The 57,671-nt window shown below is 72.7% G+C and carries 40 protein-coding genes, 9 tRNA genes, 1 other RNA gene and 1 pseudogene; 22 read left to right on the top strand and 29 right to left on the bottom strand.

Annotation, left to right across the window (positions count from 1 at the left end; all coding sequences use genetic code 11):
- Nucleotides 1–24 precede the first annotated feature (24 nt).
- Both IF45_RS0127540 and IF45_RS31635 read left to right on the top strand, forming a co-directional pair.
- On the top strand, nt 25–2,619 hold the full coding sequence (locus IF45_RS0127540) for an ATP-dependent Clp protease ATP-binding subunit (protein ID WP_030310131.1): 2,595 nt from the start codon (nt 25–27) through the stop codon (nt 2,617–2,619).
- 124 nt (nt 2,620–2,743) lie between these two features.
- Nucleotides 2,744–3,223, top strand: coding sequence for a nuclear transport factor 2 family protein (locus tag IF45_RS31635; RefSeq protein ID WP_235617836.1), 480 nt, complete (start codon nt 2,744–2,746; stop codon nt 3,221–3,223).
- A 40-nt stretch (nt 3,224–3,263) separates the two neighbouring features.
- On the opposite strand, the gene IF45_RS0127530 is transcribed toward IF45_RS31635, so the two are convergent.
- From IF45_RS0127530 to IF45_RS0127505, 6 genes and pseudogenes are all read right to left on the bottom strand, one after another.
- A complete protein-coding gene (locus IF45_RS0127530; protein WP_030310127.1) occupies nt 3,264–3,734 on the bottom strand; it encodes a GNAT family N-acetyltransferase in 471 nt (156 codons plus the stop codon).
- Nucleotides 3,735–3,812: 78 nt separating this feature from the next.
- The gene (locus IF45_RS0127525) at nt 3,813–4,397 is read right to left on the bottom strand and encodes a hypothetical protein (RefSeq protein ID WP_008411173.1); all 585 of its coding nucleotides are present in this window, start codon (nt 4,395–4,397) and stop codon (nt 3,813–3,815) included.
- A 199-nt stretch (nt 4,398–4,596) separates the two neighbouring features.
- Nucleotides 4,597–4,669: transfer RNA gene (locus IF45_RS0127520), tRNA-Lys, on the bottom strand.
- A 136-nt stretch (nt 4,670–4,805) separates the two neighbouring features.
- On the bottom strand, nt 4,806–7,862 hold the full coding sequence (locus IF45_RS0127515; protein WP_030310125.1) for an FG-GAP-like repeat-containing protein: 3,057 nt from the start codon (nt 7,860–7,862) through the stop codon (nt 4,806–4,808).
- 405 nt (nt 7,863–8,267) lie between these two features.
- A pseudogene (locus IF45_RS31630) lies at nt 8,268–10,279 on the bottom strand (DEAD/DEAH box helicase).
- A gap of 257 nt (nt 10,280–10,536) precedes the next feature.
- Nucleotides 10,537–11,229 carry a hypothetical protein gene (locus IF45_RS0127505; protein ID WP_030310123.1) on the bottom strand — a complete coding sequence of 231 codons (693 nt, stop codon included), beginning with the start codon at nt 11,227–11,229 and terminating at the stop codon, nt 10,537–10,539.
- A gap of 97 nt (nt 11,230–11,326) precedes the next feature.
- Between IF45_RS0127505 and IF45_RS0127500 the strand changes: the two genes are divergently transcribed.
- The 8 genes from IF45_RS0127500 to IF45_RS0127465 all read left to right on the top strand — a co-directional run bounded on the left by IF45_RS0127500 (nt 11,327) and on the right by IF45_RS0127465 (nt 18,554).
- Complete coding sequence (locus tag IF45_RS0127500) at nt 11,327–11,677, top strand: metallopeptidase family protein (RefSeq protein WP_003949545.1); 351 nt, start codon at nt 11,327–11,329, stop codon at nt 11,675–11,677.
- Between the two features lie 103 nt (nt 11,678–11,780).
- Entirely contained in the window at nt 11,781–13,358 is a 1,578-nt protein-coding gene (locus IF45_RS0127495) for a metallophosphoesterase family protein (protein ID WP_030310121.1), read from the top strand.
- Between the two features lie 111 nt (nt 13,359–13,469).
- Nucleotides 13,470–13,542, top strand: a tRNA-Glu gene (locus tag IF45_RS0127490).
- Nucleotides 13,543–13,578: 36 nt separating this feature from the next.
- Nucleotides 13,579–13,653, top strand: a tRNA-Asp gene (locus IF45_RS0127485).
- A gap of 22 nt (nt 13,654–13,675) precedes the next feature.
- Nucleotides 13,676–13,749: transfer RNA gene (locus IF45_RS0127480), tRNA-Phe, on the top strand.
- A gap of 124 nt (nt 13,750–13,873) precedes the next feature.
- The gene (hrpA, locus tag IF45_RS0127475; RefSeq protein WP_030310119.1) at nt 13,874–17,908 is read left to right on the top strand and encodes an ATP-dependent RNA helicase HrpA; all 4,035 of its coding nucleotides are present in this window, start codon (nt 13,874–13,876) and stop codon (nt 17,906–17,908) included.
- A 136-nt stretch (nt 17,909–18,044) separates the two neighbouring features.
- A tRNA-Asp gene (locus tag IF45_RS0127470) sits at nt 18,045–18,119 on the top strand.
- 156 nt (nt 18,120–18,275) lie between these two features.
- Entirely contained in the window at nt 18,276–18,554 is a 279-nt protein-coding gene (locus IF45_RS0127465) for a DUF6274 family protein (protein ID WP_003949542.1), read from the top strand.
- Between the two features lie 576 nt (nt 18,555–19,130).
- On the opposite strand, the gene bldC is transcribed toward IF45_RS0127465, so the two are convergent.
- Together bldC and IF45_RS0127455 are read right to left on the bottom strand one after the other, a co-directional pair.
- A complete protein-coding gene (bldC, locus tag IF45_RS0127460) occupies nt 19,131–19,337 on the bottom strand; it encodes a developmental transcriptional regulator BldC (protein WP_003949541.1) in 207 nt (68 codons plus the stop codon).
- Nucleotides 19,338–19,824: 487 nt separating this feature from the next.
- Nucleotides 19,825–20,703 carry a DUF8083 family protein gene (locus tag IF45_RS0127455; protein ID WP_030310117.1) on the bottom strand — a complete coding sequence of 293 codons (879 nt, stop codon included), beginning with the start codon at nt 20,701–20,703 and terminating at the stop codon, nt 19,825–19,827.
- Between the two features lie 184 nt (nt 20,704–20,887).
- Here IF45_RS0127455 and IF45_RS0127450 point away from each other — a divergent pair, with 184 nt between their 5' ends.
- Together IF45_RS0127450 and IF45_RS0127440 are read left to right on the top strand one after the other, a co-directional pair.
- Entirely contained in the window at nt 20,888–21,970 is a 1,083-nt protein-coding gene (locus IF45_RS0127450) for a Leu/Phe/Val dehydrogenase (protein WP_008409755.1), read from the top strand.
- A 574-nt stretch (nt 21,971–22,544) separates the two neighbouring features.
- On the top strand, nt 22,545–22,796 hold the full coding sequence (locus IF45_RS0127440) for a DUF3073 domain-containing protein (RefSeq protein ID WP_008409756.1): 252 nt from the start codon (nt 22,545–22,547) through the stop codon (nt 22,794–22,796).
- A gap of 347 nt (nt 22,797–23,143) precedes the next feature.
- Here IF45_RS0127440 and purM read toward each other — a convergent pair whose 3' ends face one another.
- The 6 genes from purM to purS all read right to left on the bottom strand — a co-directional run bounded on the left by purM (nt 23,144) and on the right by purS (nt 30,166).
- Nucleotides 23,144–24,214 (bottom strand): phosphoribosylformylglycinamidine cyclo-ligase, encoded by a 1,071-nt coding sequence (purM, locus tag IF45_RS0127435; RefSeq protein WP_003949537.1) that lies wholly within the window; start codon nt 24,212–24,214, stop codon nt 23,144–23,146.
- Between the two features lie 88 nt (nt 24,215–24,302).
- Nucleotides 24,303–25,820, bottom strand: a complete 1,518-nt coding sequence (purF, locus tag IF45_RS0127430) for an amidophosphoribosyltransferase (protein ID WP_008409757.1) — start codon at nt 25,818–25,820, stop codon at nt 24,303–24,305.
- A 148-nt stretch (nt 25,821–25,968) separates the two neighbouring features.
- Complete coding sequence (locus tag IF45_RS0127425) at nt 25,969–26,763, bottom strand: maleylpyruvate isomerase family mycothiol-dependent enzyme (RefSeq protein WP_030310114.1); 795 nt, start codon at nt 26,761–26,763, stop codon at nt 25,969–25,971.
- A gap of 198 nt (nt 26,764–26,961) precedes the next feature.
- Nucleotides 26,962–29,211 carry a phosphoribosylformylglycinamidine synthase subunit PurL gene (purL, locus tag IF45_RS31625; RefSeq protein WP_003949534.1) on the bottom strand — a complete coding sequence of 750 codons (2,250 nt, stop codon included), beginning with the start codon at nt 29,209–29,211 and terminating at the stop codon, nt 26,962–26,964.
- On the bottom strand, nt 29,208–29,918 hold the full coding sequence (gene purQ, locus IF45_RS0127415) for a phosphoribosylformylglycinamidine synthase subunit PurQ (protein WP_003949533.1): 711 nt from the start codon (nt 29,916–29,918) through the stop codon (nt 29,208–29,210). Before purQ ends, purL begins: the two co-directional genes overlap by 4 nt.
- Nucleotides 29,915–30,166, bottom strand: a complete 252-nt coding sequence (gene purS, locus IF45_RS0127410) for a phosphoribosylformylglycinamidine synthase subunit PurS (protein WP_008409760.1) — start codon at nt 30,164–30,166, stop codon at nt 29,915–29,917. The genes purQ and purS overlap by 4 nt, the downstream gene beginning before the upstream one ends.
- A gap of 385 nt (nt 30,167–30,551) precedes the next feature.
- Here purS and IF45_RS0127405 point away from each other — a divergent pair, with 385 nt between their 5' ends.
- The 8 genes from IF45_RS0127405 (at nt 30,552) to IF45_RS0127370 (ending at nt 35,411) form a co-directional block, all read left to right on the top strand.
- Complete coding sequence (locus IF45_RS0127405; RefSeq protein WP_003949531.1) at nt 30,552–30,869, top strand: histone-like nucleoid-structuring protein Lsr2; 318 nt, start codon at nt 30,552–30,554, stop codon at nt 30,867–30,869.
- 144 nt (nt 30,870–31,013) lie between these two features.
- Nucleotides 31,014–31,085 (top strand) — tRNA-Gly (locus tag IF45_RS0127400).
- Between the two features lie 97 nt (nt 31,086–31,182).
- A tRNA-Gly gene (locus IF45_RS0127395) sits at nt 31,183–31,255 on the top strand.
- Between the two features lie 149 nt (nt 31,256–31,404).
- Nucleotides 31,405–32,388 (top strand): ABC transporter ATP-binding protein, encoded by a 984-nt coding sequence (locus tag IF45_RS0127390; protein ID WP_008409762.1) that lies wholly within the window; start codon nt 31,405–31,407, stop codon nt 32,386–32,388.
- Nucleotides 32,385–33,194, top strand: a complete 810-nt coding sequence (locus IF45_RS0127385; protein WP_003949529.1) for an ABC transporter permease — start codon at nt 32,385–32,387, stop codon at nt 33,192–33,194. The genes IF45_RS0127390 and IF45_RS0127385 overlap by 4 nt, the downstream gene beginning before the upstream one ends.
- A gap of 76 nt (nt 33,195–33,270) precedes the next feature.
- Entirely contained in the window at nt 33,271–34,635 is a 1,365-nt protein-coding gene (locus IF45_RS0127380) for a sensor histidine kinase (protein WP_030310112.1), read from the top strand.
- 9 nt (nt 34,636–34,644) lie between these two features.
- Nucleotides 34,645–35,310: a response regulator transcription factor gene (locus tag IF45_RS0127375; RefSeq protein WP_018894829.1), complete on the top strand. Its 666-nt coding sequence runs from the start codon at nt 34,645–34,647 to the stop codon at nt 35,308–35,310.
- 25 nt (nt 35,311–35,335) lie between these two features.
- Nucleotides 35,336–35,411 (top strand) — tRNA-Gly (locus IF45_RS0127370).
- 112 nt (nt 35,412–35,523) lie between these two features.
- On the opposite strand, the gene IF45_RS0127365 is transcribed toward IF45_RS0127370, so the two are convergent.
- The 6 genes from IF45_RS0127365 to ffs form a co-directional block, all read right to left on the bottom strand.
- Entirely contained in the window at nt 35,524–36,426 is a 903-nt protein-coding gene (locus tag IF45_RS0127365) for a phosphoribosylaminoimidazolesuccinocarboxamide synthase (RefSeq protein ID WP_003949526.1), read from the bottom strand.
- 94 nt (nt 36,427–36,520) lie between these two features.
- On the bottom strand, nt 36,521–38,014 hold the full coding sequence (locus IF45_RS0127360) for a N,N-dimethylformamidase beta subunit family domain-containing protein (protein ID WP_003949525.1): 1,494 nt from the start codon (nt 38,012–38,014) through the stop codon (nt 36,521–36,523).
- Between the two features lie 1,750 nt (nt 38,015–39,764).
- Complete coding sequence (locus IF45_RS0127355) at nt 39,765–41,540, bottom strand: hypothetical protein (protein ID WP_037638641.1); 1,776 nt, start codon at nt 41,538–41,540, stop codon at nt 39,765–39,767.
- Between the two features lie 435 nt (nt 41,541–41,975).
- A complete protein-coding gene (gene purD / locus IF45_RS0127350) occupies nt 41,976–43,250 on the bottom strand; it encodes a phosphoribosylamine--glycine ligase (protein ID WP_003949522.1) in 1,275 nt (424 codons plus the stop codon).
- Between the two features lie 60 nt (nt 43,251–43,310).
- Nucleotides 43,311–45,416, bottom strand: a complete 2,106-nt coding sequence (locus IF45_RS0127345) for a DNA polymerase III subunit gamma and tau (protein WP_030310108.1) — start codon at nt 45,414–45,416, stop codon at nt 43,311–43,313.
- A 37-nt stretch (nt 45,417–45,453) separates the two neighbouring features.
- Nucleotides 45,454–45,552: signal recognition particle sRNA small type (gene ffs, locus IF45_RS32680), an RNA gene on the bottom strand.
- Nucleotides 45,553–45,623: 71 nt separating this feature from the next.
- Here ffs and IF45_RS0127340 point away from each other — a divergent pair.
- A tRNA-Ser gene (locus IF45_RS0127340) sits at nt 45,624–45,711 on the top strand.
- A gap of 165 nt (nt 45,712–45,876) precedes the next feature.
- Here IF45_RS0127340 and IF45_RS0127335 read toward each other — a convergent pair.
- Both IF45_RS0127335 and IF45_RS0127330 read right to left on the bottom strand, forming a co-directional pair.
- The gene (locus IF45_RS0127335; RefSeq protein WP_003949519.1) at nt 45,877–46,209 is read right to left on the bottom strand and encodes an ArsR/SmtB family transcription factor; all 333 of its coding nucleotides are present in this window, start codon (nt 46,207–46,209) and stop codon (nt 45,877–45,879) included.
- A 103-nt stretch (nt 46,210–46,312) separates the two neighbouring features.
- Nucleotides 46,313–47,971 carry a SulP family inorganic anion transporter gene (locus tag IF45_RS0127330; RefSeq protein ID WP_049978357.1) on the bottom strand — a complete coding sequence of 553 codons (1,659 nt, stop codon included), beginning with the start codon at nt 47,969–47,971 and terminating at the stop codon, nt 46,313–46,315.
- Between the two features lie 277 nt (nt 47,972–48,248).
- On the opposite strand from IF45_RS0127330, the gene IF45_RS0127325 reads away from it, so the two are divergent.
- Nucleotides 48,249–48,593, top strand: coding sequence for a nuclear transport factor 2 family protein (locus IF45_RS0127325; protein WP_003949517.1), 345 nt, complete (start codon nt 48,249–48,251; stop codon nt 48,591–48,593).
- 12 nt (nt 48,594–48,605) lie between these two features.
- Here IF45_RS0127325 and IF45_RS0127320 read toward each other — a convergent pair whose 3' ends face one another.
- From IF45_RS0127320 to IF45_RS0127290, 7 genes are all read right to left on the bottom strand, one after another.
- Complete coding sequence (locus tag IF45_RS0127320) at nt 48,606–49,514, bottom strand: Dyp-type peroxidase (protein ID WP_078842941.1); 909 nt, start codon at nt 49,512–49,514, stop codon at nt 48,606–48,608.
- Between the two features lie 207 nt (nt 49,515–49,721).
- A complete protein-coding gene (locus IF45_RS33010; RefSeq protein ID WP_107048054.1) occupies nt 49,722–50,999 on the bottom strand; it encodes a P-loop NTPase family protein in 1,278 nt (425 codons plus the stop codon).
- Nucleotides 50,996–52,459, bottom strand: coding sequence for an ATP-binding protein (locus tag IF45_RS0127310; RefSeq protein ID WP_129805629.1), 1,464 nt, complete (start codon nt 52,457–52,459; stop codon nt 50,996–50,998). The genes IF45_RS33010 and IF45_RS0127310 overlap by 4 nt, the downstream gene beginning before the upstream one ends.
- 282 nt (nt 52,460–52,741) lie before the next feature.
- A complete protein-coding gene (locus tag IF45_RS0127305) occupies nt 52,742–55,132 on the bottom strand; it encodes an ATP-binding cassette domain-containing protein (RefSeq protein WP_030310099.1) in 2,391 nt (796 codons plus the stop codon).
- Nucleotides 55,133–55,185: 53 nt separating this feature from the next.
- A complete protein-coding gene (locus IF45_RS0127300) occupies nt 55,186–55,614 on the bottom strand; it encodes a VOC family protein (RefSeq protein WP_008413365.1) in 429 nt (142 codons plus the stop codon).
- Nucleotides 55,615–55,624: 10 nt separating this feature from the next.
- Nucleotides 55,625–56,143, bottom strand: a complete 519-nt coding sequence (locus tag IF45_RS0127295) for a helix-turn-helix transcriptional regulator (RefSeq protein ID WP_015507500.1) — start codon at nt 56,141–56,143, stop codon at nt 55,625–55,627.
- A gap of 373 nt (nt 56,144–56,516) precedes the next feature.
- Nucleotides 56,517–57,086 carry a restriction endonuclease gene (locus IF45_RS0127290; RefSeq protein WP_008413369.1) on the bottom strand — a complete coding sequence of 190 codons (570 nt, stop codon included), beginning with the start codon at nt 57,084–57,086 and terminating at the stop codon, nt 56,517–56,519.
- Nucleotides 57,087–57,671: the final 585 nt, after the last annotated feature.

The raw sequence follows: 57,671 nt of genomic DNA, 5'->3' as shown, positions 1-57,671 counted from the left end.
GAGAACCTCCGCGGAGGCCCCACCATGTCGCTGTCGTCCTTCGGGTCCTTCGGGGGCCCCGGCCCCGACCCCTTCTCCGACCTGCTGAACCGCTTCTTCGGGATGACTCCCGGCGCCTCCCCGCCCGCCGTCCAGCGAGTCCCCATCGGCCGGCTGCTCACCGAGTCGGCCCGCGACCTGCTCGGCCGGGCCACCGCCAAGGCCGAGGAGGACGGGTCGGAGGACCTCGACACGGAGCACCTGCTGTGGGCGTGCACCCAGGTCGAACCGTCCCGTTCGCTGCTGGCCAGGGCCGGGGTCGACCCCGACAAGCTCGCCTCCGCCGTCGAACAGGTGCTGCCCGGCGAGAGCCGCACGCCTTCGGCCGAACCCGGTCTCACGCCCGCGGCCAAGCGCGTGCTCATCGCGGCCCACGCCCGCTCGCAGGCGGCGGACGTCTCCTACATCGGCCCGGAGCACATCCTCGGCGCGCTGCTGGACGACCCGAACTCCGGCGCCGGACGCTTCCTCCAGGCACAGGGCACGGACCCGGGCGCACTCTCCCGGCGCGCGGACGCGACGGCGCGCTCCGAGGGCACGCCGTCCGCGGCCAAGCCCGACAGCGAGACGCCGACCCTCGACGAGTACGGCCGCGACCTGACCGCCGAGGCCAAGGCCGGCAAGCTCGACCCGGTGGTGGGCCGGGCCGACGAGATCGAGCAGACCATCGAGATCCTCTCGCGCCGCTCGAAGAACAACCCGGTGCTCATCGGCGAGCCCGGCGTCGGCAAGACCGCCATCGTGGAGGGGTTGGCCCAGCGGATCATCGCGGGCGACGTCCCGCGCACGCTCCACGACAAGCGCGTGATCGGCCTGGACCTGTCAGGGCTGGTCGCCGGGGCGCAGTACCGAGGGCAGTTCGAGGAGCGGCTGAAGAACGTCATCGACGAGGTCAAGGCCGCCTCCGAGTCGACCATCCTCTTCATCGACGAGCTGCACACCGTCGTCGGAGCGGGTTCCTCCGGCGAGGGCGCGATGGACGCGAGCAACATGCTCAAGCCCGCCCTCGCCCGCGGTGAGCTGCACGTCGTCGGCGCCACCACCATCGACGAGTACCGGAAGCACATCGAGAAGGACGCGGCGCTGGAGCGGCGCTTCCAGCCGGTGCTGATCGAGGAACCGAGCGTTCCGGAGACGGTGGAGATCCTGGAGGGGCTGCGCGACGGGTACGAGGCCCACCACGGCGTGCGGTTCAGCGACGAGGCGCTGGCCGCGGCGGCGGAGCTGTCCGACCGGTACCTGACCGACCGGTTCCTCCCCGACAAGGCGATCGACCTGATGGACCAGGCCGGGGCGCGGGTGCGGCTGAAGTCGCTGGGGCGTTCCGGCGAGGAGATCGAGCGCGGGGACGAGCTGGCGAAGCTCACCCGGGAGAAGGACGAGGCGGTCGACGCGGAGCAGTTCGAGCGCGCCGGCGAGCTGAAGGAACGTATCGCCCGGATCGAGTCGGAGCTGGCCGGCATCGAGGAGCGGCGGGAGGGCGTGGTCGAGGTGACCGTCGACGACATCGCCGACGTCCTCGCCCGCCGCACCGGCATCCCGGTCGCCCAGCTCACCGCCAGCGAGAAGGAGAAGCTGCTCAAGCTGGAGGACGCCCTGCACTCGCGGGTCGTCGGCCAGGACGAGGCGGTCACCGCGGTCTCCCAGGCGGTCCGCCGCAGCCGGGCCGGCATGGGCGACCCCAACCGTCCGACCGGCTCCTTCCTCTTCCTCGGCCCGACCGGCGTCGGCAAGACCGAGTTGGCCAAGGCCCTTGCCGAGCTGCTCTTCGGCGACGAGAACCGCATGGTCCGCTTCGACATGAGCGAGTTCCAGGAGAAGCACACCGTCTCCCGGCTGGTCGGCGCCCCGCCCGGATACGTCGGCCACGAGGAGGCCGGCCAGCTGACCGAGAAGGTCCGCCGGCAGCCCTACAGCGTGCTGCTCTTCGACGAGATCGAGAAGGCCCACCCCGACGTCTTCAACGCGCTGCTCCAGGTCCTGGACGACGGCCGGCTGACCGACGCCCAGGGGCGGACCGTCGACTTCCGCAACACCGTGGTCATCATGACCAGCAACATCGGCGCGCAGCTCATCCTCGCCCACCAGGGCGACGTGTCCGAGATCAAGGACGACCTGATGGAGGAGTTGAAGACCCGGTTCCAGCCGGAGTTCCTCAACCGGGTCGACGCGACGATCATCTTCCAGGGCCTGGCCGAGGAGGACCTGTCGCAGATCGTCGACCTCATGCTGGAGCGCAGCGCCCGCCGGGTCCACGCGCAGGGCATGACCCTGGAGGTGACCGACGCGGCGAAGAAGCTGCTGGTCGCCCACGGCCACCAGCCGGAGTTCGGCGCCCGCCCGCTGCGCCGCACCATCCAGACCGAGCTGGACAACCGTCTCGCCGAACTCATGCTCCTCGGCGAGGCCGAGCCGGGCGACCTCATCGTCGCCGACGTCGACAACGACTCCCTGGTCTGCCGGATCGAGCGGCCCCGGAAGTCGGACGCCCCGGACACGGGCGGTGACAAGTCCGGCTCCGCGAAATCCGGCTCCGACAAGCCCGACACCCCGGAGGCCACCGGCGCCTCACCGGCCTGACCTGCACATACGCTCCCCGCTGACCGACCCGGAGTCCTGCACTCCGGGTCGGTCAGCCGCGCGCCTCACCGTTCACCCTTACGGAGAGTTGTCACTGTCAGTGACGGGTGACAAGCTCAACGGCATGACCGAGAACACGACTGACCACACGACTGACCACACGACCGGCACCACCTTCCGCCCTGCCGGCCCGCCCCTGCCCACCTGGCCCGCCGCCCCCGCTCCTGACACCCCGTCCGCCGTGGTCACCGCCCTGTGGGCCCGCATGCAGGCCCGCGACTGGAGCGGCGTCGCCGCACTCCTCGCCCCGGACGCGGTCGTCGACTGGCCGGTCAGCGCCGAGCGCCTCCCCGACCGCGACGCCTACGTGGCGGTCAACGCCGCCTACCCCGAAGGCTGGACGGTCCACGAACCGCGGGTCATAGCGCAGGGCAGCACCGTGGTCTCCGAGGTGCGCGTCGACCACGAGGAGGTCGGCACCCACGTCGCCGTCTCCTTCTGGACCGTGGAGAACGGCCTCATCACCTCCGGCCGCGAGTACTGGACCATGCCCGGCAGCGACCCCTCCCCGCCCTGGCGGGCCCCCCATGTACGCCCGCTGTGACACCGGACGGGCGGTGCACCGGGGCTCCCGCCACGCGCCGTCAGCCTGCGGCGAGCACCTTGCGGTAGACCTGCCGCGAACCGCCCTCGGGGCCGGCCGGGGCCTGCTCGGCCGGGGAGAAGCCGAGCGAGGAGTAGAAGGCTCGCGCACCGCTGGTGACGGCACCGGGGTGGTCGGCGCCGAAGGTGACCACCTCCAGCGTCCCCGGACCCCGGACGTACCTCTGGACGGCCTCGGCCATGAGGGCACGGCCCACACCGGTGCCCCGCGCCCGCTCCGAGACGACGATCCAGTGCACGTGGTGGACGGGCGGCGCACCGCCGAAGAGCAGCCCGCCGGCAAGGCTTCCCCCGTCCGCCACCGCGACCAGCGCCCGCTCCTCCCGGACGTGCCGGTCCAGGGCCCGGTGGAAGCCGGGCTCGTCGACCATCGGGCCGAACCAGTGCTCCACCTCGGCGGCCAGGGAGAGCAGGCCGGGAACGTCGGAGCTGAGCGCGGGTCTGACGATCATCCGCCGAGCCTAGCGGCACACCGCGGGCCCGGAGCCGGGCCGCACGTCCTGCCCGGGCCCCGGCCGGCCGGACACCTTCTAGAGTCCGCCGCCGGTCTCCGGCCGGACCACGATCGGCTCGCCCCACATCCGTACGACCTCGAAGGAGGTGCTTTCCCGCACCAGCCGGTAGGCGGCGGCCCGGTCGGCCTTGCGGCGGCAGGCGGCGAGGAAGAGTTCCGCCTCGCGCTGGTCCCGGCGGGGGGTGCCGCAGAGCTGCCAGGCCTGGCCCGACCACGCCTCGGGTCGCCACCTGACCATCGGCTCCGGGGTGTCGGCGGCGATCCCGTACCGCGAGGGCACCGGCAGGGGGCGGTCGCCGGCCTCGTCGGCGGGGGCGCCGCCCCAGCGGTCGCGGTAGGCGGAGCGGTGGCTGGAGCGGCGCCGGGTCTCGCAGAGCAGGCAGCCGTCCGGGGCCGCCTTGTCCACCGGGCCGTACGGGTGCTGGGAGCAGCGCGTGGTGGGCGCGGGGCCCGTGGACTCCTCCAGCAGGTCCAGCGCCCGCTTGAGGTCGGCCCGGATCTCGTGCAGGGCCTCCTCGGGCGTATCGCCTCGCAGCTCGTCGCCCGACTCCCCGAGCACCCGGAGCATCCGCCCCAGCGCCACCATCTGCGCGTGATTCATCCGGTCCACACCTCCACAACCACGAAACCGGCCACCGGCACCGCACCCGACCGCACCGGACCTCGGATCACCGTCGGCCAGGCTCCCGGTCCCGCCGGGGCCCGCCCGGCTTCTCATCTCGGTGGAGCACGGGTGGGGCCGCCGGTCCGAAAACAGCGACGACCCCCGGCCAGAGAGCCCCTGACCAGGGGTCGAGCGGTAGGCCGTGTGGGACTCGAACCCACAACCAATGGATTAAAAGTCCACTGCTCTGCCAATTGAGCTAACGGCCCGTGCCGATCGGCACACCCGAGCATAGCCCGCCGGTGGCCGAGAGCCGATGGGGTATCGGCTCCGGGCCCGTCGGAAGGGTGCGGCCGGTGCAGCGGCGGTGCGGGGACCGCCGCTGCACCGGAGGTGCCGCACCGGTCAGAAGATCCCCTTGTAGGTCAGCCACCCGGTCGTGATCTTGGTCCGGGACGAGAAGGAGCCCTTGCCATTACCGGTGTTGCGGTACACGACGCCCTTGTTGTCGACCACCAGGAGGTCGTTCTTGCCATCGCCTGTCATGTCGCCGACGCCCAGCACGTGGGTGTAGGTGCTGCCCCACTTGGTGAACACGGTGACGCGGCTCTTCAGCGTCCCGTCGCCCGCACCGTCGTAGCGGTAGAGCGTGCCGTCCTTGGCGCGGGCCAGGACGTCGCCGTGACCGTCACCGTTGAGGTCACCGGCACCGACCACGTGCGTGTAGGTCCACCCGGTGCGGATCTTCTTCCCCGCGCCCAGCTTCCCGGCCTTGGTGCCGGGGAAGACCCAGATGTCGCCGGTGGAGCTCTTCCGCGCCAGCAGGTCCGGAAGGCCGTCCCCGGTGAGGTCACCGGGCGAGGTCAGCACGTTGTACGCCTCCCAGCCGCCGCCGAGCGAGGTGCGGGTGCTGGTCTTGGCCGGCGGGTGACCGCAGACGCCGTCGTAGCGGTAGAGGTTGCCGACCGTGTTGCGGACGAGCAGGTCGTTGCAGCCGTCGCCGGTCAGGTCGCCGAAGGGCACGTAGGTGTACTTGATGTGCCAGCCGGCGCGGCTCCACTTGTCGTGGACGCCGGTCGCGGGGAAGTCGTGCGAGGTGAGGGTGCCGTTCTTGTTGACGGTCAGGACGTTGCCCCTGCCGTCCGCCTGTTCGTCGCGGTAGGCGGCGGTGCCGCCGCTGACCTGGACGGTCCCGGTCTTGACCGGCACGTAGGACGACTCACCCGCCGCCTTGACGCTCACGGTCCAGGTGTGGGCGCCGTTCTGCGGCTTCCCGCCGCCGGTGGCGAGGCCGTCCCAGGTCGCGGAGATCGAGGCGGCGGTGCGCGCGGTGCCGCTGACCGTGGCGACCGTCTTCCTGGTGACGTCGGTGAAGGTGACCTTCCACGCGTCGGCCGGACGGCTGAGCTGCCAGTGGCCGGTCCACGGCTCCTTGCCGCCCGCGCGGACGAAGTTCTGCTCGACCCGGGACTCGATGGAGGCGACGGGCGAGCGGGGAACGGGCACGTCGGTGATGTGGACGCGCTGGTCGGCGTCGACATGGGCGACGTTGCCGCCGAACGGGTCGACGGCCCAGCCGATGCCGTGCCCCGGCTCGACACCGGAGGCCAGCAGGGTCGTGGCCGGCTTGGTACCGGCGCCACGGGAGAAGTCCGTGACCATCAGGTCCTCCCCGGTGGCCCGGACGAGGAAGCCGTCGCCGAGGCGGGGCTCACCGCCTGCCGGGACGCTGACGCTCTTGCCGAGGCTCTGGTCGAAGACCCCGGCCTTCGTGCCCCCGCACGCCCAGTAGATCCAGCGCCCGACCGCCTGGAGCGTGGTGGGCTTGCAGCCGGAACCGGTGTCGACGGCGGCGGCGGTCTTCTTGGTCTTCACGTCGTAGGCGGCGACGGTGCCGGCCGCCGTCGCGGGCTTCCAGACCTTGTTGCCCCACAGCGCGGCAGCGGTGGCCGTGAAGGTGTGGATGACGTTGGAGTCGTAGAACTTCTCCAGGTCGCCCACGGCGTACTTGGCGGAGCCGCGCTCCTTGACCAGGACGTGGCGGCCGGTGGCGGCGACGATCTCCGGGCGCTCCCAGCTCATCGGGCCGATGACGCGCGAGGCGTTCTGCCCGAGCGGGACGCTGACGCCGTTGCCGCTCGGGTGGGCCGCCCACCCGTTGCCCAGCGCGGTGAGGCTGGCGCAGGAGGGGCCGCCGTCGGGGCACGCCTTGTAGTCGCCGAGGGAGCGGGTCACGGTGTCCGGCCCGGAGACGACCCTGGGCGTGCCGGAGGTGGTGAGTTCGTAGGAGCGGAGGGAGGGCTGGCCCTGGACGGGGTCGGTGCCGACCGTCAGCAGGCGGCCGCCGGCAAGGGCGAGCCCCCGCACCGTCCCCGCCACCGGCGGCAGCGCGTGCACCGGCGCGGTGGTGGGCCGGCCGTCCGCGCCGGCGCCGATCCGGTGGACCGCCCAGTCGGAGGCCGACGCGCCTCCGGCGACCAGCACGCTCCCGTCGGGAGCCGGGGTCAGCCGGGCCTGGGCGTGCGGCAGCACGGTCACCGGGTCGCCGCCACCGATGCGGACGGCGGAGAGCGGCTGGCCGATGTGGTGGTCGGGCTGCGCCTCCTGGTGCACGACGAGCAGCTGGTCGCCGGCGATCTCCAGCGCCATCTGGTGCCTGGTCGTGGTCTTTACCGGACCGGGGACCACGGTGCGGACGACGGGTGCGTCCAGGTTCCGGCGGTCGAGGGTGAGGACCTGGGGAGAGCTCGAGTCCCAGCCGGCCACGTAGCGGTCGGTCAGGGTGACCCTGCTGGGCGTCGAGGCAAGACCGGCGAAGAGCGGAGTGGTGGTGCCGGTCGCGTAGTCGAGGAGGAACGCCCGCTTCACGGCGTCGGCGCCGCGTACGCCGATGACCGCGGCCTCGTGGGTCTGGGCAAGGACGTTGACGAAGCTCTCGCCCTCGCCGAGCGGGATCTCCTGGTCCGTGACGGTGCCGTCGGCCGCGCCGCGCAGCAGGTGCATGACGGTCCGGCCGCCGGTCTCGCGGCTCGTGGTCAGCACGGTCGAGCCGTTGTGGCCGCGCTGCCAGGTCTGGTTCTTCGGCAGGACGATCGTGACCGAGGGGGCCTTGCCCTCCAGCGGCCGCAGCTCCAGGGTGCGGGCGGCGGGCGACCACCAAGCGCCCAGCGTCCCGTTCCACCAGGTGGCGTTCTCGGCCTTCCGGGTGGTCCCGGTGGCGTACTCCGTGTACTCCACCGCGCGGCCCTCCTCCCGGTGGAGGAAGCCCTGCTCACCCGCGACGAACACCTCGTCCACGCGTGGCTGGAAACGGGACGGGGCGTCGATGACGGCCCCGGCGGGCGCGGCGGCGGGCGCGGCGGCGGCCGAGCCGGGCAGGGCCACGGCCGACACCAGTCCGGCGGAGACGGCGAGCGCGCAGACGGCGGCCACCGTCGGGCGCAGGCGGGCGTGCTGGGCCAAGGAGATCCCCCCAGGGATGCGATGCGGCCCGTCCACGGCCGGTCGGCGGGGCGGCCCACGGCCGGCGTCGGCTCTGCGGGGGCCTGCCCGGCGGCCCGGAGGGGACGGCGGTCCGCGTGGTCCCGGTTCCCCTGGACCGGTCAACTCCGGCCCTGCCCACGCGTGATGACGGATGTTAACAGTAGAGATTTTGTGACGGAAGCGTGGGGTACTCGAAACGGAATGCCTGGCGGGGGAGGGCGAGGGAGCGTCCCCGGCGGAGAGAGGGCGGCGGGGGCCGTGCCGCCGGCCCCCGCCCGGGTGGAAACGGAAGAGCCCGCCCTCTCCGTGGGAGGAGAGGGCGGGCTCTTCGAAGCGGTGGGCTCACCGGCGGGACGGGGTCCCGGCCGGGGTCACCGGCAGGATTCAGCCGTTGCGCTTCCAGCGGGGCTTGTCGTCGCGACGCCCGAAGGAGGACGAGGACGAGGAGGACGGGCCACCCCGGTGGTCGTCGCGGCGGCCGTAGGGACGGTCACCGCCGGTGCGGTGGCCGCCGGCCGGGCGGTCGTCGCGGCGGTCGCGGTTGAACGGACGGTCGCTGCCACGGTGGCCGCCCGAGGGGCGGTCGTCACGGCGGAAGCCGCACGGTCACCACCGCGGAAGCCACCACGGTCACCACCGCGGTCGTCGCGACGGAAACCGCCCTCACGACGGTCACCACCACGGTCGTCCCGACGGAAACCGCCCTCACGACGGTCACCACCACGGTCGCCCCGGTCGTCCCGGCGGAAGTTGTTGCGCTCACGCTCGCGCTCGCGCTCCTCGGCGGCGAGCGCCGCCTCCGCCTCGGCCGCGACCTCGGCCTTGGCGGCCTCGGTCACCTCGGCCACGGCGGCCTCCGGGTCGTCACCGCGCTCGCGGGCGGCGCGGGCGGTCAGCCGCTCGGCCTCCTCGCGGAGTTCGGCGGCGCGGCGGGTGGCGCGCTCCAGCTGGCGGGTGAGGTCGCCGACCTCGCGCTCGGCCTGCTTGGCGGAGTTGTCCGCCGAGTCGGCCTGGACCTCGGTGAGCGAGCGGGCGCCGGTGATCTCGGCGACCTCCGGGTCGAAGACACCGCTGCCGCCCACGATGTGGCGGGTGGCGTCGACGCCGGCGTCCTCCATGAGGCGGAAGATCTGGCGGCGCTGGTGCGGCAGCGACAGCGACACGACGGTGCCGGAGCGGCCGGCGCGGGCGGTACGGCCCGAGCGGTGCAGGTAGTCCTTGTGGTCGCCGGCGGGGTCGACGTTGAGGACCAGGTCGATGCCGTCGACGTGGATGCCGCGGGCGGCGACGTCGGTGGCGACGAGGACGTTGACGTGGCCGTCCTTGAAGTCGGCCAGCGTCCGCGTACGGGCGCCCTGGGTCATGCCGCCGTGCAGCGCGTCGGCCTTCACGCCGGACTCGCGGAGCTGCTCGGCGACACGGTCGGCGCCGAGCTGGGTGCGGACGAAGATGATCGTGCGGCCCTTGCGCGCGGCGATGGCGCCCGTGACGGGGGCCTTGTCGCGCGGCTTCACGATGAGGATGTGGTGGCTCATGGTGGTGACGGCGCCCTGGGCGGCGTCGACCTCGTGGCTCACCGGGTTCTTCAGGTAGCGCTTGACCAGGCTGGAGATCTCGTTCTCCATCGTGGCCGAGAAGAGCATGCGCTGGCCGCCCTCGGGGACCTGGTCGAGCAGCTCGGTGACCTCGGGCATGAAGCCCAGGTCCGACATCTGGTCGGCCTCGTCGAGGATGGCGATCTCGATGTTCTCGAGCGAGCAGGCGCCACGGTTGATGATGTCGCGCAGACGGCCCGGGGTGGCGACGAGGATGTCGACGCCGCGCTCGAGGGCGTAGATCTGGTTGCCCATCGAGGTGCCGCCGCAGACGACCTTCATGCGCAGGCCGAGGACGTCGCCGTACGGCTGGAGCGCGTCGGCGACCTGCATGGCCAGCTCGCGGGTGGGGGTCAGGATGACGCCGCGCGGCTTCTTCTTCTCGGTGTGGCCGCCCGCCAGGGAGGCGAGGAGCGGCAGACCGAAGGAAAGGGTCTTGCCGGAGCCGGTGCGGCCACGGCCCAGGATGTCCTTGCCCGCCAGCGCGTCCGGGATGGTCGCGGCCTGGATCGGGAAGGGCTTGGTCACACCGTTCTGGGCGAGCTTGCGGACGACGCCCTCGGGCAGGCCGAGGGAGGCGAAGGTCACGCCGTCGTCCTCGGTCTCCGCCTCGTCGTCGGTGGCCTCGGCGTCGAGCTCGGCGACGTCGGCCTGCGCGGCCTCGTCGGCCTCGGGCAGCTCGGCGGCGGGGATCTCGGCCGTCACGGCCTCGGGGGTGATGGCCTCGGCGGCCGGGATGTCGTCGTGCCGCAGCTGGGACTGCTCGGGCAGGACGGTGTGGTCAGTGCTGGAAACGGACATGCGAAATGCGAAACCTTCCGGAGTCTCGGCACGCGCCCATTACTCCGTGAAGTCGCAACTTGATGAAGTCGCAATCGACCGCCTCAGTGCGGTCCGGCCACGGCTAGGAAAAGAGAACGCGCCACGCGGCGCTGGTCGGCCCCTCCCCTTCGGATGAAAGCGGGGAGAAACAGTGCGCCGGGCAAATGGGATCAAACGATCTACCACCATACGCACCCCTCCCCCGTCGTGGCAAACCCGCAGCCCGGAGCCGTACGTCACCCTTCGCCGGACCCCTCCGGCCCTTCCGGCCCACCGGACTCCGGCCCGGGCTCCTCCTCCCGCGCCACCCCCGGCGCCGACTCGATCGCCTGCCGGTACATCGAGGGCGTACCCGCCGGGCCGGGCCGGCCGTCGCCCCGGCCGCTGCCGTCCGGGACCTGCGGCGGAGTCCCGCCGCCGGGCTCACCGGGCTCCTCCACGGGCGGCGTCGTCGGCCCCGGCTCGGGGTCCGGGCCCGGCTCCTGGGGCGGCGGGGTGCTCGGGTCGGGCTTGGGGTCGGGCCCCTTCGGCGGGTTCGGCGCGGTGCCGCCGCCCGGCCCACCGTGTCCAGGATCACCCGCGCCGGGCGGCCGGGGCGACGGGGTGGGCCCGGACGGCTCGTCGGTCGGCTCGACGGCCCTGCCGTCCTTGCCCCGGACACGCCGGCCGTCGCCGCGGCCCTCCCGCCCGTCGCCGTCGCCGCGCTCGGCCCCGTCCTCGCGCCCGGCGCCGTGGCCGCCGTGGAAGCCGCTGCCGCCGGTGCCGTGCTCGGTTCCGCCGTCGGGGGCGGCCTTGCCGTCCTTCGGGGAGGCGGTGGAGGAGACGGGCGAGGCGTCGTCGGCCTCCTGGCCGACGCTCATGCAGCCGCTCGCCGAGGCGACGGCGGCCACCACGGCGAGAAGACGGACGGGACGGGACAACTGGTGCACTTCGGGGCCTCCCGGCGTACGGAGCGGAACTCCCCTGCCCAACTCCCCACGCGCCGCGCAGGACACGAAAGACGGGCCCGCACGCGACAATGGCCGGGTGCTGGAAATGACTCGCGATGCCTTCGAGGAACTGGTGAGCCAGGCCCTCGACCAGATCCCGCCCGAGCTGACCCGCGTGATGGACAACGTCGCCGTGTTCGTGGAGGACGAACCCGACCCGTCCGACCCCGAGCTCCTCGGCCTCTACGAAGGGACCCCGCTGACCGAGCGCGGCGAGTGGTACGCGGGCGTGCTGCCCGACCGCATCTCCATCTACATGGGCCCCACCCTGCGCTACTGCGACACCCCCGAGAAGGTGGTCGACGAGGTCGCCGTCACCGTCGTCCACGAGATCGCGCACCACTTCGGCATCGACGACGACCGCCTCCACGAACTCGGCTGGGGCTGACCGCCCCCGGACCCACCCGTTCCACACCGCCGCGCCCCCGCCAACTCCCCGCCGGGGCACGGCGGGAGGCATGTCCCGGCGCCGCCATGGGCAGGCGCCGGGCATGGCCGACGCGACGGAGGAACCCCCCCGGCGGACCCGCGCCCACCGCGGACAGCCCGCCCCGAAGAGCCCCACCGGTACCGCACCCCTCCTGACCGTCCGCCCGGAACCGGGGCCCCTGCGCCGCTGGGCCGGGCTGACCGCCGTGGTCCTGCTGGGCGCCTGGCTCGGCCTCCTCGCGGTCGGCAGCGTGGGCGCCCCCGTCGGCCCCATGGACACCCGGATGACGCTGCGCCCCTCGCTCACCGGCGGCACCAAGATCAACGTCTCGCCGCTCGGCGCCCTGGAGCTCGACTCGCACGTGGCGCCGCTCCGCCTCGACGTCGACGTGGACCGCCTGGACCCGGACCGCTCGGCCGCCCTGGTGCAGAACCCGGCGCTCTTCTCCCAGCTCGGCGACGAGGTCTCCGCCGACGTCCAGGACGGCACCCTGCACCTCGCGCTCCGGTCGGTGGGCGCCGTCGTCGTCGGAGCCACCGCGCTCGGCCTGATCGTCTACCGCCGCCCCCGCCGCGCCCTGGCCGCCGGCGGCCTCTCGCTCGTCCTGCTGGCCTCCTGCGGCCTCGCCGCGTACGCCACCTGGAACCCGAAGTCGGTGCTGGAGCCGAAGTTCTCCGGCCTGCTGACCAGCGCGCCCTCGGTGGTCGGCAACGCGCGGTCGATCGTCAGCGAGTTCGACGTCTACCAGAAGGAGCTGGCCCGCCTGGTCACCAACATGACCAAGCTGTACGACGCCACCTCCACCCTCCCCGCCTACCAGCCGGACCCCGGCACCCTGCGGGTCCTGCACGTCTCCGACATCCACCTCAACCCGGCCGCCTGGCACATCATCGAGTCGCTGGTCGAGCAGTACGAGATCGACGTGATCATCGACTCCGGCGACACCATGGACCACGGCTCGGCCGCCGAGAACGCCTTCCTCGACCCGGTCGGCCGCCTGGAGGCGCCGTACGTCTGGGTGCGCGGCAACCACGACTCGGCCGCCACCCAGCGCTACCTCGGCAAGTTCAAGAACGTCCGGGTGCTCGACCACGGCAAGGCGGTCAACGTCGGCGGGCTGCGGATAGCGGGGATCGGCGACCCCGCGTACACCCCCGACCGCAGCCAGGAGGCGGCCGGCGACCCCGGGGAGGTGGCGGCCGGGATGAAGCTGGCGGCGGAGCTGCGCCGGCAGACGGCGGCCGGGACACCGGTGGACATCGCCGTTGCGCACAACCCGGTCGCGGCCAAGGAGACCGACGGCGAGGTGCCGCTGGTCCTCGCCGGACACCTGCACAACCGCAAGACGCAGCTGCTGCCCGGCGGCACCCGGCTGCGCATCGAGGGCTCCACCGGCGGCAGCGGCCTGCGCGCCATCGAGCAGGACTCCCCGGACCCGGTGATGGCCTCGGTCCTCTACCTCGACCGCGACACCCGGCAGCTCCAGGCGTGGGACGAGATAAGCCTGGGCGGGCTCGGCCTGAGCACCGCCGAGGTCAGCCGCCACCTCCCCGAGGAGAACCAGCCCGGCGCGAAGCCCTCGCCCGGCGGCTCCGAGAGCCCGTCCCCGGGGCCCTCCACACCCCGGCCCAACCAGTGACCTGACCGGCCGCGGCGGGCGCGGGCAAAAGCGTTTTGGCGAACCGGCTTGCCATCCCATATGCTTCTCACGTCCCCGACGCGCTGAACCAGCGCCCAGGCGGGCCTCTTAGCCCTCATCGTCTAGTGGCCCAGGACGCCGCCCTTTCAAGGCGGTAGCACGGGTTCGAATCCCGTTGGGGGCACGCATCACCTGTGTGGGACTCGTCCCGCACACATCTGGTCCTGTGGAGCAGTTTGGAGTGCTCGCCACCCTGTCAAGGTGGAGGCCGCGGGTTCAAATCCCGTCAGGACCGCGCTGACCTTCCGAGGTCGCGTGGCTGGGTAGCTCAGTTGGTACGAGCGATCGCCTGAAAAGCGATAGGTCGCCGGTTCGATCCCGGCCCCAGCCACAGAGAAAGGCCCCCCGTTCTCGAACGGGGGGCCTTTCGCGTGCCTGGGGCGGGGCCGGGTCCGGGGTGGGCCCGGGAAACTCGGTCGCCACTTCCCCCGCCGGGGTGAGATCCTGGGATCCGTATGTCTACGATCTCCGACCTTCAGCCCCTGTTGGCCGAGCTGTCGTTGCGCGACGCGCACCGGCTCGGCCGTCGACTGGAGGGCACCCGCCGTATACGCAAGCCGGAGTCCAGGGCGGCCGTCCTGGAGGAGATCAGGGCGGAGGCGGAGAAGGGCGCGGCCAGGATGGCCGAGCGCCGGGCGCGGGTGCCGGAGATCCGTTATCCCGAGCAGCTGCCGGTCAGCCAGAAGAAGGAGCTGATCGCGGAGGCGATCCGGGACCACCAGGTGGTCGTCGTCGCCGGTGAGACCGGGTCCGGCAAGACCACCCAGATCCCCAAGATCTGCCTGGAGCTGGGCCGGGGCGTGCGCGGCATGATCGGTCACACGCAGCCGCGCCGGATCGCGGCCCGTACGGTGGCCGAGCGGATCGCGGACGAGCTGGACACGCCGCTCGGCGAGGCGGTCGGCTGGAAGGTGCGCTTCACCGACCAGGTCCGCCAGGACGCCACCTTCATCAAGCTGATGACCGACGGCATCCTGCTCGCGGAGATCCAGACCGACCGCGAGCTGCGCGCCTACGACACGATCATCATCGACGAGGCCCACGAGCGGAGCCTCAACATCGACTTCCTCCTCGGGTATCTGGCGCAGCTGCTGCCGCGCCGGCCCGACCTGAAGGTCGTCATCACCTCCGCGACGATCGAGACCGACCGCTTCGCCCGCCACTTCGGGCCGCGGATGGCGACGGTGGGCGGGAAGGCGGCCGACGAGGACGCCGCCGCGCCGGTGATCGAGGTGAGCGGGCGGACGTACCCGGTGGAGGTGCGGTACCGGCCGCTGCTGGAGGAGGGCGGCGAGGACGCCGACCGCGACCAGGTCACCGCGATCTGCGAGGCGGTCGACGAGCTCCAGGCCGAAGGCCCCGGCGACGTGCTGGTCTTCCTCTCCGGCGAGCGGGAGATCCGCGACACCGCCGACGCGCTGGCCAAGCGGAACCTGCGCGGCACCGAGATCCTGCCGCTCTACGCCCGCCTCTCCCACCAGGAGCAGCACCGCGTCTTCCAGCGCCCGGGCCCCGGCGTCCGCAGCCGTGTCGTGCTGGCGACCAACGTGGCCGAGACCTCCCTGACGGTCCCCGGCATCAAGTACGTCATCGACCCGGGCACCGCGCGCATCTCGCGGTACAGCCACCGCACCAAGGTGCAGCGGCTGCCGATCGAGCCGGTCTCGCAGGCCAGCGCCAACCAGCGCAAGGGCCGCTGCGGCCGTACCTCGGACGGGGTCTGCATCCGGCTCTACTCCGAGGAGGACTTCCTCGCGCGGCCGGAGTTCACCGACGCGGAGATCCTGCGGACCAACCTCGCCTCGGTCATCCTCCAGATGACGGCGGCCGGGCTCGGCGACATCGAGCAGTTCCCCTTCATCGACCCGCCGGACCACCGCAACATCCGCGACGGCGTGCAGCTGCTGACCGAGCTGGGCGCGCTGGACCCGGCCGAGAAGGACCCGCGCAAGCGGCTGACCGAGCGGGGGCGCCGGCTGGCCCAGCTGCCGGTCGACCCGCGGCTGGCCCGGATGGTGCTGGAGGCCGACCGGAACGGCTGCGTCCGCGAGGTCATGGTGATCGCGGCCGCCCTGTCGATCCAGGACCCGCGCGAGCGGCCCTCCGAGAAGCAGGCCCAGGCCGACCAGCAGCACGCCCGGTTCCGGGACGAGACCAGCGACTTCCTCGGCTTCCTCAACCTCTGGCGGTACCTGCGGGCGCAGCAGAAGGAGCGCTCCTCCTCCGGGTTCCGCCGGATGTGCAAGGCGGAGTACCTCAACTACCTGCGGATCCGCGAGTGGCAGGACATCTACACGCAGCTGCGGACCGTGGCCAAGCAGATGGGCCTGGAGCTGCGCGAGGAGGACGCGGCCGACGAGCCGGTCCACATCTCGCTCCTCTCCGGTCTGCTGTCGCACATCGGCATGAAGGACGTGAAGGAGTCCGCGACGCCGGCCGCCTCCGCCGCCAAGCAGGGGCGCGAGGGCGCACGCGGCGGCCGGAACGAGTACCTGGGCGCCCGGGGCGCGAAGTTCGCGGTCTTCCCCGGTTCGGCGCTCTTCAAGAAGCCGCCGCGGTTCCTGATGTCGGCCGAGCTGGTGGAGACCTCCCGGCTCTGGGCGCGGGTCAACGCGAGGATCGAACCGGAGTGGGTCGAGCCGCTCGCCGGGCACCTGGTGAAGCGGACGTACAGCGAGCCGCACTGGGAGAAGGATCAGGCCGCCGTCGTCGCCTACGAGAAGGTGACGCTGTACGGCGTGCCGATCGTGGCGCACCGGAAGGTCAACTACGGCCGGATCGACCCGGAGGTCTCCCGGGACCTTTTCATTCGCAACGCCCTGGTCGAGGGTGACTGGCGCACCCACCACCAGTTCTTCGCGGCCAACCGGAAGCTGCTGACCGAGGTCGAGGAGCTGGAGCACCGGGCGCGGCGCCGCGACATCATGGTCGACGACGAGACGCTCTTCGACTTCTACGACCAGCGGGTGCCGGCCGAGGTGGTCTCCGGCGCGCACTTCGACTCCTGGTGGAAGCGGAAGCAGAAGGAGGAGCCCGAACTCCTCGACTTCGAGCGCTCCATGCTGCTGACGGAGGCGGCGCAGGCGGTCACCAAGGCCGACTACCCGGACTCCTGGCGGCAGGGCGGGCTGAAGTTCCGGGTGACGTACCAGTTCGAGCCGGGGGCGGACGCGGACGGTGTGACCGTGCACATCCCGCTCCAGGTGCTCAACCAGGTCACCGACGAGGGGTTCGACTGGCAGATCCCGGGGCTGCGCGAGGAGGTCGTCACCGAGCTGATCCGCTCGCTGCCGAAGCCGATCCGCCGCCACTACGTGCCCGCGCCCAACTACGCGCAGGCGTTCCTCGAGCGCGCGGCCCCGCTCCAGGAGCCGCTGCCGGTGACGCTGGCGCGCGAGCTGCAGCGGATCGTGGGCGTCCCGGTGACCGGCGACGACTTCGACACCTCGCGGGTCCCCGACCACCTGAAGATCACCTTCCGGATCGTCGACGAGCGGCGCCGCGCCCTCGCCGAGGACAAGGACCTGGAGGCGCTCAAGCTCAAGCTGCGCCCCAAGGCCCGCCAGGCCCTCTCCAAGGCGGCCGCGGCCACCGCCGAGCGCTCCGGCGGCCCCTCGATCGAGCGGTCGGGGCTGACGGACTGGACGATCGGCGCGCTGCCGGAGGTCTTCGAGACGCGCCGCGCCGGCCAGCCGGTCAAGGCGTACCCGGCCCTGGTGGACGAGGGTTCCTCGGTCGCCGTGCGCCTCTTCGACTCGCCCGCCGAGCAGCGGCAGGCGATGCGGCGCGGCATCCGGCGGCTGATCCTGCTCAACATCCCGGTCAACCCGGCCAAGTTCGCCGCCGACCGCCTCACCAACCAGCAGAAGCTCAACCTCTCGGCCAACCCGCACGGCTCCGTCCAGGCCCTCTTCGAGGACTGCGCGACGGCCGCCGCCGACCGCCTCATCGCCGACCACGGCGGGCCCGCCTGGGACGAGGAGGCGTACCGGAAGCTGTACGAGAAGGTGCGCGCGGACCTGGTGGACACCACGCTGCGGGCGATCCAGCAGGTCCAGCAGGTGCTGGCGGCCTGGGGCGCGGTCGAGCGGCGGCTGAAGTCGACGCGTTCGCCGGCGCTGCTGGCCAACCTCGCCGACGTCCGCGCGCAGGTCTCGGCGCTGATCCACCCGGGCTTCGTCACGGAGGCGGGCCTCGGGCGCCTCGGCGACCTCAAGCGCTACCTGGTCGCGGCCGACCGGCGCCTGGCCCAGATGCCGACCGGGGTGCAGCGCGACACGACGCGGATGGCCAAGGTCAAGGAGATGCAGGACGAGTACGCGTGGCTGCTGGAGCAGTTGCCGCAGGGCAGACCCGTACCGAAGGAGGTCCTGGAGATCCGCTGGATGATCGAGGAACTCCGGGTCAGCTACTTCGCGCACGCCCTCGGGACGGCGTACCCGGTCTCCGACAAACGCATCGTGAAGGCGGTGGACGCGGCGGCCCCGTGAGGCCGGCGGGGCCCGCGGGAGGGGCGCCCGGAGCGTGAGCGGGCGGTCGCGCAGAGCGAGTTCGCGTGGTGGGCCGGGACTGGGGTAGAGTCCTGTCTCGCAGCACGGCGCGGAAACGGGCGGTGCGCACCAGCAAGGTCCTGTGGAGCAGTTTGGAGTGCTCGCCACCCTGTCAAGGTGGAGGCCGCGGGTTCAAATCCCGTCAGGACCGCAGTTGAGGCCCCACATCTTCGGATGTGGGGCCTTCTTCGTTGCCCCGCACGGGAGTTGGCCGAGGGAGCGCGCCGTCTTGACGGTCCGCGCGGGCGCCGGTACTCAGGCAGCGGGGCCCGGCGTGGCCGCGCCGCGCGCCCCGGGGAGGTGACCCGTGCCGGAGTCCGCCACAGCCGCTCTGCCGCCCGCCGAGGACCCTGACCCGCCCCGCGCGGACGGCGTTGCCCACGAGGCCGCCCCGGGGCCCCTCGCGGGCATCCAGGGCCCACCGGCCGCCCGTCCGCGCCACGCGACCCGCGCCCTGCTCCGCGCCCACCTCGCGGCCGCCGTCGGCACGCGCCACCGGACCGGGCGGTGCGCGGTCTGCGGGCGGCTGCGGCGGCTGGCGGAGGCCGGCGCGGCCGCACGTGACGAAGGTCCCGCCACCGGATGACCAAGGACGGCCGCACGCGGGCGCCGGCGGTGCCAGGGTGGAGGGTGAGCGGCCGGCCGCCTGGAGCGGCGGTCCCCAATAGTGCAACCGCCACCCGGAGGACAAGACGGGCGGCATGTGACGGGTGTCACCGAAAGAGTTTCTGAAGGGGTGCACTTTAACCGCCCCATACAACCGATCAATTTAATATGTGCAATTGCACCGCTCCCGGAGGCTACCGGCGAGTTCCCCGGGGAGCCTTCCCCGGCCCGGGTTCCCGCTTGACCGACCCCGCCCGCGGAGTCCTCCGGGAGACCCGTACGGGACAGATCCGCGCAGGTGCGAGGGGTGCGGCGGGAGGAGCTGGAGGTCATCCGGAAGCGCCGGCGGGCGGGACTCGGCGGCTCGCGGGCACAAAAAGATCGCGCTGGACCCGGCGGAGTCCAGCGCGATCAGAACGACTTACCCGTGGGGTACGGGGACGGGGTCCGTTGGGGCGGACCACCGCGTCGTGTGGAGCTATGGGGTGCTGTGCGAGGCCGTGACGGGCGCACGCCGGGTTGGGGGACCCGGAAACGCCCTGTTTCAGGCGGTTTTTCAGGCTTCGCTGCGCTGCTGCGGGATGCCCGCGAGCAGTGCGCGGACCTCGGCCTCGCGGTAACGGCGGTGTCCGCCGAGCGTGCGGATCGACGTGAGCTTGCCAGCCTTCGCCCAGCGCGTGACCGTCTTGGGGTCGACACGGAACATCGTGGCGACCTCAGCGGGGGTCAGCAGCGGCTCGGCATCAGGGGTGCGAGCGGTCATGAGCGGCCTCCTCGGGAGAACCGAACCTTCTCGGTTCTTTCCTCTAAATTCTGCACCTTGACCCACGTTGCCCGAAATGGCGGACGCGGGTCGAGTCGGTTATAGGACGAACGGCTTGTCCTCGGCACTACAACTACACCATCCGTCCAGCCACGTCGGCCAAACCGATGGAATTGCCCTCTCAGGTGGCCATCAGCGGCGGTAAGCCGATGGACCGTGCCATAGCGGACAGTCACACCCCCGTGACGATCAGTCACAGGAGTGATCAGGAGCCACCACACCGCCCAAAGAGAACAAGGGTGAGCAATCCGCCCCTAGTTGGGCGAATGGAGCCCGCACCGGGCTCCTTGTCCTATTTTGGCACGAGGGCGGGGGAAGGACGCAAGATCCCGTCTCCGTGGGTTCCCTCACGTTTGAGGCATACGCCCGGATCGGGACCTAGGACCTAGGTCCCCGGACGGGCCCCTGGGCCCCGGCCGCCGCCGGCTCAGTTGGCGAACTGCCTCTCGCGGACCGCACGCCACCGCTCGACGAGCCGCGCGTACGCCTCGCCCGCCACCACGTCGTCGCCGACGCCCAGCGCGCGGATGCCCGAGGCGACGTCGGCCGCGGAACGGTCGGCGTCGAGCAGCTCCGGCGGGAGCACGTGCACCAGCCCGCCGTAGTCCAGCTCGACCAGCGCCCGCGGATGGAACTCCTCCAGCCACCGCCCTACATCTACCAGGCTCGTCACCAGCGGCCCCCCGGCCTGGCGCACCCCCCGCTCGGAGGGATCGGCCGCGGCCACGCTGTCGCGCAGCGCGCGCAGCCCGCGGGCCACCCGGCGGCGGGCCTGGGCCATCGGGGTGCGGTAGCGCAGCAGCGGAGCCTCGTTCTCCGCACCCCGGTCGTACTCCCGGTCCTCGTCGCCGACCAGCACGAACCAGCTGAGCGGGACCGACCAGGCGGCCTGCCTGATCCAGGCGCGGGCGTCGGGGTGGCGCTCCAGGTGGCGGGCGTGGTCGGCGGCGGCCCGCTCGCGGACGGCCGGGGGCAGGGCGGCGTCCAGCACCGTCGGCGGGAAGAGCTCGGCCGTCTCGCCGAGCGCCTCCCAGCACCGCAGCCGGGTCGTCCAGGGGCAGATCAGCGGGGTGTCGCCGGACCAGAGCACGAAGGCGTCGGCGCTCTCCCGCTCCGGGGCGGGCAGCGGCGGGGTCGCGAGCACGGCGGTGAGCCGGGCCCGCAGCTCCTCCTCGACGGCGGGCGGCTCGGCCTCGTGGGCGTACCGCTCCCAGTGGCCGCGCTCGGGTTCGGGGAACGCGCCGAGCGGTTCGTAGACCCGCAGGTACGACGCGTACGGAAACCTCACCGCGGACACCTGGGGCACCCCGCTCCCTCCCTGTGACACCAGCTCGGACACCTCGCGCATCGTGCCACGCCGGGCCACCCGGGCGAGGGAAGATCGGGCTCGGGGGACGACCGCGGCACGGGCTCGTTCTACCCTCATGCCACGGCGTCCGCCACCTTTACGGACTCCGCCCATCCGCCGCATCTCACCGGGAGTCACCACCGTGACCGACGTATCCGACGGCGTCCTGCACACCCTGTTCCGTTCGGAGCAGGGCGGCCACGAGCAGGTCGTGCTCGTCCAGGACCGAAGCAGCGGCCTCAAGGCCGTCATCGCCCTCCACAGCACCGCCCTGGGCCCGGCCCTCGGCGGCACGCGCTTCTACCCCTACGCGGACGAGGCCGAGGCGGTCGCCGACGCGCTCAACCTCGCACGCGGCATGTCGTACAAGAACGCCCTCGCCGGGCTCGACCACGGCGGCGGCAAGGCCGTGATCATCGGGGACCCCGAGCGCGACAAGACCGAGGAACTGCTGCTGGCCTACGGCCGCGCCGTCGCCTCGCTCGGCGGCCGGTACGTCACCGCATGCGACGTCGGGACGTACGTGGCCGACATGGACGTGGTCGCCCGCGAGAACCGGTGGACCACCGGGCGCTCCCCCGAGAACGGCGGCGCCGGCGACTCCTCGGTCCTGACCGCCTTCGGCGTCTACCAGGGCATGCGCGCCTCGGCCCAGCACCAGTGGGGCGACCCCTCGCTGCGCGGGCGCAAGGTGGGTGTGGCCGGGATCGGCAAGGTCGGGCGGCACCTGGTCGGCCATCTCCTGGCCGAGGGCGCCGAGATCGTCATCACCGACGTCCGCGAGGAGGCCGTCCGGCTCATCACCGAGCGGCACCCCGAGGTCACGGCCGCCCCCGACACCGAGGCGCTGATCCGCACGGCCGGGCTCGACATCTACGCGCCGTGCGCCCTCGGCGGCGCCCTGAACGACGCGTCGGTCCCGGTCCTCACCGCGCAGGTGGTCTGCGGCGCGGCCAACAACCAGCTCGCCCACCCCGGAATCGAGAAGGACCTGGCCGACCGCGGCATCCTCTACGCGCCGGACTACGTGGTGAACGCCGGCGGTGTCATCCAGGTCGCCGACGAGCTGCACGGCTTCGACTTCGACCGCTGCAAGCAGAAGGCGGCGAAGATCTTCGACACGACGCTGGAGATCTTCGCACGTGCGAAGTCCGACGGCGTGCCCCCGGCCGCCGCCGCCGACCGGCTCGCCGAACAGCGCATGGCGGAGGGCCGCCGGGCCTGACCCGCACCCCGGACGGACGATCATTTCCGGCCAATTTTCCCCCGTCGCCGAGGTGTGCGGCGGGGGATTCGGCTGATCCGGCAAGGGCCGGGCGGCCCGGGACGGTTACGGGACGTAACCGGTCGAAACGCCCGGGGGCGGCCGGTGTCGCGCGGGTGTGCGCGGCGGCCGGCGCGGGCCGGGGAAACGGCGCGCCAGCAGGGCGATCACGCTTCGCCCGTCGTCCGATCACGCTCTGAACAGGCCCGCGAGCGGCGCACGCGGGCGTGGGAGGCCGGTTGGTCAGGTACCGGTCAGGGTGATCGGCGCACCCGGCCGGGGGGAGACAAGACTCACGCCCGTCGGCGGGTCGCCGTCGGCGGGCGGGTTAAACTCGCAGCTGACCAGCGAGGACAGGGGCTCCTCGACGGTGCTGACCACCGGTCCGTCCGGTGGGCGGCGTACCGGATGCACGCGGAAGCAGGTACCGTTGAAGCCCTACGGGCACGGACTCCCCACGGAGAGTCCGTCTCGAAACATGAACGCGTGTCAAGACTCTGGGGCCGTCGAGCCCCGTCACCGAGGGGGTCGAGCCATGGGGCGCGGCCGGGCCAAGGCCAAGCAGACAAAGGTCGCCCGCCAGCTGAAGTACAACAGCGGCGGGACTGACCTGTCGCGTCTGGCCAGCGAGCTGGGCGCATCGACTTCGAGTCAGCCTCCGAACGGCGAGCCGTTCGAGGACGACGAGGACGAGGACCCGTACGCACAGTACGCGGACTTGTACAACGACGACGAGGACGAGGACGACGAGTCCGGTCCCGCGTCGAAGCAACGCCGCGGCGCTTGACTTCGCACTGAGCACCCGGTCAGGGACCACCCAGGTTCCGGACCGGGTTCTGTGCTGTCCTGCGCGACAACGGACCGAGTGAGCGAGCGCGTGGTGCGAGCCACGCGCTGAAGCGTGCGCACCCGCGCACCGCGCGGCCACCCGGGGACCGCCGCCTTGGCTGCGCCGGTCCCGGGCCGGGCCGGCGACGGCGCGATCCGCGCCACCGCCCTCGGTCCCGTCGGCAGCTTCCGGGCCGGTCGGCCCGCTCGCGCCGTCTTCCTCGAAGCCATGATCGTCATACCTGGTCACCGCCGTCGGCGGGTGCCGCGCCGTGACCGGGTGGCCACGGCGCGGCACCGTCCGCCTCAGGCCGCGTAGTCGCCCGTCAGGGTCGCGCCGGTCGCCTCGTCGCCGCGCCGGGTGATCTCGCCGGCCACCCAGGCGTCGACCCCGCGGTCGCGCAGCGTGGTCAGGGCGATCTCCACCGAGCCGGCCGGGACGACGGCCATCATGCCGACGCCCATGTTCAGCGTCTTCTCCAGTTCGAGCCGATCCACCTGGCCGGCCTTGCCGATCAGGTCGAAGACGGGGGCCGGGGTCCAGGTCGCCCGGTCGATCCGGGCGTGCAGCCCGTCCGGGACGACGCGGGCCAGGTTGGCGGCGAGGCCGCCGCCGGTGATGTGCGAGAAGGCGTGGACCGCGGTGGTGCGGGTCAGCATCAGGCAGTCGAGCGAGTAGATCTTGGTCGGCTCCAGCAGCTCCTCGCCGAGGGTGCGGCCGAACTCCGGCACCTCGCGGTCCAGGCTCCAGCCGGCCCGGTCGAAGACCACGTGGCGGACGAGCGAGTACCCGTTGGAGTGAAGACCGGAGGAGGCCATCGCGATCACCGCGTCGCCCTCGCGGATGCGGTCCGGGCCGAGCAGCCGGTCGGCCTCGACGACGCCGGTGCCCGCGCCCGCCACGTCGAAGTCGTCCGGCCCGAGCAGCCCCGGGTGCTCGGCGGTCTCGCCGCCGACCAGCGCGCACCCGGCGAGGACGCAGCCCTCGGCGATGCCCTTGACGATGGCGGCGACCCGCTCGGGGTGGACCTTGCCGACGCAGATGTAGTCGGTCATGAAGAGCGGCTCCGCCCCGCAGACCACGATGTCGTCCATGACCATGGCGACCAGGTCGTGGCCGATGGTGTCGTAGACGCCGAGCTGCCGGGCGAGGTCGACCTTGGTGCCGACGCCGTCGGTGGCGGAGGCGAGCAGCGGCCGCTCGTACCCCTTGAGGGCGGAGGCGTCGAAGAGGCCGGCGAAGCCGCCGATGCCGCCGAGGACCTCGGGGCGCCGGGTCTTGCGCACCCAGTCCTTCATCAGCTCGACCGCGCGGTCACCCGCTTCGATGTCGACGCCGGCGGCGGCGTACGAGGCTCCGGTGGGGGTTTCAGACATGGCTGGGACTTTCGTGTCGGCCGGCCCGGCGGCCCGCCCGCGCCGTCGGCGGTGACGGCACGCGGCGGAGGGGCGGCGGGGCTACCTGCTACGGGCGGCGGAGGGCGTCGGCGGCGTCGGCGCCGCCCGCCAGCTCGGTCTCCAGGAGCTGCTTGCCGAGCAGCTCGGGGTCGGGCAGCGTCATCGGGTATTCACCGTCGAAGCAGGCCCGGCAGAGGTTCGGCTTGTCGATGGTGGTGGCCTCGATCATCGAGTCGATCGAGATGTACGCCAGCGAGTCGGCCCCCATGGAGGTGCCGATCTCCTCGACGGTCATGCCGTTGGCGATCAGCTCGGCGCGGGTCGCGAAGTCGATGCCGAAGAAGCAGGGCCACTTGACCGGCGGCGAGGAGATGCGGATGTGCACCTCGGCCGCGCCGGCCTCGCGGAGCATCCGGACCAGGGCCCGCTGGGTGTTGCCGCGGACGATCGAGTCGTCGACGACGACCAGCCGCTTGCCCTTGATGACTTCCTTGAGCGGGTTGAGCTTGAGGCGGATGCCCAGCTGGCGGATGGTCTGCGAGGGCTGGATGAAGGTCCGGCCGACGTAGGCGTTCTTGACCAGTCCGGCGCCGAAGGGGATGCCGCTGGCCTCCGCGTACCCGATGGCGGCCGGCGTGCCGGACTCCGGGGTCGCTATGACCAGGTCGGCCTCGGCCGGGGCCTCGGCGGCCAGGCGGCGGCCCATCTCGACGCGCGAGAGGTAGACGTTCCGCCCGGCGATGTCGGTGTCGGGGCGGGCCAGGTAGACGTACTCGAAGACGCAGCCCTTCGGCTTGGCCTCGGCGAAGCGGGAGCTGCGCAGGCCGTTCTCGTCGATGGCGACGAGTTCGCCGGGCTCGATCTCGCGGACGAAGCTGGCGCCGCAGATGTCCAGGGCGGCGCTCTCGCTGGCGACCACCCAGCCGCGCTCCAGGCGGCCGAGGACCAGCGGACGGATGCCCTGCGGGTCGCGGGCGGCGTAGAGGGTGTGCTCGTCCATGAAGACGAGCGAGAAGGCGCCCTTGACGTCGGGGAGGACCTTGGCGGCGGCGTCCTCAAGGGTGAGGGGCTTGCCGTCGTCGTCCGTCTGCCCGGCGAGGAGCGCCGTGATCAGGTCGGTGTCGTTGGTGGCCGCGACCTGGGTGGCCCGGCCGTTCTCCTTCGGCAGGGCGGCGACCATCTCGGCCAGCTCGACCGTGTTGACCAGGTTGCCGTTGTGGCCGAGGGCGATCGATCCGTGCGCGGTGGCGCGGAACGTCGGCTGGGCGTTCTCCCACACCGAGGCACCGGTGGTGGAGTAGCGGGCGTGGCCCACCGCGATGTGGCCCGTCAGGGAGCCGAGGGAAGTCTCGTCGAAGACCTGGGAGACAAGGCCCATGTCCTTGAAGACGAGGATCTGGGAGCCGTTGCTGACCGCGATTCCCGCGGACTCCTGGCCCCGGTGTTGGAGGGCGTACAGCCCGAAGTAGGAGAGCTTGGCGACCTCTTCGCCCGGAGCCCAGACACCGAAGACGCCGCAAGCGTCCTGGGGGCCTTTCTCACCGGGGAGCAGATCGTGATTAAGGAGACCGTCACCACGTGGCACGCCTCCGAGTGTAGGCGAGATCGACCACCGGGCCGAATGGGGGACCCCGTCTTTTCTGGAGCACACCCGTGTGACCTGCGGGTTCTCCGGGCGGATGGACGAGTGTGAGGAATCGCTCTCCCGCCCGTCCGCCCGGAGGCGGGGCCGGTCAGGAGAGGACGGGCAGCAGGGCCGAGATGTCGGCGCGCTCGCCGCCCGCCGTGAGGTGCCCGCCGTCGACCGCCTCGGCCCAGCCGGTGCGGCCCGCGGCGAGCCGTACCCAGGTCAGCGGGTCGGTCTCGACCACGTTGGGCGGGGTGCCGCGGGTGTGCCGGGGGCCCGCCACGCACTGCACGACGGCGTACGGCGGGACGCGGACCTCGACCGAGCCGCCGGGCGCCTTGGCGGCCAGCGCGTCCGCGAGGACCCGGACGACGGCGGCCAGCGCCTGGCGGTCGAGCGGGATGTCGACGCCGGTGGCGCGCCGCAGGTCGTCGGAGTGGACGACCAGTTCCACGGCGCGGGTGACGAGGAAGTCGGTGAAGGTCATCGCGCCGGCCCGGGCGGCGATGACCCGGTCCAGCGGGACGTCGGCCAGCAGCCGGGCGAACTCCGCGGTGGCCTGGGTGTACCGCTCGACCGGGTCCTGGCCCTCGGCGGCCGCGCGGGCGGCCCGGGCGTTGGCCTCGGCGCGCGAGCCGGTGCCGGCGGCCCAGTCGAGCAGCGCGACCTCGGCGGCGGCCGGGGCGGGGTCGACCAGGCCCGCGCGGAGCCCGTCGACGCCGGTCGCCAGGTGGGCGACGAGTTCGGCGACGCTCCAGTCACCGAGCCCGCTGGGGGCGCCCAGCTGGTCGGGGCGGAGCGCGCGGACGGCCTCGGCGACGTGCGCGGCCTGCGCGAGCACGGCGGCGCGGGTCTTCACCGGGTCGTACGAACGGGGACGGCGTGCGGAGGCTGCTGGCATGGGGCCGAGACTACGACGCCCGGGGGCGGATGTGGGGCCGGGGTGAAGATACGGCCCCCGGACCGTGACCGGTTGCGCGATTCAACTGCCCGATATGGCCCGGGAGTTGACGGTACGTGGGAGGAAGCGCGAGGTCCCGGCGCCGGTCGCGGGGACCGGTGCCGGGACCTCGGAGGAGCCCTGCGGACGGTGTGGCCGTCAGGCCATCAGCGCCTCGATGGTGCCCTCGTGCGCCTCGCGGACCTCGCGCAGGGAGAGGGTGAACTCGCCCTGCACCTCCAGCGCGTCCCCGTCGACCACACCGATCCGGGTGGCCGGCAGGCCGCGCGCACCGCACATGTCGGTGAAGCGCAGCTCCTCGGAGCGCGGCACGGAGACGACCACGCGCCCCGCCGACTCGCTGAACAGGAAGGTGAAGGCGTCCAGCCCGTCCGGCACGACGAGCCGGGCGCCCTTCTGGCCGCGCAGGCAGGACTCGGCGACGGCCTGCACGAGGCCGCCGTCGGAGAGGTCGTGCGCGGCGTCGACCATGCCGTCGCGGGAGGCCGAGATGAGGATGTCGGCCAGCAGCCGCTCGCGCTCCAGGTCGACCCGGGGCGGCAGACCGCCGAGGTGGTCGTGGACCACCTGGGACCAGGCCGAGCCGCCGAACTCCTCGCGGGTCTCCCCGAGGAGGTACAGCAGCTGGCCCTCCTCGGCGAAGGCGACCGGGGTGCGCCGGGCCACGTCGTCGATGACGCCGAGGACGGCGACGACCGGGGTCGGGTGGATGGCCACGTCGCCGGTCTGGTTGTAGAGCGAGACGTTGCCGCCGGTGACCGGGGTGCCGAGGATCTGGCAGGCGTCGGCGAGACCGCGGATGGCCTCGGCGAACTGCCACATGACGGCCGGGTCCTCGGGCGAGCCGAAGTTGAGGCAGTCGGAGACCGCGAGCGGCTTGGCGCCGGTGGTCGCGACGTTCCGGTACGCCTCGGCCAGCGCCAGCTGGGCCCCGTGGTACGGGTCGAGCTTGGCGAACCGGCCGTTGCCGTCGGTGGCGATGGCGACGCCGAGCCCGGACTCCTCGTCGACCCGGATCATGCCGGCGTCCTCGGGCTGGGCCAGCACCGTGTTGCCCTGCACGAAGTGGTCGTACTGGGAGGTGATCCAGGACTTGGACGCCTGGTTGGGCGAGGAGAGCAGGGCGAGGACCTGCTCCTTCAGCTCGCCGCCGGTGGCCGGGCGGGGGAGCTTGCCCGCGTCGTCGGCCTGGAGGGCGTCCTGCCACTCGGGGCGGGCGAGGGGGCGCTCGTAGACCGGGCCGTCGTGGGCGACGGTGCGCGGGTCGACGTCGACGATCTTCTCGCCGTGCCAGAAGATCTCCAGCCGGTCCCCGTCGGTGACCTCGCCGATGACGGTGGCGATGACGTCCCACTTCTCGCAGATGGCGAGGAAGCGGTCGACCTTCTCCGGCTCGACCACGGCGCACATGCGCTCCTGCGACTCGCTCATGAGGATCTCCTCGGGCGAGAGCGTGGAGTCGCGCAGCGGTACGTCGTCCAGGGTGACCCGCATACCGCCGGAGCCGTTGGAGGCCAGCTCGCTGGTGGCGCAGGAGAGCCCGGCCGCGCCGAGGTCCTGGATGCCGACGACCAGCTTCTCGGCGAACGCCTCCAGGGTGCACTCGATGAGGAGCTTCTCCTGGAAGGGGTCACCGACCTGGACGGCGGGGCGCTTGCTGGGCTTGGCATCGTCGAAGGTCTCGGAGGCCAGGATCGAGGCGCCGCCGATGCCGTCGCCGCCGGTCCGGGCGCCGTAGAGGATGACCTTGTTGCCGGTGCCGGAGGCCTTGGCGAGGTGGATGTCCTCGTGCCGCATGACGCCGATGGCGCCGGCATTGACCAGCGGGTTGCCCTGGTAGCAGGAGTCGAAGACGACCTCGCCGCCGATGTTGGGCAGGCCCAGGCAGTTGCCGTAGCCGCCGATGCCCGCGACGACGCCGGGCAGTACGCGCCGGGTGTCGGGGTGGTCGGCGGCGCCGAAGCGCAGCGGGTCGACCACCGCGACCGGGCGGGCGCCCATCGCGATGATGTCGCGGACGATGCCGCCGACACCGGTGGCCGCGCCCTGGTAGGGCTCGACGTACGAGGGGTGGTTGTGCGACTCGACCTTGAAGGTGACCGCGTAGCCCTGGCCGACGTCGACCACACCGGCGTTCTCACCGATGCCGACGAGCATGGCGTCCGACTGCGGGGCCTTCTCGCCGAACTGGCGCAGGTGCACCTTGGACGACTTGTACGAGCAGTGCTCGGACCACATCACCGAGTACATCGCCAGCTCGGCGCCGGTGGGACGGCGGCCGAGGATCTCGCGGACCCGGGCGTACTCGTCCTCCTTGAGGCCCAGCTCCGCCCAGGGCTGCTCGGTGTCCGGGGTGTCGGTCGCGTGCTTGACCGTGTCCAGGCTCATGCGCTGACCAGCTTCTTGATGATCGAGGTGAAGAAGGGCAGGCCGTCGGTGCGGCCGGAGCCGACGAGCGGCTCGACGGCGTGCTCCGGGTGCGGCATGAGGCCGACGACGTTCCCGGCCTCGTTGGTGATGCCGGCGATGTCGCGGAGCGAGCCGTTCGGGTTGACGTCGAGGTACCGGAAGGCGACGCGGCCCTCGGCCTCCAGCATGTCGAGCGTGCGGGAGTCCGCGACGTACCGCCCGTCCATGTTCTTCAGCGGGATGTGGATCTCCTGGCCCGCCACGTAGTCGCCGGTCCAGGCGGTGGCGGTGTTCTCCACGCGCAGCTTCTGGTCGCGGCAGATGAAGTGCAGGTGGTCGTTGCCGAGCATCGCGCCGGGCAGCAGGTGGGCCTCGGTGAGGACCTGGAAGCCGTTGCAGATGCCGAGCACCGGCAGGCCCGCGCGGGCGCCGTCGATGACCTTCTCCATCAGGGGCGAGAAGCGGGAGATGGCGCCGGCCCGCAGGTAGTCGCCGTAGGAGAAGCCGCCGGGCAGGACGACGGCGTCGACCTGCTGGAGGCTCTTGTCCTTGTGCCAGAGCGGCACGGCCTCGGCGCCCGCGAGGCGGATCGCCCGCTGGGTGTCGCGGTCGTCCAGGCTGCCGGGGAAGGTGACGACGCCGACCCGGGTGTTCGAGCGGGCGGCGGGGGTGGGTCCCGCGGTCACTTCTCTTCCTCGACCTTCACGGTGAAGTTCTCGATCACGGTGTTGGCGAGGAAGGTCTCCGCCAGTTCGTGGATACGGGCGAGAGCGGCGTCGTCCACCGGCCCGTCCACTTCGAGTTCGAAACGCTTTCCCTGACGTACGTCGGAGATTCCCTCGAAGCCGAGACGCGGCAGTGCACGCTGCACCGCCTGGCCCTGAGGGTCGAGGATCTCCGGCTTGAGCATGACGTCGACTACGACGCGTGCCACTGGCACTCCCGGTGTGTGGTGCTGGTGCTGAGCAGGTCCGTTCAGCGTACCCGGCCAAAATTTCTACGCGCGTAGCGAGCGTGACGGGCATCACGTTCCGGTATCAGAAGTGATGCGCTCGCGAAAAATCCAGGGAAAATCGCGCAGCCCGCATTCCGGGCAATCATGAGGGAACAATGAGAAGGTCTTCCCCAAGGATTGTCCGCCGCTGTACAAAGGAATGGCCGCGATAATGCGGCATTCCGCAGAAACAGCCGAACCACCGGCATCACCGCACGTCCCGGCCGCGTCCCGCCAGGTCGGCGCCCCGGTCCACCCGACCGGGAGCCGCCCCCGCAGGCCGCGGAGCACCGGACCGGGGTGCCGCATGAAGGGACCGATATTCGTGGCGCAGCGAGTCGTGGTCACTCTCTTCGACGACATCGACGGCGGTGAAGCGTCGGAAACGGTCGCCTTCGGGCTGGACGGCACGTCGTACGAGATCGACCTGAACCGAACCAATGCGGAAAAGCTCCGCGAAACGCTGGAGCCGTACCTGAGGGCCGGCCGTAAGCGCTCCGCCTCCGGCCGCGCCTACCAGCGGACCTCCGTCGCCGCCGACCCCGCCGCGGTGCGTGCCTGGGCCCGCTCGCACCAGATGGACGTACCGCCGCGCGGACGCATCCCGAAGCGGGTCTACGAGGCGTTCGAACAGGCCAACTGAGGCGGGCCCGGCTCCTGGCCGGGCCCGGGACCCGGGGGTGCACATCCCGGTGCGAGCAGCCGACTTGCGCGACACCCCCGGTGATCAGCTAGAGTTCGGAGCACGCCGAGGGGCGAGGCCGACAGGCCGAAACCCCCAGGTAGTGCGGGTGTAGTTCAGTAGTAGAACACCCTCTTTCCAAGAGGGAGGCGCAGTGTGCAATTCCTGTCACCCGCTCTTCAGCACCGCCCGGATCTCCGGTGGTCTTCGGACCACCTGGAAGTTCGGGTAGAGTGAGGGAAGCGCCGATCGGTGAGAGCCGGTCGGATGCAGTGCGGACGTAGCTCAGTTGGTAGAGCGCAACCTTGCCAAGGTTGAGGTCGCCAGTTCGAACCTGGTCGTCCGCTCCGTTGAAAGGCCCCAGTCGATGACTGGGGCCTTTTGCTGTGCCCTGGGGGCGTCGAGCGGCCCCGGGTCCGCCCGCTCTGACATTTGTCATGGGGACCGGTGACAGCGTGCACTGCCGACGGCCTCCGGGGGCGGCGAGGGTGGAGGCATGAACACCGAAGACCACGTGATCGATGTGACTGATCTGCGGCGGGTGTACGGGGGCGGCTTCGAAGCGGTTCGGGGCGTCTCCTTCACCGTCGGCCGCGGCGAGCTGTTCGCGCTGCTGGGGACCAACGGCGCGGGCAAGACCTCCACCCTCGAAGTGCTCGAAGGGCTCGCGCGGCCCGCCTCCGGGCGGGTGCGGGTGCTCGGGCACGACCCGTTCGGCGAACGGGACGCCGTGCGGCCCCGGATCGGCGTCATGCTCCAGGACGGCGGCTTCCCCTCCGAGCTGACCGTCCGCGAGACCCTGCGGATGTGGGCCGGATGCACCAGCGGCGCCCGCCCGATCGGGGAGGCGCTGGAGATGGTCGGGCTCGGCAAGCGCGCCGACGTCCGCGTCAAGGTGCTCTCCGGCGGTGAGAAGCGGCGCCTGGACCTGGCGCTGGCGCTGCTCGGGCGGCCCGAGGTGCTCTTCCTGGACGAGCCGACGACCGGGCTGGACGCCGAGGGCCGGCAGGACACCTGGTCGCTCGTCCGCGAGCTGCGGGCCGAGGGCACCACGGTGCTGCTGACCACGCACTACCTGGAGGAGGCCGAGGCGCTCGCCGACCGGCTGGCCATCCTCCACGAGGGCCGGATCGCCAGCGAGGGGACCGTCGAGGACGTGGTGAGCGCGCAGCCGTCGCGGATCACCTTCGACCTGCCCGACGGCTGGTTCCCCGGCGACCTGCCCCCGCTGGACCAGCTCGGCGTCACCGGGCACTCCCACGACGGCCGCACCGTGCGGCTGATGACGCAGAACCTCCAGCAGGCCGCGACCTCGCTGCTGCTCTGGGCGCGCGACGCGGGCGTCTCGCTCGGCTCGCTGGACGTCCGGGCCGCCTCGCTGGAGGAGGCGTTCCTGCACATCGCCCGCGAGGCCGACGGCCGGGGCGACTCCGCCACCGCCGCCGCCTCCCTCGACCCCCGGAAGGAGACCGCCGCATGAGCGCCGTCACCACTCCCCCCGCGCCCGCCGGGCAGGAACAGCGCACGCGTCCGCTCGGGCGGCTGGCCGCTCTGGCCCGGGCCGAGCTGGCGCTGCTGGTCCGGAGCAAGGGCGTGATGTTCGCGGCGCTCTTCGTGCCGTTCGTGCTGCCGTTCAGCGTCGCCCAGACCGTGGACGACGACACGCTGAAGGGCACCGGGCTCACCCTCGGGCTGGTGCTCCTGCCCGGCGCCATCGGCTTCTCGCTCCTCTTCGCCGTCTACAGCTCGCTGGTCACCATCTACGCGACCCGCCGCGACGAGCTGGTCCTCAAGCGGCTGCGCACCGGTGAGCTGCGGGACAACGAGATCCTGGCCGGGACCGCGGTGCCCTCGATCATCATCGGCCTGGCCCAGTCGGCCGTGCTGATCGTGGCCGTCACCGCGCTGCTCGACATCGGCGCGCCCAAGGCGCCCCACCTGGCCGTCCTCGGCATCCTGGTCGGCATCGTGCTGATGGTGGTGCTCGCCGCGCTGACCAGCGCCCTGAGCCGTACCGCCGAGTCCGCGCAGGTCATGGCGATGCCGGTGCTGCTGGTGCTGATGCTCGGCTCCGGCATGGTGGTGCCGCTGGAGGTCTTCCCGGACTCCCTGGCCTCCGTCTGCGAGCGGCTGCCGCTGACCGGCGCGATGGCGCTGATCCGGGGCGGCTGGACCGGCGAACTGTCCGGCGGCGACATCCTCACCGCCGCCGTGACGTCGCTGGCCTGGATCGCGCTCAGCCTGTTTGCTGTACGCCGGTGGTTCCGCTGGGAGCCCCGCCGCTGACGGCGGCGGCCGGCGCCGACGAGCACCGACCAGCAGCACCGACGAGCACCCGACGAGTACTGAGGGACGGATCACCGTGACCGGGACCGGGGACCACGAGGACGCGGCCACGTACGGCGCCACCGCCCAGGCGGCCATCAGGCGGCCCGGGAGGTGGTGGGGCCGGAAGGGCACCGCCGCCAAGGTGGAGTCGTACACCCGGATCTCGTTCCACCTCTTCCCGGTGGCGCAGCTGGTCACGGCGCTGCTCTCGCTCACCCCCGTCCCGGCGCGCTCCGCGCTGCCGGTGGCGGGGGCGCTGCTCGTGCACGTCGTCCTCGGCCTCCGGCTGACCGGGCAGGCGCTGGACTGGGTGGCGGGGCGCCGGGCGCGCCCCCGACGGCTGCTCTTCGCCTACATGGCGTGCGGCTTCGCCGGAGCCGCGATCGCCGCCCTCGTCCTGGTCAAGCTGCCGGACGACCCGCCGGCCACCTACTACACGGCCTGCGTGGGCACCTACGTGCTCTTCCTCGCCTTCAGCTGCGGCCTCGGGGTGCTGGCGCTGCGGACCCACCGGCAGAGCCTGGTCGCGGTGGCCGTCGCCACCTTCGGCGGGTGGCTGCTCGGCTCGGCCCTGCTGCCCGCCCCGGCCGCCGCCGCGCTCGCCCTCTCCACCCTGCTGAGCGCGGGCGGCCTCACCCTGGCCTCCCGCTTCTCCATCTGGCTCCTGCAGGCCGTCTACGAACTCGACGAGGCCCGGCACACCCGGGCCCGCCTCGCCGTCGCCGAGGAGCGGCTGCGGTTCGGGCGGGACCTGCACGACGTGCTGGGCCGGAACCTCTCCGTCATCGCGCTCAAGAGCGAGCTGGCGGTGCAACTGGCACGGCGCGAGCGGCCCGAGGCGGTCGAGCAGATGGCGGAGGTGCAGCGGATCGCGCAGGAGTCGCAGCGTGAGGTCCGCGAGGTCGTCCGGGGATACCGGGAGGCCGACCTGTACACCGAACTCCTCGGCGCGCGTGGCGTGTTGAGCGCCGCCGGGATCACCTGCACGGTGACCGGCACGCCGACCGGGCTGCCCCGGCCGGTCCAGGCGGCGCTGGCCTGGGTGGTGCGGGAGGCGGTCACCAACGTCCTGCGGCACGGCAACGCGGCGCACTGCCGCATCGCGCTGACCGTCGTCCCGGCGGGCCCCCGGGCCGAGGGCCGGCCCGCCGTGGCCGAACTCACCGTGGAGAACGACGGCGTACCGTCCGCGTCGGCCGGGTCCTCCGGCTCCTCCGGCGGCCACGGTCTGGCCGGGCTGCGGGAGAGGCTCGCGGCCGAGCAGGGGACGCTGGAGGCCGGGCCGGCCGGGAAGAGCGCGTTCCGGCTGGTGGCGCGGGTGCCCGTACCGGCGCACGAGGTGGCGGAGTCTGGTGTTCCGGGGGAGACCGCGGAGCGGGCCCGCCAGGAACTGGAGTAGGAAGAGGCCATGACCGAGCAGAGCCCCGAACCGCCCGCGCCCACCGGCCCCGCCCCTTCCGGCGGGGCGCCCGTCCGCGTCCTGCTCGCCGACGACGAGCACCTGATCCGGGGCGCGGTGGCCGCGCTGCTCGCCCTGGAGGACGACCTGGTGGTGGTCGCGGAGGCGGCGACGGGGCCGGAGGCGCTGGCGATGGCCCGCGCCCACCGGCCCGACGTGGCCGTCCTCGACCTCCAGATGCCCGGCGCCGACGGTGTGGCGGTGGCCACATCGCTCCGGGACGAACTGCCCGCCTGCCGCGTCATGATCGTCACCGGCCACGGCCGTCCCGGCAACCTCAAGCAGGCCCTCGCGGCCGGGGTGCGCGGCTTCGTGCCGAAGACAGTGAGCGCGCAGCGGCTGGCCGAGCTGGTCCGCTCGGTCCACGCCGGAAACCGCTACATCGACCCGGAGTTGGCCGCCGACGCCATCGCCGCCGGGGACTCGCCGCTGACCGCCCGCGAGGCGGAGGTGCTGGAACTGGCGGCGGACGGGGCGCCGGTGGCGGAGATCGCGGAGCGGGCCGCCCTCTCCCCCGGCACCGTCCGCAACTACCTCTCCTCCGCCGTGACCAAGCTGGGCGCCGAGAACCGGCACTCCGCGGTCCGTCTCGCCCGCGAGCGCGGTTGGGTATAGTGGTGCTCGCGCCACGGCGCAGCAGGCGAACGTAGCTCAGTTGGTAGAGCGCAACCTTGCCAAGGTTGAGGTCGCGAGTTCGAACCTCGTCGTTCGCTCCACGGAAGAAGCCCCGGTCCATCGGACCGGGGCTTCTTCGTGTGCGGTGCGGCCGACGGCCCGCGCTCCCCCTGGCAGGAGGGCGCGGGCCGCGCGCAACGGCTCGCTACGGGCTCAGCCCCAGCTGACGCCGGTCAGCCGCTCGTACGCCTCGATGTACTTGGCGCGGGTGCGGTCGACGACCTCCTCGGGCAGGGCCGGCGGCGGCTGCTCGGCGTGGCGGTCCCAGCCGGACGCCTCGGAGGTCAGCCAGTCGCGGACGAACTGCTTGTCGAAGGAGGGCTGGGCGCGGCCCGGCTCCCACGTGTCGGCGGGCCAGTACCGCGAGGAGTCCGGGGTGAGGACCTCGTCGGCGAGGATCAGGGTGCCGTCGGCGTCGTGGCCGAACTCGAACTTGGTGTCGGCGAGGATCAGGCCCCGCTCGCGGGCCACGTCCAGCGCCCGGCTGTAGACGGCGAGGGTGGTCTGGCGCAGCTCGGCGGCGGTCTCGGGGCCGACCAGGCGGGCGACCTCCTCGTAGGAGACGTTCTCGTCGTGGTCGCCGACGGCCGCCTTGGTGGCGGGGGTGAAGATCGCGGCGGGCAGCTCGGAGCCGTTGACGAGGCCGGGCGGCAGGGCGAGGCCGCAGACGGTCCGGCTCTCCTCGTACTCGACCAGGCCGGAGCCGGTCAGGTAGCCGCGGGCGACGCACTCGACCGGCGCCATCTCCAGGGACTTGCAGACCAGCGTGCGCCCCTTCCAGTCGGCGGGCGCCCCCTCGGGGAGGGTGGTGGAGAGCACGTGGTTGGGGACGAGGTCGGCGAGCTGGTCGAACCACCACAGGGAGAGCTGGGTGAGGACCCGCCCCTTGTCGGGGATCTCGGTCGGCAGCACCCAGTCGTACGCCGAGATGCGGTCGCTGGCGACCATGACGAGGTCGCCCGCCTCGTTCTGGTAGAGGTCGCGCACCTTGCCCGTGTGCAGATGCACCAGGCCCGGTACTTCGACGGGCTCGGGCTTTTCGACGAATCCGGACACGGTTCCTCCCCGTGGTTCTGGCCAATGCCCCCGATTCTTCCGTATCGCCCGAGCTACGGCCCGGTCAGGGTGGCGGCCGGGGCGCCGGGGCGGCTCAGTCGCGTTTGCAGATGCGGTCGAGGAGGTTGGCGGTGGCGCGCTGCACCCGTTCATCGACGTGGCCGGGGCGGTCGAGCGCCGGGGACCAGGCGAAGGTGCCGGAGGCGAAGACGAGGGCGCCGCTCGGGGCGCGGTACAGGGAGGTCTCCTGGTGGCGCTTGACGCCCTCGTGGTCGCGGTACGGGGAGTGGGCGAGCAGGATGCGGCTGTCGTGCTCGGGGAGCCGGGTGCGCGGGAAGTACCGGTCGGCCTCGCCGGCGACCATGCCGGGCAGTTCGTCGCCCTCGTGGGCGCCGGTCGCCTCCCAGAGCCAGTGCGAGGCGTTGCGCACCACCATCGGATGGGGCTCGGGGACCCGGCCCGCGTACTGGATGCCGAGGAGCTGCTGCTCGGCCCGCTCCACCTCGCGCCAGAGCGCGGGCCGGCCGGGGCCGCGGCGCTTGCGGCAGATCAGCATCCGGTCCGGGACACCGGAGGCCGAGGGCGACAACTCGACCTTCCAGTACATGGTGTTGGCAGAGAGGAAGACCAGCGAGGTGCCGTGGTCGCGGGCCAGCTCCACGGTGTTGCGCATCGGCACCGACCAGTACTCGTCGTGGCCGGGGAAGACCAGGCCGCGGTAGCGGGTCGGGTCGATGCGGCCGGAGTGCAGGTCGCGGGTGTCGGCGTAGGCGAGGTCGTAGCCGTACCGCTCGGCCCAGCGGATGAAGTCGTAGGCGTGGCCCACGTGCAGGGGCAGGCCCGCGCCCGCGTACGGCCGGTCGAAGGAGAGGGTGACGGCGGCGTCCTCCTCGCCGAGCAGCTTCCCCGACTCGTCCCACGCGTGGTAGAGGCTGGCGCCGGTCCGCCCGTCCTCCGGGTAGAGGTTGTACGCCTGCCAGGTCACGTCGGGCAGGACCAGCAGCAGGTCGGCGGGGTGGCTGTCGCGGACGGTGAACGGTACGTGCGAGCGGTACCGGCCGTCCGCCGTGGTCAGCACCGCGACGTACGCGCCGATGCTCCACAGGGTGGGGACCTGGAGCCGCCAGGAGAGCCACCAGTGGTGGCAGGAGACCGTGCGGTCGGCGGTGAGGGGCGGGGGCTGCACGATGCCGGAGAGGCGGGGGCTGGTGGTGATCTTGGAGGCGCCGTCGCCGCCGTAGTGGCCGATGCGGTAGACGTCGACGGAGAACTGCTGGGGCGGGTTGACCGTGATGTGGAAGTCGATCGACTCCCCCGGCGCCACGGCTCCCGCCGAGGCGAAGCCCTTGATCTGCTGGTCCACGTCGTCGGCGGTGCGTGGGCCGCCGCCCGGTCTCGGCGGGGGGATACGGGGGCCCGAGGCGCCCGGCGCCGGGGCGTGCTCCACGTACCAGGGGACCACCTGGCCGGTGTCGTCGAAGTAGTTCTCGCTCCCGCGCAGCCAGGGGACCGGGCCCTGGCCGAAAGGGTCCGACACGGCGTGCGCGTACGCACCCGATTCCCACCGGCGAATGTGCCCCGACCCCATGCGGCTCCCCTCCCTCGCTCACCGGAGTCCGCGCTGCCGCGTCCACTCCGCATCCGGCGACCGCGCCCAGCACATCACATTACGCACGCGCTCCGTCACCGTTCGTCTCGAATTGACGGGAACGGAGTGCATGGCTCCCGTTGGTCGCGGGGGTTCGGTCCGGCTATCCCCCTACTTGCCCCGGTCCGGGGGGTGCGGTTCGCCTGCGGCGCTTGGGGGTGGGTGGGGGTGTGGCTTCGGTTGGGGCTCGGGTGGGCAGTCGGGTGATGCGGGGCTGGGTTTCGGACAATCCTTGGGGGTGGCTTGACTTGCCGTGCCCTGCCCCTCAGGCGCCGGGGGGGGCTGTTCGCTTGGCGGGGCGCCCCTTGACCGTGCCGGTCACGGAGTGGCCTCAGGTGCCGGCCGGGCTGTTGGGTGCCGAGCGGCGTTCGACCGTGCCGGTCAAAGACTGGCCTCAATCGCCAGCCGGGCTGTCAGGTTCGCGGTTCCTCCGGTGCGTGGGTGGGGCGGGGCCGCGCCGGGGCACCTCCTCACAAACTGCAAGGCGCGGGGTCAGTCGCTTCAAGGCGGCCGTGTGTGCAGTTTGCTGCGGGGGCACCCCGACCCGTCCCCACCCCACGGTCTCGTACACGGCCAACCGCCGGAGGGTGGAATAAGGCCGTCACCGATAACGGGCCTCTCCACAGTGCCGACCGTCATCGCTCTCGCTCGTCACAAAGATCAATGGGTGACGGCCTTGTCCTCCTCCCACCGGCGGGACGACGCCGACGAGACGGAAGGGCGGGGACGTGCCGGGGTGCCCCCGCAGCAAACTGCACGCTAGGCCGCCTTGCTCCAATTGACCCCGCACCCTGCAGTTTGTGAGGAGGTACCCCGGTGCGGCCCCGCCCGACCCAACCGGCGAACGACCCGCGAACCCCCATAGCCCGGCCGGCGATTGAGGCCATCGGTGAGCGGCACGGTCGCGGTCAGCAGGGACAAGAGAGAGGAACCCCCACTCAGCCCGTCCGGCGCTTGAGGACGTCTTCTCAGCCCGGCCGGCGACTGAGGCCATCCTGAGCCGGCAGGGGCGAGGTGGGCAGGACGGGGCGGAGCTTCCGGCCACACCCCAGCCTGGCCGGCGCTTGAGGCCACCGTGGGCAACCGGGACGGGGGCGCAGCTCAGGTCGGGACGAAGCCCGCAGACAGCCCGGCCGGCGCTTGAGGCCAATCGGTGACCGGTACGGCCGGCTCCGGCAGGTCGGGGCGAAGCTCAGCACGAAACAGCCCGGCCGGCGCTTGAGGCCATCTTTGACCGGACGGTCGAGGGGCGGCCAGGTCGGGGCGCAGCCCAGCCACAACCAAGCCCGGCCGGCGACTGAGGCCACACCACCCTGCGCGGCGAGAACGGCGCCGCACGTCGAGATGAGGCGCGCGGAGGACAGCCTGGCCGGCGATTGAGGCCGATCAGTGACCGGCTCGGTCGGGCTCCGGCAAGTCGGGGCGAAGCCCAGCACAAAACAGCCCGGCCGGCGCTTGAGGCCATCTTTGACCGGACGGTCGAGGGGCCGCCAGTTCGGGGCGCAGCCCAGCCCCGCCCCAGCCCGGCCCGCGGCACGCGAGGCAGGCGGGGCGAAGCGGCCAGGCAGGCAGGGAGCCGGGCAGGCGGGCAGACGCGAAGCCAGGCAAGCACCCGCGCAGGCGGCCAAGCAGCCGGGCAGGCGGGGAGCCGCGCAGGCGGCCAAGCACCCGGGCAATCGGGGAAGTCGGGTCAGACCAGGCGGACCGGTTTGTCCGGGCGGATGCCGGTTTGGTGGACCCAGGTGAGGAGGGGGCCGCCGTCGCCCTGGTCGACGAGGGCGGTGACACGGACCGCCAGGTCCGACGCGCGGCGGCCCTGTACCAGGAGGACGGGCCCGTCGAGCCAGTCGAGCCCCGGCAGGGCCCCGGCGGTGTCCATCGCGGAGCAGCACACCATGGCCGCCACGTGCCCGGCGAGCAACTCGCGCCCCGTACGCGGCGGCTGAAGCGGACAGAGCGGCAGCCGCCCGCCGGCGGACAGGGTCTCGTCGGCCCCCTGCCCCACAGGGGCCGGAACCCCCGCCGGAACCCGCGCCTCGTCGCGGGCGACCTCCGCCGCGAGCGCCTCGGCGAGTTCCTCGGCCCGCTCGGCCACCCGGCGCCGTACCTCGCCCCCGGGCTGGGGCACCGTGGCGGCCCGGCCCGTCGCTTCCCCTCCTATGTCGACGCCCGTCCGCAGGGCCAGTTCGTCGTCGGAGGCGGTGGCCAGTTCGGCCTCGGTCAGTTCGGGGAGGCCGCCCGGCTCGGCCGCGGGCGCCCCGGCCGGCACCGCCAGGTGCTCCAGCACCCGGGCGAGGGTCGCCCCGCCGGGCTCGGAGGCGGGGACGCCCAGTCCGTCCAGGACCCGGTGGAGGCGGGCCGCCTCGGTGCGCCAGGTGCGGTCGACGACCTCGTCGGCGTACCCCTCCCAGTCGACGGGGAGCCACTGCGGTTCGCTTCCGGCGGGCTCGCCGTGGAAGAGGCGGGCGGCGAGGAGGGAGGTGGACTCGTCGATCGTGCCGGGCTCCTCCAGCAGGTCGCAGGCGGGGCGTTCGCCGAGGCGGGTGGTGAAGTCGTCGGCGAGCCGGTCGCGGCGGGAGAGTTCGGTGAGGGCGGCGACCACGCCCGCGTCCAGCCGGGCCGGCCAGCGCCCTATCCGCCAGGCGGGCAGGGCGACCCGGTTCAGCAGCCGGTCCCAGCCGGCGTAGGCGAGGCCGACCTGTTCCTGGGCGGCGATGCGCAGGCCGTAGTCGACCGCCTTGGCCCGCTCGGAGGAGGTGGCGGCGACGGCCCGCTCCATCTCGGCGGCCTCCTCGCGGCAGGCGTGCAGCAGCAGCCGGGCGAGGCGGGCCGTCCCGCCGAGGACCAGCCGGGCCAGCGGCCCCCGGCCCGGTTCGGTGCCGAGGGCGGCGGCCGCGTCGAGGCCGCGGACGAACCGGCGGGCGGCGATGATGTCGGGCTGCGCCGAGGGCCCCGTACCGGCGACGACCGGGGCAAGTACGGCGCGGAGTTCGGCGACGCGCATCCACCACAGGAAGGGCGAGCCGATCACCAGTACGGGGGCGGGCGGCTCCTGGCCGTGCGCGGGGCGGACCGCGTCGGCGCCGAGCGCCGGGTGGCTGCGGTCCTCCAGCCAGCTGTCGCAGTCGGGGGTGAGGGCTATCGCCGAGGGGGCGGGCACCTCCAGCCGGTCGGCGAGGTCGCGCACCAGGCGGTGCAGGTCGGGGGCGGAGTCCTCGCTGACCGGGACGGTGGGGCTGACCGCGGGCCGCGCCCGCGCCACCGCGAGGGCGAGCCCCGCCGCGGCGAGGAGGACCAGAACGGCGACGGCCGAGACCAGCGCGCGGGCCGCGTCCCAGACCGGCCCGGTGAGCACCCCGGTGGGGGCCCCGGCGAGCAGGACGACGGCGAGGGCCGCCGGGAGCAGGGCGAGGGCCACCGCCCGGCCGCGCACCCGCAGCACGGCGACGGCCCCGGCGCGCGCCACTTCGGCACCCGCCTGCGCACTCACACCTGACACGACCGGTCACACCCCTTTATCGCCCGCCCGGCGCCCGCTGTCCCAGCCGGTGCCGACGCGCTTCGACGGCGTTGCTCATTCCCCCACTGTGGCACCCGGCTCCGACATCGCAATGCCGGTGGGCCAAGTGCCGCACACCCCGGTCCACGGGCCGCAGAGCGCTTGCGCGGCACCCTAGTTGGGGGTGGGCGGAGCGTCAGCCGGATGGCGGATCGGTCACTCGATGGAATGCCTTTGGGCAGAGCTCGCCCGTGGCACGCGCGCCTCTGCGATCCTCACGCGCCCCCTGCCGGCGCCCCCGCACGCCCGGAAACGCCGCGTCCCCCGCCCACGGCCGAAGGCCGGTGAACGGGGGACGCGAAGAACGGCGTACCCGCGGCGCGGGGCGTACGCCCGGAGCGGTCAGCCGCGCTCCTCCACGGCGACGCGGGCCGCGATGTCGGAACGGTGCTGGGAGCCGTCGAGCCGGATGCGCGCCACGGCCGTGTACGCACGGTCCCGCGCCTCGGTCAGGTCGGCCCCGGTGGCGGTCACCGAGAGGACCCGGCCGCCCGCGCTGAGGACGGCGTCGCCGTCCTGGCGCGTACCGGCGTGCAGGACGTACGCCGCCGGAGCGTCCAGTTCCGCGACCTCGGCCAGCCCCTCGACCGGGTCGCCGGTGCGCGGCGTACCCGGGTAGTTGTGCGAGGCGACGACCACGGTGACCGCGGCCTCCTCGCTCCAGCGCAGCGGCGGGAGCGCGGCGAGGGTGCCGTCGGCGGCGGCGCGCAGCACCCCGGCGAGCGGGGTCCGCAGGCGGGCCAGGACCACCTGGGTCTCGGGGTCGCCGAAGCGGGCGTTGAACTCGATGACGCGGATACCGCGCGAGGTGATCGCGAGCCCCGCGTAGAGCAGCCCGGAGAAGGGGGTGCCGCGGCGGCGCAGCTCGTCCACGGTCGGCTGGAGGACGGTCTCCAGGACCTCGTCGACCAGCTTGGGGTCGGCCCACGGCAGCGGCGAATAGGCGCCCATGCCGCCCGTGTTGGGCCCCTGGTCGCCGTCGAGCGCGCGCTTGAAGTCCTGCGCGGGCTGGAGCGGGACGACGGTGCGGCCGTCGGTGACGGCGAAGAGGGAGACCTCCGGGCCGTCGAGGAACTCCTCGACGACCACGCGTCCGCCCCCGGCCGAGACGCAGTTCAGCGCGTGCTCGCGCGCCTCGTCCACGTCCTCGGTGACGACGACGCCCTTGCCCGCCGCGAGCCCGTCGTCCTTGACGACGTAGGGCGCGCCGAAGGCGTCGAGGGCGGTGTCGATCTCGGCGGCGGTGGTGCAGACGTAGCTGCGGGCGGTCGGCACCCCGGCGCCGGCCATGACGTCCTTGGCGAACGCCTTGGACCCCTCCAGCCGGGCGGCCTCGGCGGACGGGCCGAAGCAGTCGATCCCGGCCACGCGGACCGCGTCGGCGACGCCCGCGACGAGCGGCGCCTCCGGGCCGACCACGACCAGGTCGGCGCCGAGGCCGGTGGCGAGGCGGGCGACGGCCGCGCCGTCGAGCGCGTCGACCGGGTGCAGCTCGGCCACCTCGGCGATGCCTGCGTTGCCGGGCGCGCAGTACAGCGCGGTGACGTCGGGGTCGAGGGACAGGGAGCGGCACAGGGCGTGTTCGCGGGCGCCGGAGCCAATGACAAGGACCTTCACAGGCTTCAGCCTAGCGGGGCCGGGCGACGCCCCCTGTACGGGCTGCCGAGAAGCGGCCCGCTACTCGTTCGTATATTCCTCCACCACCGTGGCGCCCAGCTCGCGCATGATCAGGTCGTGGCCGGAGAGCGCCGACTCGTCGAGGTCCGGGTCGTCCTCCTCGGGGATGTCGTCCTCGATGGAGGTCGTGCGTCTCGGCGGTTCGGGGGCCGGGGGCCGCTGCTCGCGCTGCGGAGCCGGCGGCCCCTGCGGGGCGGGCGCCGGGGCCGGAGGCGCCGCCGGGCCGGGCTGCGGCGGGGCGGGCGCGGGCGCCGGGGCGGGCGCCGCCGGGCGCGGCTGGGCCGGGGCCTGGCCCCAGCCGCCTCCGCCGCCACCGCCGGGCGGGGTGGCGGGACCCTGGCCGCCCGAGGCGTCGATGACCGTCTCGATCTTCCAGTTGACCTGGAACTCCTCGCCGAGCGCCTGCTTCAGTACGTCCTCGCTGCCGCTGCTCGCGAAGTTGTCCCGGGCGCCGGCGTTGAGGAAGCCGAGCTGGAGCGTGGTGCCGTCGAACCCGGCGACGTGGGCGTTCTGGCTGAGCAGGATCCAGGTGAAGCGGCGGCGGTTCTTGACCGCCTCCAGGACGTTCGGCCACAGGGCACGGGCGTCGACCGCACCCGGCGGGGGCGTGGCCGGGGCCGCCTGCGGCTGGGGCTGCCCCTGCGGGCGGCCCGGCCCCTGCGGCTCGGCCTGCTGCGGCGCGGGGCCGCCGCCGGCACCGGCCGTCGGCCAGCCGCCTGGCCGGCGCGCGGCGGGCGCGGGCGCGCCGGAGCCGGGCGGCGCCGAACCGGGCCACGCGCCCGGGCGGGCCGGGGCCGCGTCGGCGGGGGGCGCGTCGGGCGCGGCGGCGGGCGGGGCGCTCTGCTGGGGTGCGGGAGTAGGGGCAGGAGCCGGGGGCGCCTGCGGGACCTGCGGCTGCGCGGGGGCGTACGCCTGGGGGGCGAGGGGGGCGGCGGCCTGCGCCGGGGGTCCGCTGCGCTCCAGCCGCTCCAGGCGGGCGAGGGTGGAGCGCTCGTCGTCGTAGGCGGCGGGGAGCAGGACCCGCGCGCAGATCAGCTCCAGCTGGAGGCGGGGGGAGGTGGCGCCGCGCATCTCGGTCAGCCCCTCGTTGACCAGGTCGGCGGCGCGGCTCAGTTCGGCGGCGCCGAAGACCGAGGCCTGGGCCTGCATCCGCTCGACCAGGTCGGCGGGGGCGTCGATGAGGCCCTTCTCGGCGGCGTCCGGAACGGCGGCGAGGATCACCAGGTCGCGCAGCCGCTCCAGCAGGTCGGCGACGAAGCGGCGCGGGTCGTTGCCACCCTCGACGACGCGGTCGACCACCTCGAAGGCGGCGGCGCCGTCCCCGGCGGCGAAGGCGTCCACCACGGAGTCGAGCAGCGAGCCGTCCGTGTAGCCGAGCAGCGCGGTGGCCATGGCGTACGTCACGCCGTCCTCGCCCGCGCCGGCCAGCAGCTGGTCCATCACCGACATCGAGTCCCGCACGGAGCCGGCCCCGGCCCGCACGACCAGCGGCAGCACGCCGTCCTCGACCCGGCTGCCCTCCTTGCCGCAGACCTCCGCCAGGTACTCGCGGAGCGTCCCCGGCGGCACCAGCCGGAACGGGTAGTGGTGCGTACGCGAGCGGATCGTCCCGATGACCTTCTCGGGCTCGGTCGTCGCGAAGATGAACTTGAGATGCTCCGGCGGCTCCTCGACGACCTTCAGCAGGGCGTTGAACCCCGCCGAGGTCACCATGTGCGCCTCGTCGATGATGTAGATCTTGTACCGGCTGGAGGCGGGCCCGAAGAACGCCTTCTCCCGCAGGTCACGGGCATCGTCCACGCCACCGTGCGAGGCGGCGTCGATCTCGATCACGTCGATCGAGCCGGGCCCGTTCCGCGCCAGGTCCTGGCAGGACTGGCAGGTCCCGCAGGGGTCCGGGGTGGGACCCTGCTCACAGTTCAGGCAGCGCGCGAGAATCCGGGCACTGGTGGTCTTGCCGCAGCCGCGCGGTCCGCTGAACAGGTACGCGTGGTTGACCCGGTTGTTCCGCAGCGCCTGCTGCAGCGGGTCGGTGACATGTTCCTGCCCGATGACCTCGGCGAACGACTCCGGGCGATAACGGCGGTACAGCGCGAGAGACGACACACCTACGAGCGTACTGGCGACCACCCACACACCGGGAAACGCAAGCGCCCCCCACGCACCCGCCAGAGCCAACCTACCCTTGCTGCCTTCCGGCCCTGGGGGAGTTCAGTCAGATAGCGCCACGTGAGGGGCTCCGCACAAGGTACCCGATCCCGCCTCCGGATACGAGTTCGCAAGCACTCCTCGCGGTCATGTAATGTTTGACGCGGAGGATTCGCCTAGAGGCCTAGGGCGCACGCTTGGAAAGCGTGTTGGGGGCAACCCCTCACGAGTTCGAATCTCGTATCCTCCGCCATTGCTCTCACCGGGCAATACGTCGAAGGGCCCCACCGCAAGGTGGGGCCCTTCGACGTTGTCTGCCTCTACCGCCTCAACGGCGCCCGGGTAGGGGCGTTCTCCGGACTGGAGAACGGTCTGTCCGGCCGCGCACGCCCCCGGCCCCGCGCTCCTGCGAGCCGCCTCAGGACTCGTCGGCCCGTAGCCCCGCCAGCAGTTCCGCCTGGTCCGTCAGGACCCCGGAGAGGATGGTGCGGGCCACGCGGAGGAGTTCGGCCACGTCGGGGTTGGTCAGGGAGTAGTGGACGGCGGAGCCCTCGCGGCGGGGGACGACCAGGTTGGCGCGGCGCAGGACGGCCAGTTGTTGGGAGAGGTGGGCCGGCTCGACGCCGATGTCGGAGAGGAGCTCGGAGACGGCGTGTTCGCGGCGGCTGAGGAGTTCCAGGACGCGGATGCGGACCGGGTGGCCGAGGGTTTTGAAGAACTCCGCCTTCAGCTGGTACAGCGGTGTGCTCACCGGACGGCTGCCTTCGTGCGAGGGCCGTGCATCGCGTCCACCTCGGAACTTTTGGCCTGGGGCTCGGAAATCGCCAAGGTTAGCAACGGCGGGCCGGTGAGGGTCAGGCCGTACCGGCGGGCAGAGGGCCGGTGCGGCCGAGGTGGGCGTGGGCGGCGGCCAGGGCCTCGGGCCCAGTCGCGTACTCGCGGTCCCGCAGCGCTTCCAGCGCCCCGACCGAGGCGAGGGTCCGGCGGTGGGCGGGGCGGATGCCGCAGGCCAGCACGGCGATTCCGCGCCGGCTCAGGTCCTCGACGGCCTCCTTGAGCGCCAGGGCCCCGGTGGCGTCCATCGTCGTGACGCGCGCCATGCGAAGGATCACCACGCGGACACTGGCGACCTCGGAGAGCTCCAGGAGGACCCGGTGGGCGCCGGCGAAGAACAGCGGGCCGTCGACGCGGTAGGTGGCGATGTGCTCGCTCGGCGGGACGTGTTCCGCGTCGCCGTGGACGGCCGGCGGCTCGGAGGGGGCGTCGGTCCGGTCGATCCGGGCCTGGACGGCGACCGCCCTCAGGGCCAGGGCTCCCGCGACGACCAGGCCGATGACCACCGCGAGGACGAGGTCGAGGACGAGGGTGGCGACGGCGGTCAGCACCAGGACGACGGCGTCCGAGCGGGTCGACCGGACCATCGCCCGCAGCGCGCCGGCCTCCACCATGCGGACCGCGGTGGCGATCAGCACCCCGGCGAGCGCGGCCAGCGGGATCTTGGAGACGAGGGGGGCGGCGGCGAAGACGATCACCGCGAGGACGGCCGCGTGGGTCAGGGCGGCCAGGCGGGAGCCGGCGCCGCTGCGGACGTTGACGGCGGTACGGGCGATGGCCGCGGTGGCGGGTACGCCGCCGAACAGCGGGGCGGCCAGGTTGGCCACGCCCTGCCCGAAGAGTTCGCGGTCGGGGTCGTGCTTCTGGCCCGTCGTCATGCCGTCCGCGACCGTGGCCGACAGCAGTGACTCCAGCGCGGCCAGCGCGGCGACCGCCAGCGCCGGGGCGAGCAGCGAGCCCAGTGCGGACAGTTCGAGGAAGTCCAGCGAGGGCGCGGGGAGCCCGGACGGCAGAGCGCCGATCGGGGCCGCCCCGTCCAGGTGGAAGAACTGGGCGGCCGCCGTCGCCGCGACGACGGCCACGATCGAGAAAGGCACGGCGGGCCGCCAACGGGCGCCGAGCAGCATCACCGCCGCCACGCCGAGGGCGAGGCCGGTCGCGGTCCAGTTCGGGGTGCGTACGAACTCCTCGACGGCGCGCCAGGTCACCATCAGGACCGAGTCGCCCTCGGGAGCGGTGACCCCGAGGGCGTTCGGGACCTGTTGCAGCCCGATCACGCAGGCGATGCCGAGGGTGAAGCCCTCCACCACCGGCGCCGGGACGTACCGCATGTACCGGCCGGCCTTCAGCACGGCCAGCGCGAGCAGCAGGACGCCGGCCAGCAGGCCGACCGTCAGCACCCCGCCCGGGCCGTACTGGGCGACGATCGGCACCAGCACCACCGTCATCGCGCCGGTCGGCCCGGAGACCTGGAGACTGGAGCCGCCGAACAGCGCCGCGAGCGCCCCCGCGACGACGGCGGTGGCCAGTCCCGCCTCGGCGCCCAGGCCGGAGGAGACCCCGAAGCCGAGCGCGAGCGGCAACGCCACGATCGCCACGGTGAGGCCGGCGAGCAGGTCGCGGCGCGGGTCGCGCGTCATGGCGGCGAAGTCCGCGCGGGTGGGCAGCAGGGACCGCACGCGGGTCCACACCTGGGCAGGCAGCGGGCTCACGACGCCGGAACCTCGGCCTGGCGCGGCGGAATCGGCACTGTCACGCACCCCTTTCGACCTTCGTCACCCCGGCCGCCCGGGACCTCCCCAAGACAGCGCACACAGCATGTAGCGAATTGCTTAATTTCGCAATTCGTTGATTCCCGGCTCGCGACAAACACACCATCAGCGCCGATTACGGCACATCTCGCATCCCCCGTGCCATGCTCGGGACTTTCGACCGGCGAGCGGGACGAGGAAGAACATGGCCAGCACGGAGCAGGTCGCGGAGCGGTTTCACGCGGCGTTGACGGCGGCGGACGCGGACGGGCTGCGGGGGGTGCTGGCGGACGAGGTGACGTTCGAGGGGCCGGTGGCCACCGCGTCCGGGGTCGCGGAGTGCGTCGCGGGGCTGGTGGAGATGGGGAAGATGATCTCCGGGGACCACGTCGAGGTGCGGCTGGCCGACGGCGGGAACGTGCTGACCTGGTCGACCGTGCGGGCCGGCGGCGGGCCGGGGCGGCCGACCGTGACCTGGCTGCGGGTGGACGGGGAGCGGATCACCGCGATCCGTACCGTCTTCGACGCGCGGGGGACCGGCGGCCGCTGAGCCCGCGGACGTTCAGTCGCCCAGGGCCGCCAGGAAGGCGCGGGCCGGGCAGAAGAACGTCGCTCCCGTCACCGCTCGCGAGTAGTCGAGGATGCGGTCGTGGAGCGGGGGCGGATCGCCCAGGAACATGCGCTCCAGCATCTTCTCGGTGACCCAGAGGTGGCGGGAGTAGCCGATGAAGTAGGTGCCGTACTCGCCGGTGCCGGGGTGGGCGAAGGGCATGTTGTCGCGGAGGATGTCGTGTTCGCCGTCGGCGTCCTGGATGGTGCAGAGGGTCTTGTGGGACTTCTGGCCCTCGGTGGCGTCGGGTTTCTCGACGTTGTCGAACTTGGTGCGGCCGATGATCTCCTCCTGGGTGCCGGTGGTCTGGGCGCGCCAGGCGGAGAGGTCGTGCAGGTACTTCTGGACGACGACGTAGCTGCCGCCCGCGTACGCCGGGTCCTCGTCGCCGACGAGGGTGGCGGCGGGGAGGGCGGCGCCGTCCGGGTTGGCGGTGCCGTCGGCGAATTCGAGCAGGTCACGGCCGTCGAAGTAGCGGAAGCCGGTGACGTCGTCCACGGCGGTCACCGAGTCGCCGAAGGCTTCGAGGAGGATCTTCTCGAACTCGACGATCAGGTCGGGGGAGGCGGCGCGCAGGTGGTACAGCAGGTCGCCCGGGGTGGCGACGGCGGTGTGCTTCTCCCCCTTGATCTCCCGGAACGGCCGCAGTTCCTTCGGCGGCGGCTTCCCGGTCAGCCGCGGCCAGCCGTGGTGGGAGATGCCGACGTTGCAGGTGAACATCGCCCCGTTGGCGCGGATGGTGATGTCCTTGATCAGGTCGTCGGTACCGGCGACCACGGACCGGACCGTCGCCACCGCCTCCTCCCCGTCCTTCACGACCAGGACGAGGAAGCCGGCGGCCGCGCTCAGCGGGGCGTCGATGTACTGCGGTTCGGTGGACTGGGGCTCTGTGGACTGAGGCTCGGCGGCGATGACCCCTCCAGGTGTCCTGTCCGGTACGCGGGGATCCGGCCCGCTCAGCGTCGGACATCGGAGGCCGGCTCGCCACCGGCGTGACCCGGTGGCGTGATGCGGTGGCGTGATGCGGCGCGGGGACCGGCCGGCGGCGGCTTCCACCCGGGTGGCGCCTCAGCTCACGGGACGGGCCCGTTCCCAGACGTTGAGGATCAGTTTCCGATCGAGGTTCCGGGCCCGCACGGCGACCGCGGAGCCCGGCAGGTCCTGGCCCATCAGCACCCGCGCTGTCGGAAGCACCACTCCTCCCTCCAGGCTCCCGAGAAAGACCAGCTGCCGGTCGTGGAGGAGTCTGCGGTCACCCGGGAGCATGACCCTGACCGTGCAGTCGTGACGGGCGAAGGCGGCGGCTTCGGCCTCGGTGAACGACATGTCGTTGCGGTTCTTGGCGACCAGCAGCCGCAACCGCGTGGAGCAGGCGCCCCGGACTTCCTGGACGAAGCGCAGGAGGTCCGCCGGCTTCACCGCCATGTAACGGTCGACCCATACCGCCTCCGGGACTCCCGACAGGTACGCGCAGAACGCCTTCACGGAGTCCTGCCGCCGCGAAGGCCAGGTGGGCGCGCGACCGTCCAGCGCGGCCCGGCCCTCGTCCGTCCGCAAGGCTTCCACCACGCCGTAGCGTGGCAGCCCGTCCGGCTGCCGTGCGGCCGGCACCAGCAAGGGTGCCAGCGCCTCGAGCGCGGAGTCGTCCTCGGGCAGCGCCGCCGGGCCGTCGCGCACCACCCCTTTGATCCAGGCCACCGCCTCCCAGGGCACGTCGTCCACCCACTTGGCCACGAGCGCCTGGGCGGAGTCCCGCACCTGGTGCAGGGCGGCCCGGCCCAGAACCGGGACGACTTTGGCCAGGAGTGCCGCGTTACCGCCCACCGCCTCCGCGGCCTCCGCCGAACCGGCACAGCCGACCGCCTCGAAGTCCGCGCTCCCGGGGTGGGGCAGCGCCACCACCCGGGCGCGTGCCACCAAGGGCGACCCCCTGGAGACCAGGTGCATGCTGCGCCCCCAGCGGCCGGTGAGTAAAGCTCCCATGTCGAGCGCGTACTCGCCGTCGACCAGCAACTGGAGCAACTGCCGTTGAAGGCGCAGGCCCTCGGGGTTGCGCAGCGCGTGTGCGTAGTCGTCGAAGAGCAGCTGAGCCGACCCGTACCGGCTCAGGGAGTGGAGGACGCCTTCCTGGAAGGTGGCCGTCCGGTCCGCCTGGTTGTCCGGGGTGTAGTCGCGCCCGAAGGTGAGCACGCCGGTCGGCCCCAGTTCGCGGGCGACCGCCTGCAGCAGCACGGTCTTGCCGGACCCCGGTATCCCCCGGACGATCACCGTCTGACCGTCGGTCAGCCGCTCGCACACCTGAGCCACCCAGCTCCGCTGGGCGGGCAGCAGCCCCCCGGCGCTCACTTCAGCACCAGGTCACGCATGGCGTTGATGCGGGGTGCCCACTTCTCGTCGGTGATGCCGTAAAGCACCAGGTGGGCGGCCATCTCGGGCTCGCTCTCCGCCCACTCGCGGGCGTCACGCTGCTCGTTCTCGTCCTTCGACCACAGCAGCGGCAGCATGGCCGCCTCGTCCCCGAACCAGTCGGTGAACGAGTCCAGGACGTCCGACACCTCCGTCCGGGGGGTGTTGGGCCCCCTCTGCTCCAGGGCTTCCCGCAGCGCTTCGAGGGTGACGTGCCAGGGGATCTCGTCCGTGGGGCGCTTCCGCGTCGCGGCCGAGCACGCTTTACGGGTGAGCAGGGGGTGGCCGCCGAACTCGTGGTAGAGGAAGTCGATGGTCTCGTGGTCCCGGTAGCGCAGCCCCATCCGCTTGCCGAGGCTGCGGACCATCTCCTGCATCTCGTCCTTCTTCATGGGCGACAGGAAGGAGAGGCGGACGAACTTGTAGAGGAGGTTGTCCTTGCCGTCCAGCAGCGGCCGCTCGAATATCGCCGGGTCCACACCGGCGCAGACGAGCCCGATCCCTTCCTTGCCTCCCGCCTCACGACGCTGCACCACCCCGCGTAGCTGGATGAGGCAGCGCATGAGCGCCCTCGCCTCGTCCTCCTCCAGGTTGGAGCGGCCGGGCCATGCCTGGTCGATCTCGTCGACGAACAGCTCCAGCCGGCCGGGCAGCCCGTCCAGCAGCGCGTCCAGGTCGTTGAGCCAGTACGTGGAGAGGCTCGCCGCGGTGTTGGGCCGGCCGTCCCGGGTGAGCGTCGCCAGGCGCGGTGCCGGCGCCCCGCCGGCCCGCAGCAGTTCGTGGCACTTCTGCAGCAGATTGAGCTGGAACATCTCTGCCGTCAGGCCGCTTATGTCCAGGCGGACGACGGGCCTGTCCTTGTCCGCGCGGTGGTTCTCCACGAAGTTGAGCAGGGAGGTCTTGCCGGCCTTGCGCAGGCCGAAGATGCCCACCGACTGCCCCCGGTCCAGGGCGAAATCGATGTCGCGCACCTCGGTACGGCGCCCGTAGAAGGCCGCGGGCTCGGTGATGGGCTTGGTCAGATCGTAGTGATCCTGGGTCACCATGATCCGGGCGATGCGCTGCCTCAGACCGATCCTGGCGCCGTGTCCCAGCAGTTCCGAGGAGTCGATGGTCAGGATGGGCAGTTGGCCGCGCCGACGGCGGACCAGGTTCTCCGCTCCTGCGTCAGGGGTGAGCAGGATCGCGAAATCCGGATCGAGGCGCGCTTCGCCCTTCCTCAGACGTTCGGCGATGGTGTCCAGCGTGCGGGGCTCCACCCGGTCGTAGGACGCGGACAGGCACAGCACCTCGAGGTGCAGGTCGAAGGTGTCGCGGACGTTCTCGGGCATGGTGATGTAGATCCACCACCGTCGCCCGTCCCTCGGGTCCTCGACGAACCTGTTGGGCTCTGCTCCCATTTCGCGGAGCAGCTTGTTGAACTGCCGCCCTCCGCTGACCCTGTTCTCGAACCTCGCCTTGTGCTCGGCGAGAACCTGCTGATTGTGCGTACCGGCCACATGAGCCTCTCAGCGGAGCGATTTTTCCGGGATCGTACTCCGGGAGAGCGCCGTTGAAAGCCCTTTTGCACCAAGACCGGACGGCCTTGGTGCAAAAGGGAGTTGGGCCTGCGGGAGGGGTCGATGGGAAGACACCGGGCGGACCCGGACCGCCCCGGACCGCACCGGGCGCCTCCCTGCGCCTCACCCCCCGACGTACGCCGCCAGATGCTCCCCCGTGACCGTCCCGCGGTTCTCGGTCAGGTCGGCCGGGGTGCCTTCGAAGACCACGCGGCCGCCGTCGTGGCCGGCGCCGGGGCCCAGGTCGATGATCCAGTCGGCGTGGGCCATGACGGCCTGGTGGTGTTCGATGACGATGACGGACTTGCCGGAGTCGACGAGGCGGTCGAGGAGGGCGAGGAGCTGGTCGACATCGGCGAGGTGGAGGCCGGTGGTGGGCTCGTCCAGGACGTAGGTGCCGCCCTTGTCGGCCATGTGGGTGGCGAGCTTGAGGCGCTGGCGTTCGCCGCCGGAGAGGGTGGTCAGGGGCTGGCCGAGGGTGAGGTAGCCGAGGCCGACGTCGGCGAGGCGGGTGAGGACGCGGTGGGCGGCGGGGGTGCGGGCCTCGCCCTCGCGGAAGAACTCCTCGGCCTCGGTGACGGGCATGGCGAGGACCTCGCTGATGTCCTTGCCGCCGAGGTGGTGTTCGAGGACGGACGCCTCGAACCGCTTGCCGTCGCACTCCTCGCAGGTGGCGGAGACCCCGGCCATCATGCCGAGGTCGGTGTAGACGACGCCGGCGCCCTTGCAGTTGGGGCAGGCGCCCTCGGAGTTGGCGCTGAAGAGGGCGGGCTTGACGCCGTTGGCCTTGGCGAACGCCTTGCGGATCGGGTCGAGGAGGCCGGTGTAGGTGGCCGGGTTGGAGCGGCGGGAGCCGCGGATGGGGCTCTGGTCGACGGAGACGACCTCGTCGCTCCTGGGGATCGAGCCGTGGATGAGGCTGCTCTTGCCGGAGCCGGCGACGCCGGTGACCACGGTCAGGACGCCGAGCGGGATGTCGACGTCGACGTCCTGGAGGTTGTGGCGGTCGGCGCCGCGGATCTCCAGGGTTCCGGTGGGCTTGCGTACCTGCTTCTTCAGGGTGGCGCGGTCGTCGAGGTGGCGGCCGGTGAGGGTGTCGGAGGCGCGCAGCCCCGCGACGGTGCCCTCGAAGGAGATGGTGCCGCCGCCGGTGCCGGCCCCCGGGCCGAGGTCGACCACGTGGTCGGCGATGGCGATGGTCTCCGGCTTGTGCTCGACGACGAGGACGGTGTTGCCCTTGTCGCGCAGCCGCAGCAGCAGGCCGTTCATGCGCTCGATGTCGTGCGGGTGGAGGCCGATGGTGGGCTCGTCGAAGACGTACGTGACGTCGGTGAGGGACGAGCCGAGGTGGCGGATCATCTTGACGCGCTGGGCCTCGCCGCCCGAGAGGGTGCCGGCGGGCCGGTCGAGCGAGAGGTAGCCGAGGCCGATCTCCACGAAGGAGTCGAGGGTGTGGCGCAGGGCGGCCAGCAGCGGCGCGACCGAGGGTTCGTCCAGGGTGGCGACCCAGTCGGCGAGGTCGGTGATCTGCAGGGCGCAGGCGTCGGCGATGTTCAGCTCGCCGATTCGGGAGGAGCGGGCGGCCTCGCTGAGGCGGGTGCCCTGGCACTCGGGGCAGGCGGTGAAGGTGACGGCCCGGTCCACGAAGGCGCGGATGTGCGGCTGCATCCCCTCGCGGTCCTTGGAGAGGAAGGACTTCTGGATCTTGGGGATGAGCCCCTCGTAGGTGAGGTTGGTGCCCTCGACCTTCACCTTGGTCGGCTCGCGGTACAGGAAGTCCCGCATCTCCTGCTCGGTGAAGTCGCGGATGGGCTTGTCGGGGTCGAGGAAGCCGGAGTCGGCGTAGAGGCGGACCGTCCACCAGCTGTCGGACTTCCAGCCGGGGATGGTGAAGGCGCCCTCGCTGATCGACTTGGAGTCGTCGTAGAGCTGGGTGAGGTCGATGTCGGAGACGGTGCCGCGGCCCTCGCAGTGCGGGCACATGCCGCCGGTGCGGGTGAAGCTCTGCCGGACGGTCTTGGCGTTGCCGCGCTCGACCGTGATGGCGCCGTGGGCGCGGACCGAGGGGACGTTGAAGGAGTAGGCGTTGGGCGAGCCGATGTGCGGGTCGCCGAGGCGGCTGAAGAGGATGCGCAGCATCGCGTTGGCGTCGGTGGCGGTGCCGACGGTGGAGCGGGGGTCGGCGCCGAGCCGCTGCTGGTCGACGATGATCGCGGTGGTCAGCCCTTCCAGGACGTCGACCTCGGGGCGGGCCAGCGTCGGCATGAAGCCTTGCAGGAAGGCGCTGTACGTCTCGTTGATCAGCCGCTGCGACTCGGCGGCGATGGTGTCGAAGACCAGGGAGCTCTTGCCCGAACCGGAGACGCCCGTGAACACCGTGAGCCGGCGCTTGGGGATCTCGATGCTGACGTCCTTGAGGTTGTTCTCCCGCGCGCCGTGCACGCGGATCAGGTCGTGGTGGTCGGCGGCGTGCGGCGCGGCCGGCGGCGCGTCCTGCCTCGTGGCCCTGGTCATCGTCTGGTCTCTCCCCTGGCTGGCGATGCGGAGCTGGCGGTACGGGCGGCCGGTCAGCGGCGTTCCTGGATGCGGATGAGGTTGCCCGCGGGGTCGCGTACGGCGCAGTCGCGGACGCCGTAGGGCTGGTCGGTGGGCTCCTGGACGATCTCGGCGTCGCCCGCGACCAGCTTCTCGAAGGTGGTGGTGAGGTCGGGGGTGGCCAGGAGGATGCCGCCATAGGTGCCCTTGGCCATCATCGCGTCGATGGTGCGGCGCTCGTCCTCGGTGACGCCCGGGTCGGCGCCCGGCGGCAGCAGGACGATGGCGGAACCGGCGCCTCCGGGCGGGCCGACGGTGATCCAGCGCATGCCGCCGTAGCCGACGTCGTCGCGGACCTCCAGGCCGAGGAGGTCGCGGTAGAAGGCGAGGGCGGCCTCCGGGTCGTTGTGCGGGAGGAAGCTCGCGTGGACGGTGAGGTGCATGGGGTTCTCGGCGCTCATGGAACTCACGCTAGGCGGGCCGCCCGGTGCACGCTTCTCGATTCCTGACCGGTTCCGCGCCGCCCGCCGCCTCCCCGCCGGGGGCGCTCCCCCGGGGCGGCCTGGCCTTCCTGACCGGCCGGGTCACCTGCTTCGCCACGCACGCGGGCATCCCCTCGATGTTCTGCCCGGCCAGGTCCTGCCGCTCCCGGAAGACGCTGGGCGGGACCCCGACCAGCTCGGTGAAGCGGCTGCTGAAGGTCCCGAGCGAGGAACAGCCGACCGCGAAGCAGACCTCGGTGACACTGAGGTCGCCCCGCCGGAGCAGGGCCATCGCCCGCTCGATCCGCCGGGTCATGAGGTACGAGTACGGCGGCTCGCCGTAGGCCAGCCGGAACTGCCGGCTGAGGTGGCCCGCCGACATGTTCACACCCCGGGCCAGCGCCTCCACGTCCAGCGGCCGCGCGTACTCCCGGTCGATCCGGTCGCGGACGCGCCGCAGGAGCGCGAGGTCGCCCAGGTGGGGCGCCGGGGGCGGGCTGGTGCTCATTCTTCGGATGATGCCACGGCGGGAGTGGGGGCGCCGGGGGAGCAGATGGCTCCGGTTGTGCGGGTACGGACGGTATCGGCCCAACAGCGGTGATATGCAGCCGGGTTGGTGGATTACGCCGCCCCGGGGCCCGGCCTCGGACCAGGCTGGTCCGGTACATCCACCCGACACCGGCACAGGGAGGACGGAAGGCGTGGGCAAGCAGATGAAGTGCGGCTCGACGCAGACGACGACAGGCAGACCCTGCGGGAGACCGGCCATGATCGGCTACTCCCGCTGCCAGCTGCACCGGGGTACGTGGACGCCCCGGCAGCGGCCCCGGCGCAAGAAGCGGGGATAGGCGCGTCGGGCGCGGGCGGGGCGGTCCGCCGCCTCACCCGCGCCCGTACGTCTCGCGCCACCGGCGCCGGTGGGCGGCGTCGCCCTGGCCCGCGCCGCCGACGGCGAGGAGGGCGGTCAGCGGGGTGCCGGAGTTCCACAGGCCGAGCAGGTCGCGGTGGACGGCGGTGATGCGGTGTTCCGCGGCGAGGGCGAGGGCGGCCTTGCCGAACGGGCAGGTGGCCGCGAAGACGGCGACGTCCGCGCGGTGGTGGAGCCAGGCCGTGCCGAGGAACTTCTGCATGTCACCGCTGGGCACGTACCGGTGCGGGGCGTAGTGCTTGCACTGGATCACCAGGCGGCGGCCGTCCGGGAGGGTCGCGGTGACGTCGGCGCCCAGGTCGCCGGCGCCGCCGGTGACGACCACGTCGCGGCAGCCGTCCCGGCGGCAGAGCGCGGCCACGTGGTGCTCGAACTCCCGCCAGCTCAGGGCGTCGACCTCGGCGAGGCTCGCGGCGCGGAGCGCCGTGGGTTCGTGGGGGTGGGGCTTGCCGCGCCGGGGGAGGCGGTCCGTGTGGTGGAGCCACCACAGGGCTGTGGCCGAGGCTCCCGTGGCGGCCGCCACCAGGACGTACGGCCAGATTGTCGACCAGGTCGTCGCCAGCAGGGCTGCCGTGGCGGCAGCTGCGGCGAGCCTGGTCCTGGTCTGCGGGGCTGCCCGGCGTGCCGGGCGCCTCCGGGCTGCGCCCCGCCGGGCTGTGCCCCTCCGGGCCGGCCTCCGCTGCGCGGGGCGCCGTTGTGCCGGGCGTCGGGCCCCGCGCTTCGTCGCCATGCGTCGTCCCCCGTCCCCGCCTTGCGTGCGCTCGGCCGTCGCCAGTCTGCGCAGGGGCCGCCTGGGGCGAAAGGGCGCCCGGTTCGCCAGGTGGCGCGAAACCGGCCTGGACTTCGCGCCGCCCGCGCCGGTCACGAACTGGCCTCAAGCGCCGGCCGGGCTGTTGGTTGCCGGGCTCCGTCCCGACCGTGCCGGTCACTGACTGGCCTCAAACGCCGGCCGGGCTATAGGGATTCGCGGTTCCTCCGGCACGGGGGTGGGGCGGGGCCGCGCCGGGGCACCTCCTCACAAACTGCATGGTGCGGGGTGAGTTGGAGCATGGCTGCCTCGTGTGCAGTTTGCTGCGGGGGCACCCCGACACGACCCCACCCCACGGTC

This window comes from Streptomyces albidoflavus, assembly GCF_000719955.1.
Taxonomy (GTDB): Bacteria; Actinomycetota; Actinomycetes; order Streptomycetales; family Streptomycetaceae; genus Streptomyces; species Streptomyces albidoflavus.
Note: the sequence above shows the minus strand (reverse complement) of the source record. Positions and strands in the feature narration are given on the sequence as shown.

What these genes read in the sequence shown, in the direction of transcription:
- bldC (WP_003949541.1), bottom strand. Translation starts at nt 19,337, where the DNA reads ATGACCGCTCGCACCCCTGATGCCGAGCCGCTGCTGACCCCCGCTGAG.
- IF45_RS0127525 (WP_008411173.1), bottom strand. Translation starts at nt 4,397, where the DNA reads ATGAATCACGCGCAGATGGTGGCGCTGGGGCGGATGCTCCGGGTGCTC.
- IF45_RS0127385 (WP_003949529.1), top strand. Translation starts at nt 32,385, where the DNA reads ATGAGCGCCGTCACCACTCCCCCCGCGCCCGCCGGGCAGGAACAGCGC.
- IF45_RS0127495 (WP_030310121.1), top strand. Translation starts at nt 11,781, where the DNA reads ATGGCCGACGCGACGGAGGAACCCCCCCGGCGGACCCGCGCCCACCGC.
- IF45_RS0127440 (WP_008409756.1), top strand. Translation starts at nt 22,545, where the DNA reads ATGGGGCGCGGCCGGGCCAAGGCCAAGCAGACAAAGGTCGCCCGCCAG.
- hrpA (WP_030310119.1), top strand. Translation starts at nt 13,874, where the DNA reads ATGTCTACGATCTCCGACCTTCAGCCCCTGTTGGCCGAGCTGTCGTTG.
- IF45_RS0127305 (WP_030310099.1), bottom strand. Translation starts at nt 55,132, where the DNA reads ATGACCAGGGCCACGAGGCAGGACGCGCCGCCGGCCGCGCCGCACGCC.
- IF45_RS0127530 (WP_030310127.1), bottom strand. Translation starts at nt 3,734, where the DNA reads ATGATCGTCAGACCCGCGCTCAGCTCCGACGTTCCCGGCCTGCTCTCC.
- IF45_RS0127425 (WP_030310114.1), bottom strand. Translation starts at nt 26,763, where the DNA reads ATGCCAGCAGCCTCCGCACGCCGTCCCCGTTCGTACGACCCGGTGAAG.
- IF45_RS0127390 (WP_008409762.1), top strand. Translation starts at nt 31,405, where the DNA reads ATGAACACCGAAGACCACGTGATCGATGTGACTGATCTGCGGCGGGTG.
- IF45_RS0127300 (WP_008413365.1), bottom strand. Translation starts at nt 55,614, where the DNA reads ATGAGCGCCGAGAACCCCATGCACCTCACCGTCCACGCGAGCTTCCTC.
- IF45_RS0127310 (WP_129805629.1), bottom strand. Translation starts at nt 52,459, where the DNA reads ATGGGAGCAGAGCCCAACAGGTTCGTCGAGGACCCGAGGGACGGGCGA.
- IF45_RS0127295 (WP_015507500.1), bottom strand. Translation starts at nt 56,143, where the DNA reads ATGAGCACCAGCCCGCCCCCGGCGCCCCACCTGGGCGACCTCGCGCTC.
- IF45_RS0127325 (WP_003949517.1), top strand. Translation starts at nt 48,249, where the DNA reads ATGGCCAGCACGGAGCAGGTCGCGGAGCGGTTTCACGCGGCGTTGACG.
- purL (WP_003949534.1), bottom strand. Translation starts at nt 29,211, where the DNA reads ATGAGCCTGGACACGGTCAAGCACGCGACCGACACCCCGGACACCGAG.
- IF45_RS0127360 (WP_003949525.1), bottom strand. Translation starts at nt 38,014, where the DNA reads ATGGGGTCGGGGCACATTCGCCGGTGGGAATCGGGTGCGTACGCGCAC.
- IF45_RS0127540 (WP_030310131.1), top strand. Translation starts at nt 25, where the DNA reads ATGTCGCTGTCGTCCTTCGGGTCCTTCGGGGGCCCCGGCCCCGACCCC.
- purM (WP_003949537.1), bottom strand. Translation starts at nt 24,214, where the DNA reads ATGTCTGAAACCCCCACCGGAGCCTCGTACGCCGCCGCCGGCGTCGAC.
- IF45_RS31635 (WP_235617836.1), top strand. Translation starts at nt 2,744, where the DNA reads ATGACCGAGAACACGACTGACCACACGACTGACCACACGACCGGCACC.
- IF45_RS0127375 (WP_018894829.1), top strand. Translation starts at nt 34,645, where the DNA reads ATGACCGAGCAGAGCCCCGAACCGCCCGCGCCCACCGGCCCCGCCCCT.